Here is a 47,178-nt window from a genome sequence, read left to right as displayed (position 1 = left end):
GGCGGGGTTATCGGCATCCTGGTATCGCGCCCGCCGCGCCCTCGCGCATCGGAACAGACTGCCTCCCGCCTCTCTTAAGGAAGGAACATGAAACAGAAAGTACTCAAGCAAGCGTATTTGCCGGACGCGCTGACAGCGGAACTGAGCGAACATTATGATCTGCGCGAACTGGCGCAGATGACCGCCGCGGATCTTGCCGCCATTGCGCATGAAATTACGGTAGTGATCACCAATGGCGAGGCGGTAGTCACGCGCGAGTTTATCGCTTCGCTGCCCGCGCTGAAGCTGATTGCCGTTTTCGGCGTCGGCTATGACGGCGTGGACGTGGCGGCAGCGCGGGATCACGGCGTGCAGGTCACCCACACGCCAAGGGTGCTGACCGATGACGTGGCGGATCTGGCGATGGGGCTGATGCTCGCCGTCTCGCGTAAAATCGTCGCGGCGCATAAGTTTATCGAGCAGGGCGGCTGGCGGCAGGGCGGCTTTCAGTGGACGCGCAAAGTCTCCGGCGCTCGCCTGGGCATTTTCGGCATGGGGCGCATCGGCCAGGCTATCGCCCGCCGCGCTCAGGCGTTTGATATGGACATCAGCTACACCGACCGCAATCACCACAGCACATTGCCGTACCGTTATGTCGCCGACCTGCGCGAGCTGGCGGCGCAAAGCGATTTTCTGATGGTGTGCGCGCCGGGCGGGTCGCAGACGCGTGGGCTGATTAATCACGAGGTGCTGGAGGCGCTCGGCCCGCAGGGCATGCTGATTAATATCTCGCGCGGCAGCGTGGTGGATGAAGCGGCGCTGGCGAATGCGCTGGCAAACAATCTCATCGCCGGGGCCGGGCTGGATGTTTTCGAAGATGAGCCTCATGTTCCCGCCGCGCTGCAACAGCGCGACAACGTGGTCATTACTCCGCACATGGCAAGCGCGACATGGGAAACGCGCCGGGAGATGTCGCGGCTGGTGCTGGAGAACGTGCACGCCTGGTTTGCAGGCGAGCCGCTGGTGACGCCGGTTCCCTGACAGCCATTTGCCCGTCAGCGCGTTATCTTTTACCCTGAGGCGATATCTCGCTTCAGGGTTTTATTTTATGAAACAGCTCACTTTCGCCCCGCGTCATCACCAGCTTACCAATATCAATACCTGGACGCCGGACAGCCGCTGGCTGGCGTTTGACGTGCGTCCTTCCGGCGCGTCGTTCACCGGTGAAACCATTGAGCAAGTGAATGTAGAAACCGGCGAACTGGATGTCATCTACCGCGCTGCGCAGGGCGCGCATGTGGGCGTGGTGACGGTAAACCCGCAAAAAGCGCAGTATGTTTTTATCCACGGCCCGGAGAACCCGGACGAGAGCTGGCGCTACGATTTTCATCATCGACGCGGCGTGCTGGTGGAAAAGGGTAAAGCGACAAACCTGGATGCGATGGACATTACGCCGCCCTTCACGCCCGGCGCCCTACGCGGCGGCAGCCATGTGCATGTTTTCAGCCCGGACGGCGAGTGGCTGAGCTTTACCTATAACGACCACGTGCTACACGAACTCGATCCGAAACTTGATTTACGCAATGTCGGCGTGGCGCTGCCGTTTGGGCCGGTTAATCCTGATATCGATCACCCTCGTGAATATGCAGGCAGCCGCTGGTGCGCGCTGGTGAGCCGCACCACGCCCACGCCGCGGCCCGGCAGCGACGAAATCAACCGCGCGTATGAAGAGGGATGGGTAGGCAATAACGGCTACCTGAAAGCGGACGGCAGCCGTCAACGCCGGGCGTTAGCGTTTATCGGCGATACGCTTTCAACACGCGGCGAAAAGGTGCCGGAACTGTTTATCGTTGACCTGCCGCAAGAGGAAGCGGTGTGGCGGCAGGCGAGCCCCGGCAGCGCAGTCAGCCTGCCCGCTCCGCCCGCGGGCGTCATGCAGCGCCGCTTGACGTTTACTCACGCGCGTCGTTATCCGGGCCTTGCCACCGTGCCGCGTCACTGGGTGCGCAGCAACCCGCAGGGCAGCGAGATCGCTTTTTTAATGAAAGATGATAACGGCGTGGCGCAGCTGTGGTTTATTTCGCCGGAAGGCGGCGAGCCGCGACAGCTTACCTGCGGCGAGGGAGTGCAGTCCGCTTTTAACTGGCATCCATCGGGTGAAGCGATAGGATTTGTGCAGCAGAACCGTATTGTGTTGTGCGACGCGCACACGGGAGACATTACGCCGCTAACGCCTGTTCAGGAGAGTGAAATTTCCGCCGACGCGGTCGTGTTCTCGCCGGATGGCGAAAAGGTAGCCTGGATGCAGGAGACGGCGGGCTTCCGCCAGCTCTGGATGACGTCGACCAGACGTTAAATCAGATGGCGGGCGGAATAGCGGTATTAATAGCGTAATTTTTCTTTTCGCTCTCTTCTACCCGCGATTTCACCGATCTGTCGGTACGGAAGGCGTCCCACGGCACCAGCAGCGTATCGGCGACCACCGTGAAAGGCATATCAAGCGCCACCAGCGGCTTCAGCCCCCAGCTGGTGTCGCTGTCGGCCAGCATTTTGTAACTGTTGCGGGTGCCGGGGTAATACCCCTGCTCGCCGCCGCCGGTATGCGACATCATGCTTGAACAGCCGCTCAGCAGCACTACGCTTGCGCCGCATAACCATTTCCCGAATCTCGTTTTCATATTCATTCTTTTGTTTGTGTAGACATCATGTCGTGTGCTCCCGAGGTATATCCTTCCCGGTTCAGAATGAGTAGCGCTATCTCAACGCTGTGTGGTGACCGTCGCAATTTATTCAACATACCTCCAGTCTAAGCAAAGAAATGTAAACCGCAAAAAAACCGCGACATTTCCTCTTGAAAAGTCCGGGGGCGAACCCACTTTAAAGAGGTGACTGAAGAGCAACACGCCGCATGGGTGTTGACGTCACCGCCGTCTGTCCTTCGGGAAGCGGCTATTTTAAATCTCGCTGATTTCAGGAGTTCGTTGTTATGCGTAATTTTGACTTATCCCCGCTTTATCGTTCCGCTATTGGTTTCGACCGTCTGTTCAACCTGCTTGAGAATAACCAGAGCCAGAGCAATGGCGGCTACCCTCCGTACAACGTCGAGCTGGTAGATGAAAACCACTACCGTATCGCCATCGCCGTGGCCGGTTTCGCCGAAAGTGAACTGGAGATCACCGCGCAGGACAATCTGCTGGTGGTGAAAGGCTCCCATGCCGCGGAACAGAAAGAGCGTACCTACCTGTATCAGGGCATCGCCGAGCGCAACTTCGAGCGCAAATTCCAGCTCGCTGAAAACATCTTCGTGCGTGGCGCAAACCTGGTGAACGGCCTGCTCTATATCGATCTTGAGCGCGTTATTCCCGAAGCTAAAAAACCGCGCCGTATCGAAATCGGCAACTAATTTCCCGGGTCGCCCGCGCGGCCCTTGTATGACCCGTGCTCGCCGAACGGGAGCACAGCCAGCCCGCATACGCTGGCCGTTAAAACTCGCTTCAAAGAAGGAGAAACGTTATGCGTAACTATGATTTATCCCCCTTTTTCCGTCAGTGGATTGGCTTTGACAAGCTGGCCAATGCGATGCTGAACGCCGGTGAAAGCCAGACCTTCCCGCCCTATAACATTGAAAAAAGCGACGATAACCACTATCGCATCACCCTTGCGTTAGCCGGTTTCCGTCAGGAAGATCTGGAAGTGGAACTGGAAGGCACCCGCCTGAGCGTGAAAGGCAACCCGGAAAAACCGGAAACCGAGCCGAAATGGCTGCATCAGGGCCTGGTGCTGCAACCCTTCAGCCTGAGCTTTACCCTGGCTGAGCATATGGAAGTTTCCGGCGCAAGCTTCATTAATGGCCTGTTGCACATCGATCTTGTGCGCAACTTACCGGAATCGCTGGCGCCGCAGCGTATCGCCATCGGCCAGCCGCGCGCCCTGAGCGACGACCGTGTTATTGAAGGCGAGCGTCCGGCGCTGAGCCACAGCGAAAACCAGAACAGTCATTAATACCTGAAGGCCCCGTCCGGGGCCTTTTTTATTCCGCTGTCGCACTCCTCGCCGCGCTCGCCCGAGCAGCTTTTTCCCGCGTATGCTTAAATGGCTTACTTTCGGGAAAAGCCCGGCACAGGAGACGCAATGAAACTTTCCCGCACCGGCGAAGCGCCGGATTACCGCTTTTCGCTGGCAAACGAACGCACTTTTCTCGCCTGGATCCGCACCGCGCTTGGTTTTCTTGCCGCAGGGGTGGGCCTTGACCAGTTCGCGCCGGATCTCGCCACGCCGCTGGTGCGCGAAGGCGTTTCGCTGCTGCTCTGCCTGCTTGCCGGCGGGCTTGCATTTTATGGCTACCTGCGCTGGCTGAAGGTGGAAAAAGCGATGCGCCTGAAAACCGATTTGCCCTATACCGGCGCGCTGCTGGGCGTTAGCCTGCTCATGCTGCTGGTCGCGCTCGCGGTCATCCTTATGGTGATGTATGGCCGATAGCCGCCGCGCGCGCCGTATCGCCGACCCTGGCCTGCAACCCGAGCGCACGTCGCTTGCCTGGTTTCGCACGTTCCTGGGCTACGGCGCGCTCTTAATGCTGGCGCTGCGCCACAGCTGGCAACAGGCGGGCGTGCTTTTCTGGGTGGCCATCGCGGCGGGCGTTATCGTGGCAGGCGTGCTTTACGGCTATGCCCGCCAGCGCAACGTTATGGATACCGCCAGCAGCGATTTTTTAACGCCGTCCGCCGTACACGCTAAGCTTCTGATCGTGCTTGCGGTAGGTATGCTGGCGCTGCTTTTTGCCGTGGTGCATATAGGGCAACTCGTCGCCCTGTTAAGCGCGACGTGACCTTTTGTTGCAAACCCGCGAAGCCGCCGCGCAAAATTCATGTTAAAAATGCCCTTTTCGCCTACCCGCAGGAAAATACCTTGAAGCCGCTACTTGCTCTTGCCTTCTGTTTTTGTCTGCCCGCCTGGGCTGGCGAGACGCCTGCCGCGCCGCTGACGGCGCAACGCTATGCCGCACAGCTTGGCGTGGGAATGGATGTAGACTGGGCGCGAACCGAACGCGGCATCCGCGAGTTTGACCCGCTGGCGGTACGCGACTTTCACGACAAAGGGCTGGGTCATATCCGCATTCGCGTGGCGGGAGAGATAAGCGAGCAGAAACTTATTCACTTGCGCAAAATTGTCGAAGCCTGCGAGCAATATCATGTGGTGCCGGTTATCGCTTATCAGGCGGAAACCTTTAAAGCCGATCCGGATCGGGAGAATGAAGCGAAGGTTATCGCCTGGTGGAGCGCGGTGGCGCGCTATTTTGGCCGTGAGCACCCACTGCTGGGGTTTGATCTGATTTATGAACCGGCTGAACGGGTAAACCGTAATCAGCAGGCGCTGAATCATCTCTATGAAAAAACCATCAAGGCCATTCATGCCATTGATCCGCAGCGGATGGTGTTTGTCGCCCCGCGCCTGCGCGCTGCGCCGGAAGCATTGGCGAATCTGAAGCTTCCGGCCCAGAGCAGCGGCTACGTGCTGGCGGAGTGGCATATTTTTCCGTGGGGACCGCAGAAGGTAAGCGGTAAATATCCCTGGACCTCCGGCACGGCGGCGGAAAAAGCGGCGATCCGCGAACATATCAATGCCGCGTTGCGCTGGCAGCATAAAACCGGACATGCAAGCTGGGTTGGCGGCTGGTCCGCCGGGCAGTCGATAAATACCGCGCCATCTTCCTCCACGCTGGCATTCGCCACGTTTATGGCCTGCGAGCTGCAAAAAGCGAACATCCCTTATGCGCTCAATGCCGATAACCTTTTTTACGATGGCGAAGAGGGCGCCTGGCGGCCCGCCATGGAGCCGCTGCTACAGGCAATGTTAAAACCAGAGTGCGCGGTTAAACCGGCTGGCCGTGCAGCCGTTCACGGTGCGCCAGCGGCAGCCAGCACAGTAAAATAAGCAGCCCCATCGCCGTCATCAGCATGCCGATGCTCGACTGACCGCCCTGCGGCAGCAGCGCGGATGACCAGGCCAGCAAACCGGAGCCGCAGTTCTGTAATCCGCCTACCAGCGCGCCTGCGGTGCCGGCAAGAAAAGGGAAAGGCTCCATCGCGCCGCTGGTGGCGAGCGGGAAAAGCATGCCCGCGCCAAAGAAAAAGAGCGCGGCGGGAATCAGCAACGTCCAGACCGTCATTACGCCGAACCAGCCCGGCAGCCACATTAAAATCCCCGCCAGCAGGCAACTCGTCACCGCCTGCCACATCAGCGTGGAAAAACGTTTATGCCGCCTTCCGGCAAACCAGGCGCCGAAAAAGGCGGCCGGCACCGGCAAAATAAAGAGGATGCTCACCGCCATGCTGTTAAGGCCAAGCCCTGCGCCCAGCAGCACCCCGGCGCTGGCCTCAAACACCGCCACGCCTGCCAGCCCGCCAATCAGCATCAGCAAATAGCAGTTGAACGCGCCATTGCCAAACAGCGTTTTATAGCTGGCGAGCAGCGGGGTGCGCGGCGCCTGCGAAGGGCGCGTTTCCGGCATCCAGCGGAACATGCTGAAGGCGACCACGAGGCAGAGCGCCAGCAAAAAAGCGAAGCAGGCGCGCCAGCCCCAGAGCGTATCCAGCACGCCGCCGATGAGCGGCGCCAGTAAGGGGCTAACCAGAATGCCCATATTCAACAGGCTGTTAGCGTGACGCAGCGCCGGGCCTTCGTAAAGGTCGCGCGGCAACGTGCGCGCCATCACGCCCGCTACGCCGGTGCCCATGCCTTGCAGACTGCCTGCGATAATCAGCACCGGCAGGTTACGGCTCAACAGGGCAATCACCGTCGCCAGAATAAAAATCAGCATGCCCGCCAGGATAACCGGGCGGCGGCCGATACGGTCCGAAATGGGGCCGTAAACCAACTGCGATGCGCCATAGGTCAACAGATAGGCCGCCATTACGCTTTGTACGGCGCCCTCCCGCACGTTCATCTCACGGGCAATATCCGCAATAGCGGGAATATAAATGGTCTGGGCCATCTGACCGACGGCGACCAGCAAAATTAACATCATCAGCAGGTGACGATTAGCCAGTTTTCTCATGGTTATTAGTCAAATCGCATTTGTCAGGATCAGGGGATATATCTGGTTAACAGATGAATGCGAGAGGAATATACCGCAGGACTGGCTTTAATCCAGTGGAGATGTCGGTTTTGCTGCCTGGTGCCAGGCAGCTTTTATAAACGCTTTTCGGCAACATTTGTTGCCATAATTACAGGCAACCGGCCGCCAGCAGGTGAGTGGCATGGCCCCAGCTTGCAACATGCATTTCGCCATTTTGCACATCGATCAGCGAAAAGCTGCCATTAGCCGGGCTGTAACGGGAAAAGGGCACGGCGGGGTCGGCGCCATGCAGCCGCCAGAGCAGGGCGGCCAGCGTGTTGCCATGCGTAATGGCGCAGGCCGTTTCGCCAGGGAGCGCCTGCGCGTAGTCCAGCAGCGCATGATAAAGCCTCTCGCCGGCGTGGCGGGCGCTTTCGCCCTGCGCCGGAATGAGGTCGATATCGCCCGCCAGCAGCGCACTGCCGGCCTGCGGATGCAGCCGCAACATGTCCTGAATCATCATGCCCTGAAATTCACCCAGATGTTGTTCGTGCAGGCGAGCGTCAATGCGCAACTGCGCCGCATGATGCTGCGCAACGGCATGGGCGGTAGAAAGGGCGCGGGTTGCGGGCGAAGAGAGTACCGCCTCTATGGGGAAGCCATCGAGCGCGTCAAGAAGCGCCTCAATTTGCGCCAGTCCGCGAGCGCTAACGCTGCTTTCGCGCTGCCCCTGCAAAATGCCGCGCTGGTTCCACTCCGACTGCGCATGGCGAACCAGGATAAAACGCACAGGCCGCTCCTTATAAAAAGGCTACCTTATCATGCGTTGGACGAAGGGGCGAACACCAGCCGGTGCGTGATGCGCGGATGCGCCTCTACGGGCAGGAAACCGGCGCGCTGGTAAAAACGGAACGCATTTTTTGGCGCATGCGTGTTGAGATAGTCAAAAAATTCGTGCGCCTGCTGTGTGACTGACAAGAGCAGGGATTGACCAACGCCGACGCCGCGTACCGGATGGCTGACATAAAGGTGGCGCACACGTCCGGCGCGGGGCGTTTCGTCGTACGGGTCGCGGTTCAGCCCGCACACGCCGACCAGCGCGTTGCCGAGAAAGGCGCCCAGCAGTTTTTCGCCAGGGGCGGAAAAAAGGTTGCTGCCGTCCAGCCAGTGGGTGGAAAGGCGATTAAGCATGTTGAAACCCAGCGCCTGGCTCTCCTCGCGCAGGCGCTCGAAATCGGCGCTGTAAGGGGTAACTGGCTTGATGGTGATAATGGATGACATCCTTCCCTCCTTTTTTCGCTTATAAAGCGAAGCCGTGTTAAAGGGGGGCGGTTGCCCGCCCCCCTTAGGTGCGGCTTGAACCTGAGTGACCGACGGCGCATTTACCGAAGGTATTTCAGGACAGCATCAAGCAGTTGCAGCAGCGCAACCATGAGTTTGAGGACAAGGATAACCCAATCCACAGCGCTCATACGCGTCTCCTCTGGTCAAGGAGCACGCAACTGACGTACCTCTCCGCTGCCTGTTGCCAGTTGCTTTGTTGGCGTAACACAGTGTGCTCTCACGGGGTTAAGGCACTGACGGCACCACCCGTTTCAGCCAGGACTTTCTTCGCGCCCGTAAGATGCGGCCCCGTCTCGCACGCTGTGACAGCAGAATCAGTATAGATAAATACTGTATAAATGAACAGTAATTTCTGGACAGGAAAAGCAACCCTGGATCATACTGTTGAAAAGCCACTGTTACGCCGCGCGCAGAATTGCGATAGCGGTCAATTCGTCGTATAGTTGATAAGTTGACGTAACACAGTGTGCTTTGCGGTTACCACCCGCGAACAGCTGAAAAAACCCTGCCTCTGCGGCGGGGTTTTTTGTTTTTACGCCTCTCTTCTTTCACCATAGTGAAGAAAAACCTTATTTGCCGCATTCCTTACGTACTTTCATTCGGAAAAAACGAATCCTGTCTTTTTATGTAGCCAGCCTGGCGTATTGGTTTACCTGAGCTACATATTGCCCGGCGCTTTACCCGCGCGTTTCTTTTTCGCAAACCGTATTCTGTTTTTTAATCATGCGTTTTTACTTAAATCCGTTTTCTTTATTTCATTTTATCTTCCAAAAAACGTGATTAGATTTGCCTTAATCGTTAAATAACATCGGTAGTTGCAACAAGGCGCTGCGACAGCCTGAGCAGAAGCATTGAGTAATTAGGGGCTTATGTAAAAAATTATTAAGCGAAGCGGCAAAGCGTGACAGATGAAAATGGCTGTTAAGGAGTATTGAATTCCTGCCGCGCTCACTTAAAAATAGCAGCCTCTTGCGCCGCTTATTTGATAAAGTCTGTGCAGGAGTAAACGCTTGCGCGAGCAGGATGCCGCTCACGACGCTTTAAGCCGTCTAATCAGGGTTTGTTAATTATGATAAAGCCAACCCTGCCGCGCCTGGTACTCTGTGCACGATACTCTATTTGCAATGGAAGAAGCTGAAGATGATGCGAAGCGTATTAGTCCTGGTGGTTGCGCTGGTCCTGTCGGGCTGTATGGGGTCAAAGCGTCCGCCCATGACCGATGACACAATAGTAACCAGTCAGGTTAACGGCGTTACTCTGACTCACCGGTATGCGGTTACGCCGCCGCAAGAGTTTACGCCAGTCAATGAGGATTACCGGGCGCTTTATCCGGCCTCATTAATGAGCCGCCCCGATTTCGGCGGCAAAGTTATCCGCCAACTGGATAACGGCGCCACCTATAAAGTGCTGGGCAAGGTCGAAAACGCCTGGATGGCGCTTGCTGATGACGGTAAAGATGAGCTGATTGGCTACGTGCCGACGCGTGCGGTAGTAAAAAGCGAACAGTATGAAGCGACAGTCCGTCGCGACAGACCGCGCCCGCGCCGCGCCAGCAGCAAAAAAGATACCTGTGTTGCGGTAGATGGCAACAGCAAAGCGTGTAAGAGCGCGACCAGCGGCACCTGGATTATTGACTGATTCCGCCGTTGCGGCAGGAAGAATAATAAGTCAACGCAACGCCAGGTCATGCTGGCGTTTTTCGTTGTCATTTTGCAGGCCAGGCGTTCGCCGCCTGCACGACGCTGATCCATTTGCCAGTCTTCAGAACCTGACAGGTTTTTGCACAGCACGTTACCCAGGCAGGAAAATGTTATGCGATTCACCCTTGTTTCTATGAAACCAGGCCACAAACCGCCGCAGGCCAGTTGTGATTTTTACGCGCCCGGCGGCACCATCGGTCGCGGGCCGGATAACCACATGGTGTTGCCGGATAATGACCGCGCGCTTTCCCGCCTCCAGGCGCTGGTTCATGTCGCGCCGGACGGCGAGTGTCGTATCACGAATCTTGGCGCGGCCGCCATGGCTATCAATAACAAGCCCCTGGAAAAAGGCGAACAGGGTGAGTTGCAGGATGGCGACCGGCTGACGATTGCGGAATACAGCATTGAAATCACGGATTTCATTTTACATACCCAGCCGGTGAGCCGGCTGGCAAGCCTTGGCGCCGCCAGCGAGCCGGTATCAACGTCCGCTCCCGCCGCGCCTGCGGCGACCGGAAATGCGCCAACTTCCGTGCCTGCGGAAATCTTGCAGTCGCTGATTAAAAATTACGCGGTTGCCGACAATATCTCCAGGCCATTGCCGCAAAGCGCTGCTGACGAAACGGCGCGCGCGCCGCAGGAAAGCGTTGAGTCATCAACGATGAAATCCCGTCTGCGCATTCAGCCGCAGCCGCGCGAAAGCGCGAAAACAACCGAACCGGCCCAGGGCGACATGCTGGAAGGCGAACTGCTTACCGCGCTACTGGAAGGGTTAGGGTTGCACGATATTCATACGGTTCCCCGCTTCGATCGTGAAAAAATGCGTCAGTTAGGTGAGATGCTCAGCATGTTCGCGCAGGGAACGGTGGCGCTGCTCGCTTCGCGATCTATGCTTAAGCGCGACGTGAAAGCCGACATGACTATGATGCTGGATGACGCCAACAACCCGTTCAAGCTGCTGCCTTCCGGCAAATCGGTATTAATGCAGGCGTTCGCCTCCGACATGCCGGGTTTTATGCCGCCTGGCAAAGCGGTTCACGATGCGCTGGTCGATTTACAGGCGCACCAGATTGGCATGATCGCCGGTCTGCACGCCACCAGCGAAGCGATGTCCGCCTCTTTCGACCCGCAGGCGCTGGAAGAAGAAGCGATGCGCGAAGGCTCGCTCTTTCGTCTGGCGTTGCCGGTCAGCCGCAAGGCGGCGCTGTGGGATGCGTTTGTCGCCCAGCACAGCAGCGCAGCAGGCGGCAGCGATGAAGTGAACGCCCTTTTCCGCGAAGCCTTTTTGCAGGCTTATGAGCGGGAAGTAAACCAGTACAAAGATTCGCAGAGCGAAGCGGAAACGCTCTGAACACGGTTTCATCATTCGTAATGGCTTCAGGCTTACAAGGACTTTTATGAAATTTTGGTTGCCCGGTCTGGCCTTGCTGGCGCTGTCAGCGGCAGCACAGGCGGAGAATTACCGCATAGTGCAGTCGCCTTCGCAGAAGCTGGATGTCTGGATAGACGATATAGCGGACAACACCCCGCAGAGCTGGTGCGCAAACGAGCTGCCGCTGCGCATCGTCGCAAACGGCGACAAGCGCCCCTCTCTGTTGAAAACCTTCATGCCGCGTCTTGGCGCGCTGCTGGAAAACCAGTGCGCGACGCTTTCTGTGGTGCGCTGGCGTTTCACTTCGCCGGAAGGCGAGGTTCTGGCGCAAGGCACCGCCAGTAAAACGGCGGACTGGACGCCGGTAGTGCAGCCTGCCGCCGCAACCGGCGCCAGCGCGGCGCCGACGGGCCGTCCTGAAGATCTCTCGCCCCTTGCGGACCGTACGCCGTGGCTGGAGTTTACCCTCCAGGATGGCTGCCATCTGCGTACATTCTGGCAGGATAACGGCCGTGTGCCGGCTATCTTTATTCCGGCAAAAGCGGACGGCAAATGCGAAAAAGGCGGCTGGCTGAACGGCAGCAGCGAAGTGGTGCAGCTAAGCCACAACGCGCAGAAGAAAATGACCATGACTTTCGTGCATGGCTTTCCTGTGAGCGGCCTGAATACCCGCGTAAACGCCGACAACCTGCTCATCACCACCGTTAACAATGAACGAATGGTGGTCAGCGACGGGCGCGCCAACCAAAGCTGGATGATTTTACCTTACTCTGCGGACCTGAACGGCTGGCTGGCCGATGGCACCGTCGCGGTAGAGATGCCGCGCGAGCAGGCAAGCGACGACGCGCGGCTGCGCGCTCGCCTTGAGACCGTACGCAAAGTCTGGTCCGGCTACCTTGAACCCGGCACGAATCTTAAGATCCTGCTGGTGGACTCTCTCTCGCCGCTGCTGCGCGACCCGGCGGCGGGCGCTTACCGGGTCGTTAAATAATGCGGACTATCGCGCTTCGCGCTGCCGTTTCGCAACGCAGCGTGGCCAGGGCCTGGCGCAAGCCGGGCCTGCTTAAAGAGAAACTTGCAACATGACGGACAACGCTAACAAAAAAGTATCTGACGCCCTGCCGATCGGTTACCGGTTCAATGAGTTTGAGATCCAGGAGGTGCTCGGCAGCGGCGGATTCGGCATTGTTTATCGCGCCTGGGATCACCAGCTTGAGCGCGCCGTCGCCATTAAAGAATTTATGCCCGCCGCTTTCACCCTGCGTAAAGCGGATCTCAGCATCGGGCTTCGCGGCGAACGTTACGGCCAGGCCTTCAGCGCCGGGTTGACCAGCTTTATCGACGAGGCGCGCCTGCTGGCGCGTTTTAATCACCCGGGCCTCGCCCAGGTGCTGCGCTTCTGGGTGCAGAATGACACCGCCTATATTGTCTCTCTCTATTATGAAGGCGTTACGCTTGGCCGCCTGCGCGAACAACATCCGCAACGGCTTGATGAGGCGGCCATTCGCCGTTTGTTGCCGATGCTGTTTGGCGCGCTGCGGGCGCTGCATAAAGCGGGCTATCAGCATCTGGATATTTCGCCAGACAACATTCTGTTGCAGGAAAACGGCCTGCCGGTGCTGCTGGACCCGGGCGCCGCGCGCCGCAGCATTGGTAACGTGACCGATGAAACCGAAACGCTGCTGCGTCCGGGCTACGCGCCGGTCGAGCAATATAATGACGATGAAAGCGAGCTTGGCCCGTGGACCGACATCTACGCGCTGGGCGCGGTGCTACATACGCTGATTGTCGGCTCGCCGCCGCCGGTCAGCCTGGCCCGCTCTCTCCAGGACACTTATCAGCCGCTCGCGGAGCGCAAGCCGGAAGGGTATTCGCTTTCGTTATTGCAGGCGGTGGACCGCGCGCTTTCGCTGAAAAAAGAGGGGCGACCGCAGTCGGTGGATGAATTCGCCGGGCTGGTGGATTTGCCGGTCGGCGGGCACGATGACCTGCTGAACGCCGACAAACCCGGCACTATGCTGATCCCTGTCGAAAACGACAAGCTCACCGTTTCCGGCTGGAAGCGCTATCAAACGGCCGGGCTGGTCGCCGCTGGCGTTGTCGCCGGGATAATCATTGGCGGGCTGCTGTTTAGCGGCGGCGCGCCGGATAACGTTCAGCCTGACGTTGCTGATAACGACAGCCCGCAAGAGCAAACCGGGGTTGTGACGCAGCCTGCGGCAACCGGCGAGCAGCAGGCGCTGGTTTATGTGCGCATTCGCGAAGGCGAACAGCTTTTGCTGAACGGCAAACCGCAGGCGGTTGTGCCGGCGGCGAACGGTTTCGCGGCGCTACAGTTAAAGCCCGGCCAGTACGCCTTCACCCTGAAAAATCACGATCAGATCCGCAGCCAGCGGCTTACCGTCGGGCAATCCGGCACCTGGCTTATCAACCCGCAAGGCTAATTTCGCAGGCGCCCGGATGTGGCGCCGCGTTCTTATGGCGCCGTTTTCCGCTACGCTGTTAACGACACCCACGCAGCCGCCACGTTATGATCAAACGTCTCTACATCGAAAAGTTCGCTTCGCCGCGTTTCCCTTGAGCTGGAACAGCTCAATATCGTTTTTGGCCCTAACGGCAGCGGCAAATCCAACATCTATAAAGCGATACCGTTGATGCAAAGCGCCGCGCAGGGCGCGTTCTCTCCGGCGCCTCGCCCTGGAAGAGGGCGAAACGCGGGTGGAAAAACAAGAATAAGCGGCTCATCGCTTCAGCGCAGCGTATCCCACACGTCGCCAAGCCGGGTTATCTCTTCTTCGCTGTCGCCCCGCGCTTTGAGGGGAGCGATAATATCGCGCGCCAGATCCGGCACGTAGCCTACCAGCAGCTCGCCGTTACCCGTCAGCGTCGCTTTACGCAGCGCCGCGGGCAGCAGGCAACTTTCACCGCGTTCCAGCGTCAGGGTTTCGCCTGCGGCTTCAATCGTCAGCGGATCGCCCAGGTTAGAGAGAATTTGCGCGACCGTAAAGGTGTACTCATAGCGCGAAGCGAAACGCCAGCGCTCCAGCGCAAAGTACGGCCCGGCGCAGCAGACGCGCCGGGAGGCGTGCGGGCTTTCCTCAATCAGCAGGCCGGGCTGCGGTTCGGTCACAAGCTCCGGGCGTAACTCGTCCAACAGCGCATCGATGTTTTTCTCGCGCTCCTCGCGGGAAATTTCGCTGCCGTCTTCCATGCGCCACGGCATGGCATGCTGTTGAATATCAGAGGCTTGCTCTATTTCGTAAATCAGAGTGTCCGGGCCGAAAGAGTGCAGCATGCCGCCAGGAATATAAAACGTGTCGCCGGTTTTTACCGGCAGGCGATGCATAACGCTGTCGTACGCTTCGGCAAGCAGGGCGGCGCGAAGGGTTTCGCGGCTGACGCCAGGTTTAATGCCCGCCAGACAGCTGGCGCCAGGCGCCGCCCATAAAATGTGCCAGGCTTCGGTTTTGCCGTTGGGCTGCTGCTCAAGACGCTGCGCCGCCTCGTCATTGGCGTGCAGGTGAACCGGCAGCATGCCGCTGGCGTCGATAAACTTGGTCAGCAGGGGAAAATGGGGGCCGCGCCAGCCAGGGCCAACCAGTTCATCCGGGTAGCGCTGCGCCAGGTCGCGCAGGCTTGTGCCTGCCAGTTCGCCGTTTTTCACCGTCGCGATATTGCCGTCTACGTCGCTCACTTCCCAGGTTTCGGCAAGCGGCCCTTCAGGCAAGCCGCGCTTGCCAAGTTTCGACCGGATAAGCTGGCCGCCGAACACATGCGTGGCTATCGGCAGGGTCAGCTGTAAAGGGTAGGCTTTCATCGTTCAGCTCCTTACAGCGGGGCCTGCTCTTTTCTGAGCATGGGCAATAGGGATAAGAGCAGAAAGGAACGCCACAGCGCATCAGCCCTGTGGCGCAAAACATCAGATAACTGCCGTGCCGCCGGTAACGGCGATGGTGGCGCCGGAGATATAGCTCGCTTCGTCGCTCGCCAGCATCACATAAGGCGCCGCCAGCTCGGCGGGCTGCCCGGCGCGCTCCAGCGGTACCTGGCTGCCGAAGCTTTTCACCTGTTCAGCGGGCATGGTGGACGGGATCAGCGGCGTCCAGATAGGGCCCGGCGCGACCGCATTAGAGCGGATGCCTTTTTCCGCCAGCAGGGCGGCCAGGCTGCCGGACATATTCACAATCGCCGCTTTCGTCGCGGAATAGGCCACCAGCATCGGCTTGGGCGAATCCGCATTGACAGACGCCGTATGGATAAGCGAACCGCCTTTGGGCATGTGCGGCACGGCGGCTTTGCAGATACGGAAAGTACCGTAAATGTTGGTTTTCATCGTGCGGTCAAATTCTTCATCGCTTATCTCATCCAGCGAATTACGGGTCTGCTGGAAGGCGGCGTTGTTGACCACGATATCAATTTTACCGAAGGCTTCCACCGCCTTGTCGACAACCGCCTGGCACTGCGCCAGCTCGGTAATATCGCCGCTTACCAGCACCGCTTTACGTCCGGCTTCTTCTACCAGCCGCGCCGTCTCTCTGGCGTCTTCATGTTCATCAAGGTAAGAAATAAGCACGTCCGCGCCTTCGCGGGCATAGGCGATGGCGACCGCGCGGCCAATGCCGGAGTCGCCGCCGGTGATGATAGCCGCTTTACCGGTCAGCTTGCCGGAGCCTTTATAGGTGGTTTCGCCATGGTCGGGCTGCGGTTGCATATCTTTGGTGGAGCCAGGCCAGTTCTGCTGTTGTTCAGGAAACGGGGGAGTAGGATAGTTCGACATCGTTCGATCTCCTTTTCTGACAGCGTAGCCGCTGGTGGACACAACGCGGCGTAAGGGCGCCGCGAAAGCAATAAACAAGCCGGGCGCGCCCGGTCTCGTCAAAATGAATGTTAAGCGTAGTTCATAAACTGGCGGGTTTGCGGCGATTCATCAGAACCACAGGTTATTGAAAGGGCGAAGGCCGTTTCGTTTACGTTATGAAAAGCGAGGCGGGGACAATGAATTAACTGGCTGATATTGCAATAAATTACTGGCGGTCAGCAGCGCGGCGGATCGAAGGGGCGGCGCAAGGCTTCAGATTAGTTTTAAATTTTGCCGGGTAATAAGGGCGGGATAAACCCGCCCCGGTCAGGCTGTTCAGGCGCTCAGCGTGGCGTTATCAATAACGAAGCGGTATTTCACATCGCCTTTCAGCATGCGTTCATAAGCTTCGTTAATCTGATCGGCGCGGATAAGCTCAATATCGGCGACGATATTGTGCTCAGCGCAGAAGTCGAGCATCTCCTGGGTTTCTGGAATGCCGCCAATCATCGAGCCGGCAATTGAGCGGCGCTTGAAGATGAGGTTGAACACTTCCGGCGACGGGTGCGGGGAAGCCGGTGCGCCCACCAGCGTCATGGTGCCGTCGCGTTTAAGCAACGATGTGAACGCATCCAGATTATGCGGCGCGGCCACGGTATTAAGGATGAAGTCGAAGCTCTTCGCGTGCGCCTGCATCTCTTCTTCATTGCGTGAAACCACAACTTCATCCGCGCCCAGCGCTTTCGCCGCTTCGCGCTTGGATTCAGACGTTGTGAATGCGACAACGTGCGCGCCCATGGCATGCGCGAGCTTAATGCCCATATGGCCGAGACCGCCGATGCCCACCACGCCGACTTTTTTGCCGGGCCCTGCCTGCCAGTGGCGCAGCGGCGAGTACGTGGTAATGCCCGCGCAAAGCAGCGGCGCGACGGCGGCAAGCTGCTCCTGCGGATGGCGAATACGCAACACATAGCGCTCATGCACCACAATCTGCTGCGAATAACCGCCCAGCGTGTGGCCTGGCGCATCCGGGGTCGGGAAGTTATAGGTGCCGATCATATGGTCGCAATAGTTCTCCAGCCCTTCATCGCACTCTTCGCAATGCTTACAGCTGTCGACAATACAGCCCACGCCGACCAGGTCGCCGGGCTGAAAGCCGGTTACCTGCGCGCCGGTTGCGGTAACGCGGCCAACAATTTCATGCCCCGGAACGCAGGGGTAGAGCGTGCCTGCCCACTCGGCGCGCACCTGGTGGAGATCCGAGTGGCAAACGCCGCAGTAATCAATGGCTATCTGCACATCGTGTTCGCCAGGCTCGCGACGGGTAATGGTCATCGCTTCCAGCGGCTGGGAGGCGGAATAAGCGCCAATCGCAGTAATTTTCATGAAAATAGCTCCTTTACAGAACGGGCCGGGGGTTATGTACGCTATGGCATAGCGATGCCGCGCTTTTTAAGCGGGCGAGAGGGTAACTGCGGAAGTTTCACATGCGCCGCTTGCGCTGACTAGCTAATGAATGCTTAATGCGCTTATAAATAATCTTCATAAATCGTACCGGCAGGAGCCGCCATGAAGCGTAATCTCAACGACTTGCTCTCTGTTTTTTCTCCCCTGCCGCCAGCACCCTTTTTGTGAACCAGCCTGCGCTTAAAATGCTACGGGTAAGGCAGCCTTCCCGGCATGCATTAAATAAATGTTGTTTTTTTAGTCTTTGCCTCGTTTTGAGTGCAGAAGATCGATTGACGTTGCTTATTAATATCTTCGACAAATAAAAGCAGGATAATTTCAGGAATATTGGGTAGATACGCTAAGCAGACGGTAAGAGCAGAGGCATTGTTTATGTAACCAGGCTTTCAACTAATTAATAAAATCTGAATTAGCTACGGGATGTGCTTAACAGCATATGTCTGAAGGCGAAAAAGAGTACGATAAAAAAGCAGTGGTTGACGTTATAGTTATAAGGTGAAAGGAAATATTCGCTGAAGGAGCGGCGTATGTATTATAGCGACTCAATAATTACCGCCATGCAGGCTAACCGCATTTTGGCTCTTAAGCTTGAAGAGTCGCTAGCAGGCGTGAAAGAAAACGTTATAACCAACCTAAAGCAAATGAGGGACGGTCTGACGCGTGCAGCCTACTACACCGCCTGCTTTACAGAGAATTATCAGGATGTTTGCGCTAACCTCAAACATGAAGATGTAAGATTTATTGCCGGACTTATCCAGCTAATTAAAGATCGTAATGTTGTTTTTGAAATGATTCGCCTCTACATAGAGATCTATTTCAAAAACAAACAAGAAGAGAGCGTTCAGCATATCATTCGTAAGCTTGTTAGTGCCGGTGTATGCTTATCATCGTCAGGTTTGACCAACAGATTATTAATCACTGCGGTAGCAACCGCCGTATGCCAAAGTTATCATTTCAGTTCTCTGGTAAACGCACGTATAAATCGTGCGAAGTCGATTGTTCTTAAAGGTAGCGTAACTACGGCGGCGGTGGCCCTGAACGTTTATGGAATCGTTCAGGCGGCTGCGAATAGTGCAGATAATCTGAAGAAATTAAATGCTTTTTATTACAGCGTACTCTATGAACGTAACCTTGAAATGATGTACTTTCTCATTGAGCCTGTTATCACCAAAAATCCTTATTCAAATCCCATGCTTATTTCAGATGAGGAGCTTGCTGATTTTATTATCAGAATGGCAAGGTGAACATGATAAATTTTATACGCAAGTGGCTTAAAGAAGAGCTTATCCTATTTTTATGGGGCTGGGGTGTTGTCCTGTCTGTTATCGCTTTTAGTATGTTTGTTGTGTCTTTTTTTCCTGACTACGCGATTAATTTAACAGGGCTGTTTATTTTATTGGTTGTCGGGCTGCACCTTTTCCTCTGGTTTAAATTTAAGTAATAATGTGAGGTTTTAATCTATGTCGAATCCAGCGCACTTATGATTAACAGATGAGAATGGCTCGCCAATTATTGGTTCTTGCCTGATGCCCTCCCGTACTGGTTCTATTGAGCTACGTTCGGTTAATCATCATATTTGCATACCTACAGATACGAATACAGGGAAACTGACCGGAACCAGAATTCACACGCCGATAAAAATACAAAAAGAGTTTGATAAAACAACGCCGTTGTTATTCCGTTCCCTTTTTGAAGGCCACGTCTTAAAATCGGCTACGCTGAAAATGTATGCAATAAATGACGCTGGCATTGAAGTTGAGTATTTTAATATTGTTATGGAGAACGTGAAAATTACTGCAATAACGCCAAACTTACATCCAGGCGGAATGAGCAGCACCCATCTCGAAGATATTGAGTTCCGTTATGAAACGATTACCTGGAAGTACACGGATGGAAATATCTTCTATAAAGACTCCTGGAATCATCGCGCGGTAGCTTAAAAATCGCGCCGATTCTGCGCCGGTTGGCTGGTAGCTTTTACGTGCAAAAGAGGTGAGAAAAATAAGCATCAACAGAAGTCGTTGCCTCAGGCACTGCCGTTGCATGCCTTAAGGTCTGGCGAACATGATTAGCTGGAAATTTCACATGCGCCGCTTGCGCTGACTAGCTAATGAATGCTTAATGCGCTTATAAATAATCTTCATAAATCGTACCGGCAGGAGCCGCCATGAAGCGTAATCTCAACGACTTGCTCTCTTTCGTGACGGTGGCGCGCGAAGGCAGTTTTACCCGTGCCGCCGCCCAGCTTGGCGTAACCCAGCCAGCGTTGAGCCATGCAGTAAGCGGGCTGGAAGAACGGCTGCAAATTCGTCTGCTGACGCGCACCACCCGCAGCGTTTCGCTCACCGCCGCCGGGGAGCGGCTGTTGCAGGCCATTGGCAACCGCTTTGATGAAATTGAAGCGGAGCTGGATATGCTGACCGAACTGCGCGACAAGCCTGCCGGTACGGTGCGCATTACCTGCGGCCCTAACGTGCTGCATAACATCCTGCTGCCGAAGCTTACGCCTTTGCTTCGCGACTACCCCGACATCAATCTGGAATTCGACGCCAACCACGGTTTTCGCAATATCGTCACGGACCGCTTCGACGCGGGCGTGCGCATGGGCGACACCATTGATAAAGACATGGTGGCGGTGCCGATTGGCTCTCCTTTACGCATGGCGGCGGCAGCGTCGCCGGATTATTTCTCGCGCTATGCCAGGCCGCAAACGCCGCAGGAACTGGTGCACCACCGTTGCATCAATATGCGTATGCCCGCCTCTGGCAGGATCTACGTCTGGGAGTTCGACAGCGAAGAAGGGCCGGTGAACGTGCGTGTGAACGGGCAGCTGGTTTTCAACACCTCCGCCCATATAGTGGACGCGGCGCTCGCCGGGCTTGGCATCGCGTTTCTGCCGGAAGAAGAGTTTGGTTCGCATATCAACGAAGGGCGCCTGGTGCGCGTACTGGAAACATGGTGTAAGCCTTTTCCCGGCTATTACCTTTATTATCCCAGCAGAAAGCAGCCTTCTCCGGCTTTTTCTTTAGTGGTGGAGGCGCTGAAGCTACGCGCTTAACCCTCGCTGGCGAGTCGTTTTAACCCTTCCATGGTCAGGCGCTGATAAAACGCCGCCGCCTGGGGCCGCATGCCGGAGGCTTTCGCAATAACGCCGAGGTTGTAGAAGGCGTTAACGCCGTTTACCCCGCTTTATTGCCCGGCGGCTTACGCTCTGCGGGCGCGGCGGTTCAGGTCGCTGTCGGCGATTTTTTCCGCGAGAAAATCAATCAGCACCCGGCATTTCGGCGGCAGAAAGCGGTTCGGGTGATAGAGGATCCAGGACATGCCGTAGTAAGAGGTCATGTAATCCCACTGCGGCAGCACCTCGACAACCTGCTGCGCCTCCAGCGCTTCCCGGGCGACAAACCACGGCAGGCAGCCAATGCCCAGGCTGCTCAATACCCCTTCCAGACGCGCCCGGCTGTGGTTAGTGACATAACGGCCGCGCACCGTCACGTTAACCCGCTCCTGAGTTTGCAGGTGACGAAACTTCCAGCAGTTATCGCCGGAAACCTCACCCAGATAAAGGCAACTGTGCAGCGCGAGGTCGTTCGGGTGCTGCGGATAACCCCGTTTTTCCAGGTAGGCGGCGGTGGCGCAGATAATATGGCTCACGCGAATAAGCGGGCGCGCCGCCAGCCCTTCGGGGGGGTTATCGGTAATGCGCACCATCAGGTCGATGTCGTCGCCAATCAGGTCGACCTGACGATCGGTCAGCTTGAGCTGAACGTCCACTTCCGGGTAACGGTTCAGAAATTCTTCAATATGCGGCGCTATCAACCGCATGCCGAAGGCGCGCGGCGCGCTGATTTTCACCATCCCCTGCGGCGCTTCGTTGACCCGCTCCGCCAGCTCCAGCACGAGCTTCGCCGACTGCACCATTTCACAGCAGCGGGCGTAGGCGTCGGCGCCTGCCGCAGAGAGCTTCAGCCGCCGCGTGGTTCGCTCCAGCAGCTTAACCGACAGCGCCTGCTCAAGGCTTGCCACCTGACGGCTGATGGACGACGCCGTGGTGCCAAGCTGTTCCGCCGCAGCGGAAAAACTGCCTGTCTCCACCACCTTCACAAACACCGCCATATACGGCAGCAAACCCATGTATTGATTTGTTCTCATAGCGCAAGAGTCTTGTTTGTTTACCCCGGTTATTCGCCGAAGCGGGATCGCCCATAATCGCCTCGTGGCTGGTCATAAAGAACACTGACACTCAACTAACAAGGAAAGCGATAATGAAGCGTTATCAGCAAGTCCGTAGCCTTGAAGATCTCTCTTATATTGCCCGTCGTTCAAAGCATATTTTGACGTTATTTAGCGGCGGCGTTGACAGCAGCTACCTGCTTTACAAGCTATCGCAGACCGGATGTAAAGTCACCGCGCTTACCGTCGATTTGGGCGACGGCGTAGACGCTGACGACCTGCGGCACATCACCGCCTTTTTTAATGTCGATTTGAAAATTATTGATGCGCGGGAAGCATTTGCGCAGGAATTTATCATCCCGGCCATTCGCGCGAACGCGCAGTATATGGGCATCTATCCCATTAGCTCTTCGCTCTCCCGGCCCCTTATTGCGCGGCTTGCCGTCGAGCATGCGCAGGCGCTCGGCTGCGACGCCATTCTGCATACCGCCAACCAGTCGCAAAACAGCCTGCGCCGCCTCAATGGCGCGCTAAACCAGCTTAACTTCAGCGGATTTATCGGCAGCCCCTATGAATATTCGGCGCTGAGCCGCGAAGAGAAAATCCATGCGCTGGCGCAGGCGGGGCTGCCCCGTTTCCAGGCGCGCGGCATCAGCGGCGACGCCAATATCTGGGTGCGCGAGTATGAGTCAGGCGCGCTGGATAACCCGGAAGACTTCATCATGCCGGAAGCGCTGTTCAAGTGGACCTCGCAACCGGAAAACCTGCCGGACGAAACCCTTTCCATTTGCTTTGAACACGGCGCGCCGGTAGCGGTCAACGGCCAGCCTCTGCCGCTGCTTGCGCTGATCGAGCAGTTAAACACGGTGGTTGGGCGTCACGGCATTGGGCGCTTCAGCGGGCTGGAGCACCTTGAAGGCGGCGAAAAAGTGCTGGAAGTGCGCGAGGCCCCGGCGGCGATGCTGCTGATGGCGGCGTTTCGTCACCTGGAAACCGCCACGCTTGACGCCGCGCTGCTGCGCCAGAAGCTGGCGCTGGAGCAAGCCTGGGTAAACGAGGCGATAGAAGGCCGTTGGTATGGGCTGCTTGCCGCCTCCATCGCCGCTTTCATCCGCACCAGCGCTGAAACCGTAAGCGGCACCGTGTTCTTCAACCTGCGCCGCGGCGTGGCGGACCTCGCCGCCATCAAGGCCCGCGACCCGCTCTATCTGACCGACCGCGACGGCTGGGAAAAACAGATCGCGCGGGTGCGCGGCAGCCGCACGCTGGCCGACCTTTCTCCCACTGTGACCCCCGATTACTCACTTACTGCCTGAGGTGAACCATGGAAACAATCAGTCAATATTACGCTCTGCCCACCTGCTCCATTAACCACGCGGCGCAGGCTATCAAAAACGACGGCTGGATTTTCATCGCAGGCGATGAACTGAGAGACGATCTGGAGCTGGATGAAGAGTATGTCTCTTCGTTCTCCCGCTTCTGGGATTCGCTTTCGCGCGATGAGTTTATGGCGGATAACGGCACGTACCGCTACCGTCGGTACAGCCAGTTTGAACTGCGCGACCCGGACGGCGAACTGACGCTGTTGCCCCATGAGCCTTATTCGCAACCTAAAAATATCAATACGTTAAACGGCGGCGTTGACCGCGTTTACCCGCCGCTGGAAGAGGGGTTTATCAACCACCCGCTGTTTATCTCTATTTTGCGCGGCCTGAGCAGAGTCTTTAACCAGGCGGAGGGAGAGACCTGCAAATGGCGCATTCGCCTGCATCCTTACCGCATCCTGACGGACGCGCAGGAGACCGGCAAACCGACGCCGGAAGGGCTGCACCGCGACGGCGTCGATTACATCGCCATGATGCTGATTCGCCGGGTGAATGTCTCCGGCGGCGTGACCACCGTAACGGATAACGCGCGCAATGTGCTGTGCACCAAAACGCTCAACGCGCCGCTGGATGTGATTGTGGCGGACGATCATCGCGTTATGCATGAGGTGACGCCCATCCTGTGCAGCAAAGGGTCGCAGGGTTATCGCGACGTGCTGGTGATTGCCTGGGAGCGGGAATAAGCGATGAGCGATCAATGTCAGGCGCAGAATGCGAGCATACGCTATGCCGACTGGATGCTGCTGGCGGTGGCCGTGGTCTGGGGAACCAGCTACGGCATGGCGAAGCAGGCGGTGTTCTTCTATCCGGTGGTCGGCTTTTTGTTTATCCGCTTTATGCTGACCTTTGTGCTGCTGCTGCCAGCGTTGAAAAACTGCTGGCGGCAGGCGGCCCCGCCGGGCCTGGCGCTGGGGGCGGTGCTGCTGGCTATTTTCCTGTGCGAAACGTACGGCGTGGCGCATACCACCGCCAGCAACGCGGCGTTTCTGATAAGCCTTTGCGTGGTGCTGACGCCTTTTGTCGAATGGCTGGTCTTTCGCACGCGGCCTGAAAGCACTGCCTTCATCGCCGCAGGGATTTCCCTGTGCGGGGCGCTGCTGCTGACCGGCAACCTCTCTCTGGAGCTGGGTTCGGGCGATGCGCTGATCCTCTGCGCCGCGCTGCTGCGGGCGATAATGGTCTGCCTGACAAAAAAACTCACCCAGCGTCATAACGTGCCGGCGCTGGCGCTGACGGCGGTGCAGACGGGCGTGGTGGCGGCCGGTTCGCTGGCTATTCTCCTGGCGACGCAGCACGGCATTCCGCCGCTGCCGCAGGCGCCCGCCTTCTGGGGCGCGACGCTCTACCTGGTGGTGTTCTGCACGCTGTTCGCCTTCTTCGCGCAAAACTACGCGGTGAAGCGCACCACGCCGACTAACGCCTCTTTGCTGATGGGCACCGAGCCGCTGTTTGGCGCGCTGTTCGCCGCGATGTGGTTAGGCGAAACCTTAACGCCTGCCTGCTGGATTGGCGGGTTGATGATTGTCGGCGCTTCGCTCTGGGCCACGCGTCCGCGACAGCGCCGGGCATTTCCGGTAAGAAATTAATGGCTGCGCCAGACGCCACCGGTCGTTCTGGCGCGCTTTTAACGCACGCCGCCTCTATTTATGAATTTTCCTCATTACGCCATTCCTGTTTTCGCCATTATTTCCTGCCGCTTTCTTTGCTAAAAACAAAAGCATAACTAAGACATTCAACAATAAGCGCGCCGCATTCCCGCATTTTGCCAGGGCGGGCCTGCTGCGCAGCAAACTCTCTTTTCTCTGTGGCGAGCCGCTTTAACCTCGCGCTCCCTTTTTTCGGGACGCATTTCTTTGCTTACTCTGGAGATAAATGATGATTCGCTATGCCTCTGCAACGGCTTTGCTGCTGATTGCCGTACCGGCGCTTGCCGCTGAACCCCTGGCGGCGCAGATGACGTTTTCTGAAAGCGGCAGCCGGGCCGCCATACCCGGGCCGGATGCGAACTTTACCGGCCGCGTCTGGGTGGACCCGCTGTTCCTCAAGCCGCAAGCGCCGCAGCGCGCAACCGGCTCGTACGTTACCTTCGAGCCTGGCGCGCGCAGCGCCTGGCATACGCATCCGTTGGGGCAAACGCTGGTGGTGACGTCAGGCAGCGGCTGGGTGCAGGAGTGGGGCGGCGAGAAGAAAACGATTCGCGCAGGCGACGTGGTGAACTGCCCGCCGGGTGTTAAGCACTGGCATGGCGCAACGGATAAAACGGGAATGGTGCATCTTGCCATTCAGGAGACCACCCCGGAAGGCAAAAGCGTGCAATGGCTCGGGAAAGTCTCCGACGACGTTTACTTACGTTAAGGACGGCTCATGAAGAGACAGATTGTCGCGGCCATGCTCACGCCTTTCCTGCTGACGGGCTGTATGCATACAGGAGCAGATAAAATGACCAAGCCAGAAACGCAAAATGTGAAAACCGCCGTGCAGAACGCCGCGCCAGCAATGGCAGGCTATGCGGAGCGGTTTATTGAAAACGATCTCTGGAACCGCCCTGGGCTCTCAAAGCGCGACCGCAGCCTGGTGACGGTCGCGGCGCTGATTAGCCGCAACGGCGTGGCGGAACTGCCGCAGTACTTTACCCTGGCGCTGGAAAGCGGCGTAACGCCTGTCGAGCTATCAGAAACCATTACGCATCTCGCTTTTTATGCTGGCTGGCCGAACGCCACGGCCGCTGCGGTTATCGCTCAGCAGGTTTTTGAAGCGCGCAATGTCGACACGGCAGCGCTGCCAGGCATGGACGTGGCGCCGTTGCCACTGGACACAGAGAGCGAAAGCAAGCGTGAGAAAATAGTGGCGGAAAACTTCGGCAACGTGTCGCCGGGCGTGGTGCATTACACCACCGACGCGCTGTTCCGCGATCTCTGGCTGCGCCCGGGGCTTGCGCCGCGCGACCGCAGCCTGATTACCGTCAGCGCGCTGGTCACGGCGGGGCAGGTGGCGCAGGTGCCTTATCATCTCAACAGGGCAATGGACAACGGCCTGACGCAGGAAGCGGCTTCTGAAGCGCTTACGCAGCTTGCTTTCGTGGCGGGCTGGCCGAACGTGTTTTCCGCGCTGCCGGTTTTTAAAGAGGTATTCAACAGCCGGGCGAAATAGCGCGGGGTTGATCGCTTCATCTTTTTACAAAGGGGCAGGCGCCCCTTTTTTTTCACCAGCCATTTCGTCGCCTTAGCCTGTTTATAAATTTTCCTCATAACACTAATTAGCTCGCCCGCGCCGCCCCGCCGCCAGCGCCGACTATTATTAACTGTTCGTTATAAAAAAACCGCGCGAAGCAGCAGCGGCAAGCGTTTCTTTTCCCCCTTTCACTTTAAAGATACTGGAGGCCTGGCATGAGCAACCAAGGCGATGAAGCAAATAAAGGGCGTCCGCCGGCAGCGGACGACACTGGCCGCGCAGAGCATGACTTCAGCCTGACGCGGCGCGAGCTTATCAAAGCGGGCGCGGCTTCGGCGGCGACAGCAGCCGTCTCTTCTAACGCAACCGCCGCTTTCACGGGCAATCCGCCTGCGACGCCCGCCCCGCAAACCCTGCCGCTGCGCCTGACAGTGAACGGCGAAGTGCGCCAGCTGGAAGTAGATACGCGCACTACGCTGCTGGACGCGTTGCGCGAAAACCTGCACCTCACCGGCACCAAAAAGGGGTGTGACCACGGCCAGTGCGGCGCCTGCACGGTTATTGTCGACGGGCGGCGTCTCAATTCCTGCCTGACCCTTGCCGTTATGCATCAGGATGCGCAAGTGACCACCATCGAAGGTCTCGGCACGCCGGACGACCTGCACCCGATGCAGGCGGCGTTCGTCAAACATGACGGCTACCAGTGCGGCTACTGCACGCCGGGGCAAATTTGCTCTTCCGTAGCGGTGCTGGAAGAGATTGAAGCGGGCATTCCAAGCCACGTCACGCTGGACCTGGTTTCGCCGCCGCAGATGACGGCAGACGAAATTCGCGAACGCATGAGCGGCAACATCTGCCGCTGCGGCGCCTATGCCAACATTCTTGCTGCTATCGAAGATGTCGCCGGGGGTGAGAAACCATGAAGGCTTTTACTTACGAACGCGCGACGACCCCAGCCGAAGCGGCGGCCAGCGCTAAACAACATCCGGGCGCGAAGTTTATCGCCGGCGGCACGAACCTGCTCGATCTGATGAAGCTTGAGATAGAAACCCCCGTTCACCTGATAGACGTAAACGGCCTGGCGCTGGATAAAACAGAGCCGACCGCGGAAGGCGGTTTGCGCATTGGCGCGCTGGTTCGCAACACCGATCTGGCGGCGGATGAACGGGTGCGCCGCGACTACGCCGTGCTCTCCCGCGCCCTGCTGGCGGGCGCTTCCGGCCAGCTTCGCAACCGCGCCACTACCGCAGGCAACCTGCTGCAACGCACCCGTTGCCCTTATTTCTATGACACCAACCAGCCTTGCAACAAGCGCCTCCCCGGCAGCGGCTGCGCCGCGCTGGAAGGCTATAGCCGCCAGCTTGCGGTGATAGGCGCGAGCGAAGCCTGCATCGCCACCCATCCCAGCGACATGGCCGTCGCCATGCGTCTTCTGGACGCGGTTGTGGAAACCGTAAACCCGGACGGCAGCGAGCGCCGCATTCCGGTTGCCGATTTCTACCGCGCGCCGGGCGATACGCCGCATCTGGAAACGGTGCTGGCGCCCGGTGAGTTCATCACTGCGGTAACGCTGCCGCCGCCGCTCGGCGGCAGCCATATTTATCGCAAAGTGCGCGATCGCTCCTCTTATGCTTTCGCCCTGGTCTCGGTTGCCGCCGTGGTGCAGCCCGACGGCACAGGCCGCGTGGCGCTGGGCGGGGTTGCCCATAAACCCTGGCGCATGGAAGAGGCGGACGCCCGGCTCGCCGAGGGGGCGCAGGCGGTCTGTGAGCAGCTGTTTGCCGATGCGCAACCCACGCCTGAAAACGAGTTCAAGCTGACACTGGCGAAGCGCACGCTCGCCTCGGTGCTGACGGAAGCGAGGTCCTGAACGAATGAAATTTGATAAACCGGCACAAGAGAACCCCATCGACCAGATGAACGTCGTGGGACGCCCGCACGACCGTATCGACGGCCCGCTGAAAACCACCGGCACGGCGACCTACGCTTATGAGTGGCATAAAGAGGCGTCCGACGTCGCCTACGGGCACGTAGTGGGATCGGCCATCGCCAAAGGCCGCATCGTCTCAATGGACATTAGCGCGGCGAAAAACGCCCCTGGCGTGCTGGCCGTGATTACCGCCGATAACGCCGGCCCGCTCGGCAAAGGGGAGATGAACGCCGCTACGCTGCTGGGCGGCCCGGAAATCGAACACTATCACCAGGCTATCGCCGTGGTGGTGGCGCAGACGTTTGAGCAGGCGCGCGCGGCTTCGGCGCTGATTGACGTGCGCTACCGCCGCGAGCCCGGCGCGTACGATCTCGCGCAGGAAAAACCGTCGGTGACGGAGCCGCCGGAAGATACGCCGGACAAAATCGTGGGCGATTTTGAGCGCGCCTTCAACGAGGCGGAGGTGAAGCTCGACGCGACTTACACCACGCCGGACCAGAGCCATATGGCGATGGAGCCGCACGCTTCGATGGCCGCATGGGAGGGCGACAAGCTCACCCTCTGGACGTCCAGCCAGATGATCAACTGGTGGCGGGGCGATCTGGCTAAAACGCTTCAGATCCCCAAAGAGAACATTCGCGTGCGCTCGCCTTTTATCGGCGGCGGCTTCGGCAGCAAGCTGTTTTTGCGCAGCGACGCGCTGCTGGCCGCGCTGGCCGCGCGGGCGGTGAAACGGCCCGTGAAAGTGATGCTGCCAAGACCGTTTATTCCAAACAATACGACCCACCGCCCGGCGACCATACAGCGCGTGCGTCTCGGCGCGAAGCAGGACGGGCGCATCACCGCCATCGCGCATGAAAGCTGGTCCGGCAACCTGCCGGGCGGCCCAACGGAAACCGCCACCAACCAGACTGAGCTACTGTATGCCGGGGCGAACCGCCATACCGGGCTGCGTCTGGCGGAGCTGGGGCTGCCGGAAGGCAATTCCATGCGCGCCCCTGGCGAAGCGCCGGGGATGATGGTGCTGGAGATAGCCATCGACGAGATGGCTGAAAAGCTGGGAATGGATCCGGTGGAGTTCCGCATCCTTAACGACACGCAGGTGGACCCGGCCAAACCGGAGCGTTTCTTCTCGCGCCGCCAGCTGGTGGAATGCCTGCGCACGGGTGCGGAGCGTTTCGGCTGGAGCCAGCGCAACCCGCAACCCGCCCGGGTACGCGACGGCCGCTGGCTGGTGGGGCTTGGCATGGCGGCTGGCTTTCGCAACAACCTGCTGACCCCTTCCGGCGCGCGCGTGCATCTTGATGCTAAAGGCGTGGTGACCGTGGAGACTGACATGACCGATATCGGCACCGGCAGCTACACCATCATCGCCCAGACCGCCGCCGAGATGATGGGCGTGCCGCTGGAGAAAGTGGTGGTGCGCCTTGGCGACTCCGACTATCCGGTCTCTTCCGGCTCCGGCGGTCAGTGGGGCGCCAACAGCTCTACGGCGGGCGTTTATGCTGCCTGCGTTAAGCTGCGCGAAGCGGTAGCGAACCGGCTGGGCATGGAGGCGAATACGGTGGAATTTACCGACGGGCAAATCCGTTCAGGCGACCGCAGCGTTCCGCTGGCGGAAGCGGCGGCGGGCGGCACCCTCACCGCAGAAGACACCATGGAATATGGCGACCTCGACAAGCAATTCCAGCAGTCCACCTTCGCCGGACATTTCGTGGAAGTGGCGGTTGATATGGCGACTGGCGAGGTTCGCGTGCGCCGCATGCTCGCGGTGTGCGCCGCCGGGCGCATCCTTAACCCCAAAACGGCCCGCAGCCAGGTGATTGGCGCGATGACCATGGGGCTTGGCGGCGCGCTGATGGAAGAGCTGGCGGTGGATACGCGGCTCGGCTTCTTCGTTAACCACGACATGGCGGGTTACGAAGTGCCGGTGCATGCCGATATTCCTGAACAGGACGTGGTGTTCCTTGAAGATACTGACCCGATCTCTTCTCCTGTGAAAGCCAAAGGGGTAGGCGAGCTGGGGCTTTGCGGCGTCAGCGCCGCCATCGCCAACGCCATTTACAACGCCACAGGCGTGCGGGTGCGGGATTACCCCATCACCGTCGATAAGCTGTTGCAAGGGCTACCGGCGCTCGTTTAAGGACCGCAGCGGCTGGCGGCTCTGTGCTGCCAGCCGCGCTTTCAGGCAGAGGATGGAGACAAGGTGCTACAACAATTTCCCCTTATCGATCAACCCGGCCAGGCGCTGCGCAAGCCGGAGCCGGCATTTTTGACCGACGACAGCGCCGAAATATTGCGCTTCGCCGCCGGGGCGCTGAAGGCGGGCATGGCGGCGGCGCTGGTGACGCTGGTGGCGATCCGCGGCGGCTCTTCCCGTCCGCTGGGCGCGCAGATGGCCGTACGCGAAGACGGGTTCTATTGCGGTTTTGTCTCTGGCGGTTGCGTGGAAGCGGCGGCCGCTTTTGAGGCTCTGGACGTCATCACCTCTGGGGAAGACCGCATGGTGAAATATGGCGAAGGCTCGCCTTATTTTGACATTGTGCTGCCCTGCGGCGGCGGCATCACCCTGAGCGTGCATAAGCTGCGCGACGCAAGCCCGCTGCTGGCGGTGCTCAACGCCATGGAACAGCGCCAGCCGGCAGGGCTTCGCTATACGCCGCAGGCGCAAACGCTGGAAAGCGCGCCTCCGGTAACAAAAACAGGCTGGCGCGACGACTATTTTGACGTGAGCTACCGCCCCTGTGCGCGGGTTATTGTTTATGGCCGCTCGGTGGAAGCGGAAGTGACGGCCAACGTCGCCCGGGCAGCGGGTTACGATGTGCAGACCAGCGACGGATTCGACCCGCGCACCACTTTCGCGCTGATGGACGCCGACACGGCGGTTATTTTGCTTTATCACGATCTCAACCGCGAGCTGCCGGTGCTGCAAGCCGCGCTTGCCGCCAACCCATTTTATATCGGCGCGCTGGGAAGCAAGCGGACCCATGGCGAACGCGTGCGGCGGCTGAGCGAGCTTGGCTGGAGCGAGCAGGAGATTGTGCGGATAAAAGCGCCGATAGGCATCTTCCCGAAAGCGCGCGACGCCCATTCGCTGGCGCTCTCTGTGCTGGCGGATGTAGCGGCGGCTCGCCTGCGCTGCGCCAGCCAACCAGAGGCGCTCTAATGCAGGCCCGGGGCCAACCGGTCATCATTATTCTGGCTGCCGGAAAGGGAGCGCGTTTTCTTGCGTCCGGCGCGACAACCCACAAACTGGACGCGCTGCTTAACGGCAAAGCGGTGTTGCAGCATGTGCTCGACGCGGTGAAAGCGACAGGCCTGCCGTGGCATCTGGTCAGGCCGCAAGGCGGCACCGGCGGTATGGGCGAGTCCATCGCCATGGGCGTGCGCGCCACACCCGACGCGCCGGGGTGGTTAATCCTGCCGGGCGATCTTCCTTACATCCAGCCTGCTTCGCTGCTGCGCGTGGCGCAGGCGCTGCCAGAAAACCCGGTCGTGGTGCCGCGCTACCAGCAAAAGCAGGGGCACCCGGTAGGGTTTCAACAACGCTATTTTGCTGCCCTTGCCGGGCTTTGCGCAGATGTGGGCGCGAAAGCCGTTGTGCGTAGGGCGCGGGAACAGGGCGACGTGCTGGAACTGACGTTAGAAGATGTCGGCGTGGTAAAGGATGTGGATGTGGTGGAGGATTTGGAAAGTCACAAATCGTGACTTTAACCAGCGCTTTTTATTGCGCCTGAGGATTTAGGGGAGAGCGCAGCGTCTGGAGAAGCGAACAGACTAACCCCATAGCGAGCGGCCTTGCCTGATAAGGCGAAAACAGGAGCCCTGGTTCTACATTAGCTTTTTGATTTTATCTGGCTAATGCGTGATCTTCATAAGCGTCTGAATAATTGGCAGGCTATAATGCAGCCTGTTGCGGCTTACCTGACGATTACCTTCCTGTTGAACTTGTAAGTAAGACTTACAGGTTGCATTTTGTTCAAGCTCGCCTTCTTCATAGATAGCTTTGATATGCTGAGTAACGGCCTGGGGCGTGATTTGATAAAGTTTTGCGAGGGTGGCCTGAGGGAGCCATAGCGTCTCTTGTTCGAAGCGGCATTCAACATGGACCTCGCCATCATCGCTGGCAAACATAATAAATTCCCCTGCCGGGGATTGAGTTAAATGCTTATCTGCCATGCCGCCTCCTCTTATGCCTGCTCCATAATACGCTTAGTATGCCAGACATTCCTGGTGAAGCTCATGACTCGCATAGCGTTTATTTTGACCTTTTCTTTACCGGCGAAGCGGTACTTTCCAGAGAGATTTCTGCCAGCAATTAACCTGATACTCCTGAAGCCCAAAAAGACTGACAGATATTGATCTCAGAATATAAAGAAAGCTTGTTACAGAAGGGGTTAAAAGGGGATTCGTTGACTTCGGGGGAATTCAAAAGAGGCAACTTTGGCGGAAGATCACAGGAGTCGAACCTGCCCGGGACCGCTGGCGGCCCCAACTGGATTTGAAGTCCAGCCGCCTCACCGGAGACGACGATCTTCCGCGCCTCGATTGCTACATGGAGGCGGGCGCATTATAGGCGCGTTTCCACTGCTTACCAATACCCCGCCTCGCTCTTTTTTCCGTCCCGCTCCTTCGCCGCTCGCCCCGCGCCATGCCTGGTTTTGCGTGTTACCCGTCACAAAAAATTTATCATGAATTTCATCAATGAGTTATCCCGATCACAGAAAAGAAGAATCGTAAATAAATAACCAGAAAACACAATTTCCCGCATCGCTTTTCCGCACTAGAAATCTTAAGTGAAATTCCGCACTTACGTGATGAGGATGGCCTGAATGCGCGATCAAGTCTTATCAGTAAAAGAGAAAATTGGCTACGGCATGGGAGACGCCGCAAGCCATATCGTCTTCGATAACGTCATGCTTTACATGATGTTTTTTTATACCGACATATTCGGCATTCCCGCCGGGTTTGTCGGCACCATGTTTTTGCTGGCCCGCGCGCTGGATGCGATATCGGACCCGGCGATGGGGCTGATTGCCGACCGCACCCGCAGCCGCTGGGGCAAGTTCCGCCCGTGGGTGCTGTTCGGCGCGCTGCCGTTTGGCGTAGTCTGCGTCTTTGCTTACAGTTCGCCTGAGCTGAGCATGACCGGCAAAATGATTTATGCCGCCGTGACTTACACGCTGCTCACGCTGATGTACACCGTCGTGAATATTCCCTACTGCGCGCTGGGCGGCGTTATCACCAGCGACCCGCAGCAGCGCATCTCGTTGCAGTCCTGGCGCTTTGTGCTGGCGACGGCGGGCGGCATGCTCTCCACTGTGCTGATGATGCCGCTGGTTAACCTGCTCGGCGGCGAAGACAAAGCCTTCGGCTTTCAGGCGGGCATTGCGGTGCTGGCCTTTGTCGCGTTTCTGATGCTCGCGTTCTGCTTCTTCACGACCAAAGAGCGCGTGGAAGCGCCGCCCAACACCTCCACCATGCGCGAAGATTTGCGCGATATCCTGCAAAACGACCAGTGGCGCGTGGTGGGGCTGCTCACCCTCCTGAATATTCTCGCCGTTTGCGTGCGCGGCGGCGCAATGATGTATTACGTCACCTGGATAATGGGCGACGCGGCGCTCTTCTCCTGGTTCCTCGGCCTCTACTGCGTCGGCAACCTGATAGGCAGCGCGCTTGCCAAACCGCTGACCGACTGGAAGTGCAAAGTCAGCGTCTTCTGGTGGACTAACGCCGCGCTGGCGGTGCTGAGCATCGCTATGTTCTTTGTGCCGATGAGCGCCACCTTCACCATGTTCGCCTTCATTTTCGCCATCGGCGTGCTGCACCAGCTCGTTACGCCCATTCAGTGGGTGATGATGTCCGATACCGTTGACTACGGCGAGTGGCGCAACGGCAAGCGCCTGACGGGCATCAGCTTCGCCGGTACGCTGTTCGTGCTGAAGCTTGGCCTGGCGTTCGGCGGCGCGCTGATTGGCTGGATGCTGGCGGGCGGCGGCTACGACGCTGCGGCGAAAACACAAAACAGCGCCACCCTCAGCATCATCATCGCGCTTTTCACTATCGTGCCGGGCATCTGCTACGTGCTGAGCGCCCTTGTCGCCAAACGCTACTACACGCTGAAAACGCCGCTGCTGAAAACGATCCTGGCGGAGCTGGCGAAGGGCGCGCACAACAACCAGCGGGAGTTTGAAACGCTGCCGGTGAGCAAAGCATTTAATGAGTCAAAGGGGTAAGAGATGAAAATCAGTGACGGAAACTGGCTTATTCAACCGGGCTTAACGCTTATCCATCCCATTCAGGTGTTCGATGTTGAGCAGCGCGACAACGAGATGGTGGTTTATGCCGCGCCGCGCGACGCCCGCGAGCGCGCCTGGCAGCTTGATACGCCGCTCTTTACGCTGCGCTTTTTCTCGCCGCAGGAAGGGATCATCGGCGTGCGCCTTGAGCATTTTCAGGGCGCGGTGAATAACGGCCCCCATTACCCGCTCAACGTGCTGAAAGAGATGCGCGTGGAGATGCAAAACACGGCGGATTACGCTGAACTGAAAAGCGGCAATCTGAGCGTGCGCGTCACCAAAGGCGAAAGCTGGGCGCTTGATTTTCTGCGAGACGGCGAGCGCCTTACCGGCAGCCAGGTGAAAAACAACGGCTACGTGCAGGATGGCAACCACGGGCGCAATTATATGTTTGAGCGTCTCGATCTGGGCGTTGGCGAAACGGTTTATGGCCTTGGCGAGCGCTTTACCGCGCTGGTGCGCAACGGCCAGACGGTGGAAACCTGGAACCGTGATGGCGGCACCAGCACCGAGCAGGCTTACAAAAATATCCCCTTCTATCTGACCAACCGGGGCTATGGCGTGCTGGTCAATCATCCGGAGTGCGTCTCTTTCGAGATAGGCTCTGAGAAAGTGTCTAAAGTGCAGTTCAGCGTGGAAGGAGAGTACCTGGAGTATTTTGTTATCGACGGCCCCACGCCGAAGGCGGTGCTGGAGCGCTACACCCGCTTTACCGGCCGCCCCGCGCTGCCGCCAGCCTGGTCGTTCGGGCTGTGGCTCACCACGTCGTTTACCACCAACTACGACGAAGAGACCGTCAACCGCTTATCGACGGCATGGCGGAGCGCAATCTGCCGTTGCACGTTTTCCACTTCGATTGCTTCTGGATGAAAGCTTTTCAGTGGTGCGATTTTGAATGGGACCCGGACACCTTCCCGGACCCGGAAGGCATGCTTAAACGGCTGAAAGCGAAAGGGCTTAAAATTTGCGTCTGGATAAACCCCTATATCGGCCAGAAATCGCCGCTATTTCGCGAAGGCATGGAGAAAGGCTATCTGCTGAAGCGACCGAACGGCGCGGTATGGCAATGGGATAAATGGCAGCCGGGACAGGGCATTGTTGATTTTACTAACCCGGCGGCGTGCGACTGGTATGCGGGCCACCTTAAACGGCTGGTGCGGATGGGCGTCGACTGTTTTAAAACCGACTTCGGCGAGCGCATTCCCACTGACGTGGTCTGGCACGACGGCTCTGACCCGCAAAAGATGCACAACCACTATGCGTTTCTCTACAACGAACTGGTGTGGAACGTACTGAAAGAGACCGTTGGCGAAGACGAGGCGGTGCTGTTCACCCGCTCTGCCTCGGTGGGCGCGCAGCAGTTTCCGGTGCACTGGGGCGGCGACTGCTACGCTAACTATGAGTCGATGGCGGAAAGCCTGCGCGGCGGGCTTTCTATCGGCCTTTCCGGGTTTGGCTTCTGGAGCCACGATATCGGCGGCTTTGAAAACACCGCGCCAGCCCATGTTTACAAACGCTGGTGTGCGTTCGGGCTGCTCTCAAGCCACAGCCGCCTGCACGGCAGCAAATCTTACCGCGTGCCCTGGGCCTATGACGACGAAGCCTGCGACGTGGTGCGCCACTTCACGCAGCTTAAGTGTCGCCTGATGCCGTACCTGTATCGCCAGTCCGCGCTTGCTCACGAGTACGGCACACCAGTGATGCGCGCGATGATGCTGGAGTACCCGGACGACCCGGCCTGCGACTACCTCGATCGCCAGTACATGCTCGGCGACGCGCTGCTGGTGGCGCCGGTGTTCAGCGAGGCGGGCGACGTGGCGTTTTATCTGCCTGAGGGGCGCTGGACGCACGTGTGGCATAACGATGAACTGGCGGGCAGCCGCTGGCACAAGCAGCGTCATGATTTTCTTAGTCTGCCGGTTTACGTGCGTGAAAATACGCTGCTGGCGTTGGGGAACAACGATCAGAAGCCGGATTATGCCTGGCATGAAGGAACGGCTTTCCAGCTTTTTGCGCTGGAAGAAGGGCGCGAGGCGGTATGTGAAGTACCTGCGGCGGACGGTTCAGTTACCTTTACGCTGCGCGTGCAGCGCGAAGGCAACCGCCTGACGGTGCAGGGCGATGGAGAGGCGTCAGGCTGGACGCTCTGCCTGCGTAACGTTCATCGCATAGACGCGGCGCAGGGCGCAGCGCACACGGGCAGCGAGTGGGGCGTGGTGCTCACGCCGCAAAGCGGAGCACAGTCTTTCAGCGTAACCCTGTAAACGCTGTTTAACGTCACCTGAATGCCGCCTGCGGGCGGCATTCACATGGCTGTAATTCCACATAATGGAGAACGCTACGTTGCAAGCTTCCTGTATGGAAATCAGGAAAGGAAATAAGGCTCGCGGGTAAATAAGCAGGCGGATAAGCGTAGCGCCACCCGCTATGGCTCAATCTCTCTTTTCCGTTAACTCACTGAAAATAAAATTTTTAGCCTCTCTCCGTTATCGCCTCGCTTCATGCGCTCGCCAGGCCAGGTCTCGCATGAGATCGCGAGCGCTTTCGCTCACGCCGCCCAGTTGAAAGAAACCGTGAATAACGCCCAGCCAGCGCTGGCAGGTACAGCTAACGCCCTGCTGCGTCAGCCTTTCAAACAGCGCTTCGCCTTCATCGCACAGCGGGTCGAACTCGGCGGTAACGATATGCGTTGGCGGCAAGCCGGTGAAATCCTCGCGCCAGAGCGGGCTGGCTTCCGGGTGCTGGCGCGGCGTAACGCCAAGATAGGCATCGTAGCCGGTGAGCAGCGTTTCTCGGGTAATAATGTAATCAAGCCCGTTGCGCGTATAGCTTTCAAAATATGCCGTGGCGTCAAGCATCGGGTAGATCAGCAAAAGCTTCGCGGGTTGCCAGATGCCGCGCGCTTTCAGGCGCAGCGCGGTCACCAGTGCGATATGGCCGCCTGCGCTGTCGCCTGCAAGCGTAATCGCCGCGCTATCTACGCCGAGCGTTGCGGCATGCTGGTAGACAAGGTTCGCGGCGCGTTCAGCATCATCGTGGGCCGCCGGATAAGGGTGCTCCGGCGCCAGCCGGTACTGAACGGCTATTACCCGGCAGCCGCTGAAAAAGGCGAGCTGGCGCAGCGGGTTATCGTGCGTTTCAAACCCGCCGCTGACAAAACAGCCGCCGTGGTAGTAAATCACCGTTGGCAAAGCGCCCGTGGCGTTGAGCGGCGAGACAATACGAAGCCGTATGCCTTCCAGTTCCGTTTCTTTCACCCCGACCCGCTGTTCCGTCTCGCCCGCCAGCGCCGCGCTCGCCACGTAGCCTGCCCGCCGCTCGGCTATCGTCTGGTTGCGAACCGACGGCCTGCCTGCGGCGATAAAGCCGTCTACCAGCTTCGCAATGCTTTTTTCCAGCGCCATATCGCGCTCCCTTTTCCTGTATGTATATCCAGATTTATAGCCTGGCTGTGAATGAGAGGAAACCGCTTATTTCTGGCAGGGAGCCAATCTGGAAAGCATCTCGCAAAAGGGAAATTACGGATTGCCGGTGGGTTAACTTTTATCCTGATGCCGCTTATGCTTTTGCTCGTCAGATCGCTTTAAAAATAATCAAAAATGATATAGTGGAGTGATATATGAGTATGCTGATTGAGGGTTTTATGGGACGTATTCTTCTCGACCTGCCTGACGAGGCGATCCGTCGCCTTGAGCAGCTTAAAGAGCGCCGCAAGCTGCCGCGGGCAGAGTTACTGCGAGAGGCTGTGGAGCAATATCTTGACAGGCAAAATCAGGATGTCCTGCAAAACGCGCTGGGTTTATGGGGCGAGGGGGCGGAAGATGGCCTGGCCTATGAGCGCAAGCTGCGCGAGGAGTAGTAACCCATGCAGAGGCTGGCCGTCTTTGACACCAATATTTTAATCGACCTCTTTAGCGGGCATGTGCAGGCGAAAGACACGCTGTCGCGTTTTCCGGTTAACCGCGCTATTAGTCTGATGACATGGATTGAAGTGATGGTGGGGGCGAAAAAACACAGCCAGGAATCACGTACGCGGGAAGCGCTTGATACCTTTGAAATTTTGCCACTCTCTTCTGCTGTTGCAGAGCGCAGCGTGCTGCTTCGCCAGGAGCTCGGGATGAAACTGCCAGACGCCATTATCCTGGCTACGGCGCAGATCTATTCCCGTGAGCTTGTCACCCGCAATGTTAAAGATTTTGAAGGTATCAGCGGTGTGACCATTCCTTATTCCCTGCAATAACCCGCCCCCGGTTGGGAGCGGGAAACAGAACGGAAAGAAGGCTTATTCCCCTTCGCCCGGGAACAGGAACGGGTTGATGGAACTGCGGGCGAAGCCCTCTTGCTCCATACGCGCGTCCAGCACCAGTGAGGCGAGGTCATCCGCGACCGGCTCCACTTTCGGGTCTTTTTCCTGATAAAGAATTTTCAGGTAGGTGCCGCAGTCGCCGCAGCTTTCCGCTTTTACCGCCGCCTGTTCGCTCTCAAGCGACCAGTAGTTTAAATCGCGGGTTTGCTCGCAGTTGCTGCACTTCACGCGCACCACGTGCCACTCGGTTTCGCACAGGTTGCAGTGCAGGTAGCGCAGCCCCTGGCTTGTGCCGATGTGCACCATGCTTGAAACCGGCATGCTGCCGCACACCGGGCAGAACTGACGCTGCTCGCCATACTCGGCGCGCGCTTTGCCAGGTATCAGGCTTGCCATTTGCGACCAGTAAAGCGAAAGCGCAGCCCAGATGAACGGGGCTTTATCGCTGCCCACGGTAATGAAGTCTTCGTTAAACAGCGCCGTCGCCATCGCTTCCAGCTCCTGCGAGGACGCTTTTTCGAGATTCTCGATAACCGCCAGCGCCGGGCCGCTCATCTCCGGCTTCAGCTCGGCAATCAGCGAATGCAGCAGTTTCTGCCAGTGCGCGTCGCGCGGCAGCACGTGAATATCCAGCGGCGGCTTGCCTTTCTCTGCGGCTTCTTTAATTCGCGCCGTTAAGTCCATTTGCAGCGGGTGGTCATACAGCACCACCTCCTGCGCATGGGCGATAAGGGCGGCGAAGCGCAGATAGTCGCCCAGCGGATTTTTCTCCGCCAGCTCGCGCAGGCGTTCCGCGCGGCGGTTATAGAGATTCTTCAGTCTGGGGAACAATAACGGCGGAATGACTTCCGCCGTACGTTTATCGCTCTTCTCCAGCTGGTCTTGCGGGATAATGCGAATACTCATTCAGTCGATTTTTCCTGTTTACCGCGCACTTCACGGTACCAACGCGGGTGATGTCTTTTCGCCCATGTGGTAGTGACCCAGCCTTCAACCATCGCGGTGATAGTGCCTTTCACCCACAGAGCGGCGTAAATATGCACCATAATAACCACAATTAACGCTACGGCGGCAAATGAATGCAGCAACAGCGCGATGCGGATAACCGGGATTGGGAACGCGGCTGCGAAGTAAGGCCGCCAGATCACGACGCCGCTTGCCAGCAACAGCACGAGCAAAATAATCGCCGCCCAGAAAACGCATTTCTGGCCGAAGTTATAGCGCCCGGTATCTCCCACTTCCTCATTGACGACGATCTTACGAATATTCTTCGCCCAAAAGATATCATCCCGATTGATTAGGTTGTGGTGCCAGTAGCGGAAGAACATGATGATGAATGAAGCAAACATCACCACACCCACGAACGGATGCAGAATGCGCGCCAGTTGCGGCGTGCCGAGAATGTTCATCAACCAGTTAAAGGAGGGGAAAAAGAACCCCAGCCCGCTCACCGCCGCCAGCACGAAGCAGAAGGCGGTGACCCAGTGGTTGATGCGCTCCGGCGCCGAATAGCGCACGATGGTGTCACGTTTTCTCATTTGCGCACCTCGTCATCTTCTTTATCGTGAAGGTTGTCTTCATCATCGTCAGCGCGGTTCGGACCGACCCCGACATAGTGGAAGACGCTCGCGGCGAAGGTCGCCGCAAAGCCGATGGCGGCCAGCGGTTTCCAGATGCCTTTCCAGAACTTCACGGTTTCGCTGATCTGCGGGTTCTCCGGCAGGCCGTGGTAAAGATTCGGCTTGTCGGCATGGTGCAGAACATACATAACGTGAGTGCCGCCAACGCCTGCCGGATCGTACAAACCGGCGTTGTCATAACCGCGGGTTTTCAGTTCCGCCACGCGCTCGCCCGCGAGGTTTTTCATATCTTCTTTGGAGCCAAAATGGATGGCGCCAGTCGGACATGTCTTCACACACGCCGGCTCCTGGCCCACGGTAACGCGGTCTACGCACAGGGTGCATTTGTAGACGCGGTTGTCTTCCGGGTTCAGGCGCGGCACGTCGAACGGGCAGCCCGCGATGCAGTAGCCGCAGCCGATGCACTGCTCAGACTGGAAGTCGACGATGCCGTTGGCATACTGAATGATAGCGCCTTCTGAAGGACATGCTTTCAGGCAGCCCGGGTCGGCGCAGTGCATACAGCCATCCTTGCGGATGAGCCACTCCAGTTTGTCGTTCTGCTCCACTTCCGAGAAGCGCATGACGGTCCAGGACTTGGCGGTCAGGTCCGCCGGGTTGTCATAGACCCCAACGTTGTGCCCCACTTCGTCACGGATGTCGTTCCACTCCGAACAGGCCACCTGACAGGCTTTACAGCCGATACAGGTGGTTACGTCGATAAGCTTCGCCACTTCCTGCTGGTGATCCCGCGCCTGAGGCGCGGGGGTGAAACCGTTAGTCGCGGAACGACGGATAATGTCTTGTGATTGATAAGCCATGAGTCGTCTCCGTTACACCTTTTCCACGTTCACCAGGAACGCCTTAAATTCCGGCGTCTGGGTATTCGCATCACCCACAAACGGCGTCAGCGTGTTGGCGATAAAGCCTTTCTTCGCCACGCCTTCGTAGCCCCAGTGGATAGGAATGCCGATGGTATCGACTTCCTTACCGTGGACGCTCAGCGTGCGAATACGCTTGGTCACCACCGCTTTGGCCTTGATGTAGCCGCGGTTAGACGAGACTTTCACCGTGTCGCCCTGCGTAATGCCGAGCTTGCCGGCGAGCTTCTCGCCAATTTCCACAAACTGCTCCGGCTGCGCAATGGCGTTCAGCAATGCGTGCTTGGTCCAGTAGTGGAAGTGCTCTGTCAGACGGTACGTGGTGCCGACATACGGGAACTTATCTGACTTACCAAGGGCTGCCGCATCGCCTTTAAAGATGCGCGCCGCCGGGTTAGAGATAACGTTCGGGTGCAGCGGGTTGGTGCCGATAGGCGTCTCAAACGGCTCGTAGTGCTCCGGGAACGGCCCTTCCGCCATTTTGTCGATGGCGAACAGACGTCCCACGCCTTCCTGTAGCATGATAAACGGCCCGACGTTGCTGCCCGGAGGCGCCGTGTTGTAATCCGGAATATCCGCCCCGACCCATTTACCGTTAGCGTAAGTGAGCAGCTGGCGTTTCGGATCCCACGGTTTACCCTGCGGGTCTGCCGAGGCGCGGTTATAGAGAATGCGGCGGTTCAGCGGCCACGCCCATGCCCAGCCCAGCGTATTGCCAAGGCCTGACGGGTCGGCGTTGTCGCGGCGCGCCATCTGGTTGCCGTCCGGCGTCCAGCTACCGGCGAAGATCCAGCAGCCGCTTGATGTCGTACCGTCGTCGCGCAGGTGCGCGAAAGAGGCGAGCTGATTGCCTTTTTTCGCCAGCACATTGCCGGTAACCGGGTCGATAATGTCCTCAAGCGCCTTGCCGTTGCTCTCCATCGCCACTTCTTCCGGCGACGGGTTTTCCGGCGTGGAGTAGTTCCAGGTCATGTTCAGCACCGGCTCCGGCGTTGCGCCGCCCTGTTCGGCATACATCTTGCGCAGGCGCAGGAAGATACCGGCCAGGATCTCGCCGTCGTTCAGGGCTTCGCCCGGCGCGTCCTGACCTTTCCAGTGCCATTGCAGCCAGCGGCCGGAGTTAACGATAGAACCGTTCTCTTCAGCGAAGCAGGTAGAAGGCAGGCGGAACACTTCGGTCTGGATGCTGGCGGTATCCACGTCGTTTTGCTCGCCGTGGTTCTGCCAGAAGGTCGCCGTTTCGGTGTTCAGCGGGTCAATGGTCACCAGGAACTTCAGCTTCGAGAGCGAAGCGACCACTTTGTTTTTGTTCGGGAACGACGCCACCGGGTTAAAGCCCTGGCAGATATAACCGTTCACCTTGCCCTGGTTCATCATTTCGAAATATTGCAGGACGTCGTAGCCCTTGTCCCACTTCGGCAGCCAGTCGAAGCCCCAGTTATTTTCTGCGGTCGCCTTGTCGCCAAAAAAGGCTTTCATCATCGAAACGAAGAATTTCGGGTAGTTGCTCCAGTAGTTGACCTGGCCTTCCTGCAACGGCTTCGGCGTGTTGCCGGCGAAATAGGTCTGAAGGTCAGCCTGTTTTTCGCTTGGCAGCGTCATGTAACCCGGCAGGCTCTGCGTCAGCAGGCCGAGGTCGGTCAGACCCTGAATGTTGGAGTGGCCGCGCAGCGCGTTCACGCCGCCGCCCGCCATGCCCATGTTGCCGAGCAGCAGCTGAACCATCGCCATGGTGCGGATGTTCTGCGCGCCGACGGAGTGTTGCGTCCAGCCCAGCGCATAGAGGAACGAGGCGGTTTTATCGTGGGCGCTGGTTTCGGCGATAAGCTCGCAGACTTTCAGGAAGTCTTCTTTCGGCGTACCGCAGATGTCCGACACGGTTTCCGGCGTGTAGCGGGAAACGTGGGCTTTCAGCATATTCCACACGCAGCGCGGATGGGTAAGGGTGGCGTCGCGTTTGGCGTAGCCGTTCTCATCCAGCTCGTAGTTCCAGGTGGTTTTGTCGTACTTGCGGTTTTCCGCGTCATAGCCGGTAAACAGGCCGTCTTCGAAGCCGAAATCTTCACGCACAATCAGGCTGGCGTTGGTGTAGGCCTCGACATATTCGCGGTTAACTTTGTTGTTGGTGATCAGGTACAGCAGAACGCCCGACAGGAAAGCGATGTCGGTGCCGGAACGGATAGGCGTATAGAAATCCGCCACCGAAGCCGTACGCGTGAAGCGCGGATCGATAACAATCAGCTTCGCGCCGTTATGGATTTTGGCTTCCATCGCCCAGCGGAATCCGACCGGATGCGCTTCCGCCGCATTACCGCCCATGACGACGACAAGGTTGGCGTTTTTGATGTCGACCCAGTGGTTGGTCATCGCACCGCGACCAAATGTTGGAGCAAGACTTGCTACCGTTGGTCCGTGTCAGACACGCGCCTGGTTGTCGACGGCTAACATGCCGAGTGCGCGGGTGAATTTCTGCGATAAATAGCCGGTTTCGTTGCTGGAAGCGGAGGCGCACAGCATACCGGTGGAGAGCCAGCGGTTTACGGTGGTGCCTTCGGCGTTCTGCGCGATGAAGTTGGCGTCGCGGTCTTCTTTCATCAGTTTCGCGATGCGATCGAACGCCTCTTCCCAACTGATGCGCTGGAATTTGTCCGAGCCGGGAGCGCGGTATTCCGGGTATTTCAGGCGGCTTTCAGAGTGGATAAAGTCCACAAGACCTGCGCCTTTCGGGCAAAGCGCCCCGCGGTTTACCGGATGGTCCGGGTCGCCTTCGATGTGAAAAATGGAAGATTTCGCGTTTTTCGCGCCGTCGCCCAGGCTGTACATCAACAGCCCACAGCCGACGGAACAGTACGTACAGGTATTACGGGTTTCACGGGTGCGCAGCAGTTTGTACTGCCGCGTCTCCGCCAGCGCGACGCCTGGGGCAAAGCCCAGCGCAGCTGCCGTGGTGCCTGCCATACCGCCAGCGCAGATCTTAAAGAACTGCCTTCTGCTGACCTGCATGGGTCGCTCCTTGTTTCGACATTGTCACTAGTGTATTTGTGGATTTTTTATTTTGCGGATGCCCCCGCAAAGGTACACAATCGTGCTCGCCCCTCCGGTTCAGGGAGGGAAGGGAGGCGACAGGATACCATAATGTTGCTAAGGCTGTTCCAGGCGGTTAAATAAAAGTGAATAAGAATCACCCGAAACTGTTACGAAACGTGACCGGGGTCACCGCAGCGGCAGAGCGTTCGCTCTGGAAACGCGACGATCTGGCACAGGCGCAGCCCGACTGGCTCGCTGAAGAAGTGCCGGTGGCGCTGGTTTATAACGGCATTTCTCACGTGGTCATGATGGCCTCGCCAAAAGACCTTGAACTTTTCGCCTTAGGTTTCTCTTTATCGGAAGGGATTGTCGAATCTTCACAAGAAATCTACGGCATGGACGTGGTGCCGGGCTGCAACGGCATTGAAGTGCAGATAGAACTTTCCAGCCGCCGCTTTATGGGGCTAAAAGAGCGCCGCCGTTCAATGGCGGGCCGCACCGGCTGCGGCGTCTGCGGCGTGGAACAGCTCAATGACATTGGCCGTCCGGTCGCTCCGCTGCCCTTTACCCAAACTTTCCCGCTCTCTTTGCTTGATAACGCGCTGCGCCAGCTAAATGATTTTCAACCCGTAGGGCAGCTTACCGGCTGTACGCACGCGGCGGCCTGGATAAACGCCGACGGCGGCGTGCCGGGCGGGCATGAAGATATTGGCCGCCATGTGGCGCTCGACAAGCTGCTGGGACGGCGGGCGCGGGAAGGGTGGCGCGAGGGAGCGGTGATGGTTTCAAGCCGCGCCAGTTATGAAATGGTGCAGAAATCCGCCATGTGCGGCGTGGAGATCTTATTTGCGGTTTCCGCCGCCACCACGCTCGCGGTCGATGTGGCCGAACGCTGCAACCTGACGCTGGTGGGTTTCGCCAAGCCGGGCAGGGCAACCGTTTATACCCATCCGCAGCGGCTTATTTAACATTCAAAAATTTTGACTTACAACGGCAAATCCTTCCGCTTTTTGTTCCGTGAGTGCAGGTCTATTATTACTCACATCGAAGGCAATCAGCCTTCTCCCTGAACAAACTACCGGAAGGATTTTACCATGAACACTATCAAAACTTTTGTTGCAGTTGTCGCGCTCTCTTCTGCTTTTGGCGCTTTCGCTGGTCAGACTGTCACCGCGACCGATACCACGCTCTCTGGCGCGGAAGCAAAAATCGCCGCGCAGGCCAAAGACGCAGGCGCTTCTTATCGCATCACCGAAGCGTTCACCGGCAACCAGGTTCACATGACTGCCGAACTGAGCAAATAAACGAAACTTTGTCGAAAGAGCGCCTGCGGGCGCTTTTTTAGTTTATGCCCGCCAGACGCAGCAGCGCGGTAACCACGGCTGCCGCCAGGATCACCACAATCAACGGCGCTTTACGCCAGGCCAGAAACAGCGCGAACGCCACGCCCAGCACGCGCGCCATACCGGCAAATTTCTCACCTTCATAAAAGGTAGCGGCCAGCGCCACGGCGAATAACAACGTTGTCGCCGCATCAGAAAGCAGCGCCTGCGCGCGTTCAGAGAGCGCCAGCTTGTTGCCAAGCTTTGCGCCGCCGAAGCGCATCAGATAGGTCCCGACAGCAAGCACGGCGATACCGGCGAGTAGTAACCCTGTGCTGGCCATCATTTCTTCCTCGTCAGTAAACCGGCTAAAGAGAGCAACACCGGCAGCCCCACCGGGGCGAAAGGAACAGCGGCAAGCGAGATCGCCGCGCCGCTACCGGCGCGAATAAGCGTGGTTTTCTTTTTCAGCGCAGGCAGCACCAGCGCTAACAGAATCGCCGGAAATACCGCGTCCAGGCCAATGGTTTCCGGCGCGGGCAGCAGCTTGCCCACCGCCACGCCGACAATCACGCCAAGCGGCCAGAAAAGCGCGACGCCAAGTCCGCACAGCCAGTAGGCGGCTTTGCGCGTCTCGGGAGTGGATTGCGATAAACCGAACACCACGCTCTCGTCATTCATAATGTGCGAGCCGAGCAGCCGCGCCGCGCCCTGGCCTACCAGGTCGCGCACCGTTATACCGAACGGTAAATGGCGCGCGTTGACCAGCAGGCCCGCCGCCGCTGCCGCCAGCGGATTACCGCCGCTCGCCACGATGCCGATAAAAATAAATTCCGAAGCGCCCGCCAGTACGCAGAGCGAGAGCAGCAGCGGCACCCACAGCGCGAAGCCGTAAGCCATCGCCAGCGAGCCATAAGAGACGCCCACCACGCCGACCGCCAGACAGACCAGCAAAATAGCCTTTATAATGTCGCCTTTCAGGCAAGAGAAACGGTGTATCCACATACCTTTTTCAGCCATAATGAACGAATGACCATTATAATGAACAGTTCGCGAGGGGTTTTCAAGGCGAACGATCGTTCTTTTTAGCGAACACGGGAGCATGACATGACGCAGCCGATAAGCGTAATCGCCAAAAGTCTGGTGCGCGAGCGAACCCGCGCCGGGCTTTCGCTGGCTGAAGTAGCCCGTCGGGCGGGCATCGCCAAATCGACTCTTTCCCAACTGGAAAGCGGCAACGGCAACCCCAGCCTCGAAACGCTCTGGGCGTTGTGCGTGGCGCTCGATATTCCCTTTGCGCGACTGATGGAGCCGCAAAGCCCAAAGACGCAGGTGATCCGTCGCGGCG

General features: G+C 58.1%; 47 protein-coding genes, 1 tRNA gene and 3 pseudogenes (1 of these 51 running past the window's edge). 33 read left to right on the top strand and 18 right to left on the bottom strand.

The window, feature by feature from the left end; genetic code table 11:
• Positions 1-87: 87 nt before the first annotated feature.
• Positions 88-1,020: a 2-hydroxyacid dehydrogenase gene (locus DW56_RS09650; protein ID WP_024553182.1), complete on the top strand. Its 933-nt coding sequence runs from the start codon at positions 88-90 to the stop codon at positions 1,018-1,020.
• Positions 1,021-1,087: 67 nt separating this feature from the next.
• Positions 1,088-2,335 carry a DUF3748 domain-containing protein gene (locus DW56_RS09645; protein WP_024553183.1) on the top strand — a complete coding sequence of 416 codons (1,248 nt, stop codon included), beginning with the start codon at positions 1,088-1,090 and terminating at the stop codon, positions 2,333-2,335.
• A gap of 1 nt (position 2,336) precedes the next feature.
• On the opposite strand, the gene DW56_RS09640 is transcribed toward DW56_RS09645, so the two are convergent.
• Positions 2,337-2,657, bottom strand: coding sequence for a YceK/YidQ family lipoprotein (locus DW56_RS09640; RefSeq protein WP_035889819.1), 321 nt, complete (start codon positions 2,655-2,657; stop codon positions 2,337-2,339).
• A 308-nt stretch (positions 2,658-2,965) separates the two neighbouring features.
• On the opposite strand from DW56_RS09640, the gene ibpA reads away from it, so the two are divergent.
• The 5 genes from ibpA to DW56_RS09615 all read left to right on the top strand — a co-directional run bounded on the left by ibpA (position 2,966) and on the right by DW56_RS09615 (position 5,913).
• On the top strand, positions 2,966-3,382 hold the full coding sequence (ibpA, locus tag DW56_RS09635) for a small heat shock chaperone IbpA (RefSeq protein WP_024553185.1): 417 nt from the start codon (positions 2,966-2,968) through the stop codon (positions 3,380-3,382).
• A 110-nt stretch (positions 3,383-3,492) separates the two neighbouring features.
• Positions 3,493-3,981, top strand: coding sequence for a small heat shock chaperone IbpB (gene ibpB, locus DW56_RS09630; RefSeq protein WP_024553186.1), 489 nt, complete (start codon positions 3,493-3,495; stop codon positions 3,979-3,981).
• A gap of 129 nt (positions 3,982-4,110) precedes the next feature.
• Positions 4,111-4,458 (top strand): YidH family protein, encoded by a 348-nt coding sequence (locus tag DW56_RS09625; RefSeq protein ID WP_024553187.1) that lies wholly within the window; start codon positions 4,111-4,113, stop codon positions 4,456-4,458.
• Complete coding sequence (locus tag DW56_RS09620) at positions 4,448-4,807, top strand: DUF202 domain-containing protein (protein WP_024553188.1); 360 nt, start codon at positions 4,448-4,450, stop codon at positions 4,805-4,807. Before DW56_RS09625 ends, DW56_RS09620 begins: the two co-directional genes overlap by 11 nt.
• Positions 4,808-4,887: 80 nt before the next feature.
• Positions 4,888-5,913 carry a cellulase family glycosylhydrolase gene (locus tag DW56_RS09615; protein WP_035889839.1) on the top strand — a complete coding sequence of 342 codons (1,026 nt, stop codon included), beginning with the start codon at positions 4,888-4,890 and terminating at the stop codon, positions 5,911-5,913.
• Here DW56_RS09615 and emrD read toward each other — a convergent pair.
• The 4 genes from emrD to tisB all read right to left on the bottom strand — a co-directional run bounded on the left by emrD (position 5,852) and on the right by tisB (position 8,508).
• Positions 5,852-7,036, bottom strand: a complete 1,185-nt coding sequence (gene emrD, locus DW56_RS09610) for a multidrug efflux MFS transporter EmrD (protein WP_024555156.1) — start codon at positions 7,034-7,036, stop codon at positions 5,852-5,854. The genes DW56_RS09615 and emrD overlap by 62 nt on opposite strands.
• Positions 7,037-7,205: 169 nt before the next feature.
• Entirely contained in the window at positions 7,206-7,826 is a 621-nt protein-coding gene (locus DW56_RS09605; protein ID WP_024555157.1) for a histidine phosphatase family protein, read from the bottom strand.
• A 29-nt stretch (positions 7,827-7,855) separates the two neighbouring features.
• Positions 7,856-8,317 carry a GNAT family N-acetyltransferase gene (locus tag DW56_RS09600; RefSeq protein WP_024555158.1) on the bottom strand — a complete coding sequence of 154 codons (462 nt, stop codon included), beginning with the start codon at positions 8,315-8,317 and terminating at the stop codon, positions 7,856-7,858.
• Positions 8,318-8,418: 101 nt separating this feature from the next.
• Positions 8,419-8,508: a type I toxin-antitoxin system toxin TisB gene (gene tisB, locus DW56_RS09595; protein ID WP_035889818.1), complete on the bottom strand. Its 90-nt coding sequence runs from the start codon at positions 8,506-8,508 to the stop codon at positions 8,419-8,421.
• 1,063 nt (positions 8,509-9,571) lie between these two features.
• Here tisB and DW56_RS09590 point away from each other — a divergent pair.
• The 5 genes and pseudogenes from DW56_RS09590 to DW56_RS23150 all read left to right on the top strand — a co-directional run.
• A complete protein-coding gene (locus tag DW56_RS09590; RefSeq protein ID WP_394372260.1) occupies positions 9,572-10,018 on the top strand; it encodes an SH3 domain-containing protein in 447 nt (148 codons plus the stop codon).
• Positions 10,019-10,192: 174 nt separating this feature from the next.
• Positions 10,193-11,431: a type VI secretion system-associated FHA domain protein TagH gene (gene tagH, locus DW56_RS09585; protein ID WP_024555251.1), complete on the top strand. Its 1,239-nt coding sequence runs from the start codon at positions 10,193-10,195 to the stop codon at positions 11,429-11,431.
• Positions 11,432-11,477: 46 nt separating this feature from the next.
• Positions 11,478-12,443 carry a hypothetical protein gene (locus tag DW56_RS09580; RefSeq protein WP_024561932.1) on the top strand — a complete coding sequence of 322 codons (966 nt, stop codon included), beginning with the start codon at positions 11,478-11,480 and terminating at the stop codon, positions 12,441-12,443.
• A 91-nt stretch (positions 12,444-12,534) separates the two neighbouring features.
• Positions 12,535-13,896: a serine/threonine protein kinase gene (locus tag DW56_RS09575; protein ID WP_024561933.1), complete on the top strand. Its 1,362-nt coding sequence runs from the start codon at positions 12,535-12,537 to the stop codon at positions 13,894-13,896.
• Positions 13,897-14,034: 138 nt separating this feature from the next.
• Positions 14,035-14,143, top strand: a pseudogene (locus DW56_RS23150) (AAA family ATPase); the annotation flags it as partial.
• A gap of 58 nt (positions 14,144-14,201) precedes the next feature.
• Here the strand turns inward: DW56_RS23150 and DW56_RS09570 are convergent.
• From DW56_RS09570 to DW56_RS09560, 3 genes are all read right to left on the bottom strand, one after another.
• Positions 14,202-15,269: a class I mannose-6-phosphate isomerase gene (locus DW56_RS09570; RefSeq protein ID WP_024552102.1), complete on the bottom strand. Its 1,068-nt coding sequence runs from the start codon at positions 15,267-15,269 to the stop codon at positions 14,202-14,204.
• A 102-nt stretch (positions 15,270-15,371) separates the two neighbouring features.
• Positions 15,372-16,229, bottom strand: coding sequence for a glucose 1-dehydrogenase (locus DW56_RS09565; RefSeq protein ID WP_024552103.1), 858 nt, complete (start codon positions 16,227-16,229; stop codon positions 15,372-15,374).
• Between the two features lie 357 nt (positions 16,230-16,586).
• A complete protein-coding gene (locus DW56_RS09560; protein WP_024552104.1) occupies positions 16,587-17,636 on the bottom strand; it encodes an NAD(P)-dependent alcohol dehydrogenase in 1,050 nt (349 codons plus the stop codon).
• 608 nt (positions 17,637-18,244) lie between these two features.
• On the opposite strand from DW56_RS09560, the gene DW56_RS09555 reads away from it, so the two are divergent.
• From DW56_RS09555 to DW56_RS09540, 4 genes are all read left to right on the top strand, one after another.
• Positions 18,245-18,961 (top strand): hypothetical protein, encoded by a 717-nt coding sequence (locus tag DW56_RS09555; protein WP_024552105.1) that lies wholly within the window; start codon positions 18,245-18,247, stop codon positions 18,959-18,961.
• 2 nt (positions 18,962-18,963) lie between these two features.
• The gene (locus DW56_RS23030) at positions 18,964-19,158 is read left to right on the top strand and encodes a hypothetical protein (protein WP_411431227.1); all 195 of its coding nucleotides are present in this window, start codon (positions 18,964-18,966) and stop codon (positions 19,156-19,158) included.
• 67 nt (positions 19,159-19,225) lie between these two features.
• The gene (locus DW56_RS09545) at positions 19,226-19,657 is read left to right on the top strand and encodes an Hcp family type VI secretion system effector (protein ID WP_234409191.1); all 432 of its coding nucleotides are present in this window, start codon (positions 19,226-19,228) and stop codon (positions 19,655-19,657) included.
• Positions 19,658-19,884: 227 nt separating this feature from the next.
• Positions 19,885-20,775: a LysR family transcriptional regulator gene (locus tag DW56_RS09540; RefSeq protein ID WP_024552107.1), complete on the top strand. Its 891-nt coding sequence runs from the start codon at positions 19,885-19,887 to the stop codon at positions 20,773-20,775.
• Between the two features lie 146 nt (positions 20,776-20,921).
• Here DW56_RS09540 and DW56_RS09535 read toward each other — a convergent pair whose 3' ends face one another.
• Positions 20,922-21,869 (bottom strand): LysR family transcriptional regulator, encoded by a 948-nt coding sequence (locus DW56_RS09535; protein ID WP_024552108.1) that lies wholly within the window; start codon positions 21,867-21,869, stop codon positions 20,922-20,924.
• Between the two features lie 113 nt (positions 21,870-21,982).
• On the opposite strand from DW56_RS09535, the gene DW56_RS09530 reads away from it, so the two are divergent.
• The 10 genes from DW56_RS09530 to DW56_RS09485 all read left to right on the top strand — a co-directional run bounded on the left by DW56_RS09530 (position 21,983) and on the right by DW56_RS09485 (position 32,084).
• Positions 21,983-23,206: an argininosuccinate synthase-related protein gene (locus tag DW56_RS09530; RefSeq protein ID WP_024552109.1), complete on the top strand. Its 1,224-nt coding sequence runs from the start codon at positions 21,983-21,985 to the stop codon at positions 23,204-23,206.
• Between the two features lie 8 nt (positions 23,207-23,214).
• On the top strand, positions 23,215-23,958 hold the full coding sequence (locus DW56_RS09525; protein ID WP_024552110.1) for a 2OG-Fe dioxygenase family protein: 744 nt from the start codon (positions 23,215-23,217) through the stop codon (positions 23,956-23,958).
• Between the two features lie 3 nt (positions 23,959-23,961).
• Positions 23,962-24,861 carry a DMT family transporter gene (locus DW56_RS09520; RefSeq protein WP_049292849.1) on the top strand — a complete coding sequence of 300 codons (900 nt, stop codon included), beginning with the start codon at positions 23,962-23,964 and terminating at the stop codon, positions 24,859-24,861.
• 289 nt (positions 24,862-25,150) lie between these two features.
• On the top strand, positions 25,151-25,630 hold the full coding sequence (locus DW56_RS09515) for a (R)-mandelonitrile lyase (RefSeq protein WP_029697201.1): 480 nt from the start codon (positions 25,151-25,153) through the stop codon (positions 25,628-25,630).
• 9 nt (positions 25,631-25,639) lie between these two features.
• Positions 25,640-26,425, top strand: coding sequence for a carboxymuconolactone decarboxylase family protein (locus DW56_RS09510; protein WP_024552113.1), 786 nt, complete (start codon positions 25,640-25,642; stop codon positions 26,423-26,425).
• Positions 26,426-26,661: 236 nt separating this feature from the next.
• A complete protein-coding gene (gene paoA, locus DW56_RS09505; protein ID WP_024552114.1) occupies positions 26,662-27,369 on the top strand; it encodes an aldehyde dehydrogenase iron-sulfur subunit PaoA in 708 nt (235 codons plus the stop codon).
• A complete protein-coding gene (locus DW56_RS09500; RefSeq protein ID WP_024552115.1) occupies positions 27,366-28,316 on the top strand; it encodes an FAD binding domain-containing protein in 951 nt (316 codons plus the stop codon). The genes paoA and DW56_RS09500 overlap by 4 nt, the downstream gene beginning before the upstream one ends.
• Before the next feature lie 4 nt (positions 28,317-28,320).
• Positions 28,321-30,519 carry an aldehyde oxidoreductase molybdenum-binding subunit PaoC gene (paoC, locus tag DW56_RS09495; protein WP_029589772.1) on the top strand — a complete coding sequence of 733 codons (2,199 nt, stop codon included), beginning with the start codon at positions 28,321-28,323 and terminating at the stop codon, positions 30,517-30,519.
• Positions 30,520-30,582: 63 nt separating this feature from the next.
• Positions 30,583-31,542, top strand: a complete 960-nt coding sequence (locus DW56_RS09490; RefSeq protein ID WP_024552117.1) for an XdhC family protein — start codon at positions 30,583-30,585, stop codon at positions 31,540-31,542.
• Positions 31,542-32,084, top strand: a complete 543-nt coding sequence (locus DW56_RS09485; RefSeq protein WP_024552118.1) for a nucleotidyltransferase family protein — start codon at positions 31,542-31,544, stop codon at positions 32,082-32,084. The genes DW56_RS09490 and DW56_RS09485 overlap by 1 nt, the downstream gene beginning before the upstream one ends.
• A 177-nt stretch (positions 32,085-32,261) precedes the next feature.
• Here DW56_RS09485 and DW56_RS09480 read toward each other — a convergent pair.
• Both DW56_RS09480 and DW56_RS09475 read right to left on the bottom strand, forming a co-directional pair.
• Positions 32,262-32,555, bottom strand: a pseudogene (locus DW56_RS09480) (hydroxyacid dehydrogenase); the annotation flags it as partial.
• Between the two features lie 265 nt (positions 32,556-32,820).
• A tRNA-Sec gene (locus tag DW56_RS09475) sits at positions 32,821-32,915 on the bottom strand.
• 293 nt (positions 32,916-33,208) lie between these two features.
• Here DW56_RS09475 and DW56_RS09470 point away from each other — a divergent pair.
• Together DW56_RS09470 and yicI are read left to right on the top strand one after the other, a co-directional pair.
• A complete protein-coding gene (locus tag DW56_RS09470; protein ID WP_024552135.1) occupies positions 33,209-34,612 on the top strand; it encodes a glycoside-pentoside-hexuronide family transporter in 1,404 nt (467 codons plus the stop codon).
• Positions 34,613-34,615: 3 nt separating this feature from the next.
• Positions 34,616-36,939, top strand: a pseudogene (gene yicI / locus DW56_RS09465) (alpha-xylosidase).
• Positions 36,940-37,161: 222 nt separating this feature from the next.
• On the opposite strand, the gene DW56_RS09460 reads toward yicI, so the two are convergent.
• On the bottom strand, positions 37,162-38,079 hold the full coding sequence (locus tag DW56_RS09460; protein ID WP_024552136.1) for an alpha/beta hydrolase: 918 nt from the start codon (positions 38,077-38,079) through the stop codon (positions 37,162-37,164).
• A gap of 215 nt (positions 38,080-38,294) precedes the next feature.
• On the opposite strand from DW56_RS09460, the gene DW56_RS09455 reads away from it, so the two are divergent.
• Entirely contained in the window at positions 38,295-38,534 is a 240-nt protein-coding gene (locus DW56_RS09455; protein ID WP_024552137.1) for a ribbon-helix-helix domain-containing protein, read from the top strand.
• 6 nt (positions 38,535-38,540) lie between these two features.
• Complete coding sequence (locus DW56_RS09450; RefSeq protein ID WP_024552138.1) at positions 38,541-38,915, top strand: type II toxin-antitoxin system VapC family toxin; 375 nt, start codon at positions 38,541-38,543, stop codon at positions 38,913-38,915.
• 42 nt (positions 38,916-38,957) lie between these two features.
• On the opposite strand, the gene fdhE is transcribed toward DW56_RS09450, so the two are convergent.
• Genes fdhE through fdnG form a run of 4 tightly spaced genes read right to left on the bottom strand, consistent with a single transcriptional unit; the run spans position 38,958 to position 44,484 of the window.
• A complete protein-coding gene (gene fdhE / locus DW56_RS09445; protein ID WP_024552139.1) occupies positions 38,958-39,887 on the bottom strand; it encodes a formate dehydrogenase accessory protein FdhE in 930 nt (309 codons plus the stop codon).
• On the bottom strand, positions 39,884-40,519 hold the full coding sequence (gene fdoI / locus DW56_RS09440; protein WP_024552140.1) for a formate dehydrogenase cytochrome b556 subunit: 636 nt from the start codon (positions 40,517-40,519) through the stop codon (positions 39,884-39,886). Before fdoI ends, fdhE begins: the two co-directional genes overlap by 4 nt.
• Positions 40,516-41,421: a formate dehydrogenase subunit beta gene (gene fdxH / locus DW56_RS09435; RefSeq protein WP_024552141.1), complete on the bottom strand. Its 906-nt coding sequence runs from the start codon at positions 41,419-41,421 to the stop codon at positions 40,516-40,518. Before fdxH ends, fdoI begins: the two co-directional genes overlap by 4 nt.
• 12 nt (positions 41,422-41,433) lie before the next feature.
• Positions 41,434-44,484 (bottom strand): formate dehydrogenase-N subunit alpha, encoded by a 3,051-nt coding sequence (gene fdnG / locus DW56_RS09430; RefSeq protein WP_110877488.1) that lies wholly within the window; start codon positions 44,482-44,484, stop codon positions 41,434-41,436.
• Positions 44,485-44,651: 167 nt separating this feature from the next.
• Here fdnG and fdhD point away from each other — a divergent pair, with 167 nt between their 5' ends.
• A complete protein-coding gene (gene fdhD, locus DW56_RS09420; RefSeq protein WP_024552144.1) occupies positions 44,652-45,476 on the top strand; it encodes a formate dehydrogenase accessory sulfurtransferase FdhD in 825 nt (274 codons plus the stop codon).
• Between the two features lie 126 nt (positions 45,477-45,602).
• Positions 45,603-45,812 carry a YdgH/BhsA/McbA-like domain containing protein gene (locus DW56_RS09415; RefSeq protein ID WP_024552145.1) on the top strand — a complete coding sequence of 70 codons (210 nt, stop codon included), beginning with the start codon at positions 45,603-45,605 and terminating at the stop codon, positions 45,810-45,812.
• 37 nt (positions 45,813-45,849) lie between these two features.
• On the opposite strand, the gene DW56_RS09410 is transcribed toward DW56_RS09415, so the two are convergent.
• Both DW56_RS09410 and DW56_RS09405 read right to left on the bottom strand, forming a co-directional pair.
• On the bottom strand, positions 45,850-46,173 hold the full coding sequence (locus tag DW56_RS09410; protein ID WP_024552146.1) for an AzlD domain-containing protein: 324 nt from the start codon (positions 46,171-46,173) through the stop codon (positions 45,850-45,852).
• Positions 46,173-46,835 (bottom strand): AzlC family ABC transporter permease, encoded by a 663-nt coding sequence (locus tag DW56_RS09405; RefSeq protein WP_024552147.1) that lies wholly within the window; start codon positions 46,833-46,835, stop codon positions 46,173-46,175. The genes DW56_RS09410 and DW56_RS09405 overlap by 1 nt, the downstream gene beginning before the upstream one ends.
• Positions 46,836-46,937: 102 nt before the next feature.
• Between DW56_RS09405 and DW56_RS09400 the strand changes: the two genes are divergently transcribed.
• Positions 46,938-47,178: the 5' portion of a helix-turn-helix domain-containing protein gene (locus tag DW56_RS09400; RefSeq protein ID WP_024552148.1), read on the top strand. It continues 308 nt past the right edge of the window; the window shows 241 of its 549 coding nt (coding positions 1-241); it begins with the start codon at positions 46,938-46,940; its stop codon lies off the right edge, out of view.

Origin of the sequence: Franconibacter helveticus LMG 23732 (assembly GCF_000463115.2) — a bacterium.
Lineage (GTDB): Bacteria > Pseudomonadota > Gammaproteobacteria > Enterobacterales > Enterobacteriaceae > Franconibacter > Franconibacter helveticus.
Note: the sequence above shows the minus strand (reverse complement) of the source record. Positions and strands in the feature narration are given on the sequence as shown.

Bases quoted from the DNA above. Each gene is read 5' to 3' on its own strand.
- ibpB (WP_024553186.1), top strand. From the start codon at position 3,493: ATGCGTAACTATGATTTATCCCCCTTTTTCCGTCAGTGGATTGGCTTT.
- DW56_RS09460 (WP_024552136.1), bottom strand. From the start codon at position 38,079: ATGGCGCTGGAAAAAAGCATTGCGAAGCTGGTAGACGGCTTTATCGCC.
- DW56_RS09410 (WP_024552146.1), bottom strand. From the start codon at position 46,173: ATGGCCAGCACAGGGTTACTACTCGCCGGTATCGCCGTGCTTGCTGTC.
- DW56_RS09575 (WP_024561933.1), top strand. From the start codon at position 12,535: ATGACGGACAACGCTAACAAAAAAGTATCTGACGCCCTGCCGATCGGT.
- DW56_RS09555 (WP_024552105.1), top strand. From the start codon at position 18,245: ATGTATTATAGCGACTCAATAATTACCGCCATGCAGGCTAACCGCATT.
- DW56_RS09535 (WP_024552108.1), bottom strand. From the start codon at position 21,869: ATGAGAACAAATCAATACATGGGTTTGCTGCCGTATATGGCGGTGTTT.
- DW56_RS09500 (WP_024552115.1), top strand. From the start codon at position 27,366: ATGAAGGCTTTTACTTACGAACGCGCGACGACCCCAGCCGAAGCGGCG.
- DW56_RS09620 (WP_024553188.1), top strand. From the start codon at position 4,448: ATGGCCGATAGCCGCCGCGCGCGCCGTATCGCCGACCCTGGCCTGCAA.
- tisB (WP_035889818.1), bottom strand. From the start codon at position 8,508: ATGAGCGCTGTGGATTGGGTTATCCTTGTCCTCAAACTCATGGTTGCG.
- DW56_RS09650 (WP_024553182.1), top strand. From the start codon at position 88: ATGAAACAGAAAGTACTCAAGCAAGCGTATTTGCCGGACGCGCTGACA.
- DW56_RS09560 (WP_024552104.1), bottom strand. From the start codon at position 17,636: ATGAAAATTACTGCGATTGGCGCTTATTCCGCCTCCCAGCCGCTGGAA.
- DW56_RS09520 (WP_049292849.1), top strand. From the start codon at position 23,962: ATGAGCGATCAATGTCAGGCGCAGAATGCGAGCATACGCTATGCCGAC.
- fdoI (WP_024552140.1), bottom strand. From the start codon at position 40,519: ATGAGAAAACGTGACACCATCGTGCGCTATTCGGCGCCGGAGCGCATC.
- DW56_RS09625 (WP_024553187.1), top strand. From the start codon at position 4,111: ATGAAACTTTCCCGCACCGGCGAAGCGCCGGATTACCGCTTTTCGCTG.
- DW56_RS09580 (WP_024561932.1), top strand. From the start codon at position 11,478: ATGAAATTTTGGTTGCCCGGTCTGGCCTTGCTGGCGCTGTCAGCGGCA.
- DW56_RS09570 (WP_024552102.1), bottom strand. From the start codon at position 15,269: ATGAAAGCCTACCCTTTACAGCTGACCCTGCCGATAGCCACGCATGTG.
- DW56_RS09645 (WP_024553183.1), top strand. From the start codon at position 1,088: ATGAAACAGCTCACTTTCGCCCCGCGTCATCACCAGCTTACCAATATC.
- DW56_RS09540 (WP_024552107.1), top strand. From the start codon at position 19,885: ATGAAGCGTAATCTCAACGACTTGCTCTCTTTCGTGACGGTGGCGCGC.
- DW56_RS23030 (WP_411431227.1), top strand. From the start codon at position 18,964: ATGATAAATTTTATACGCAAGTGGCTTAAAGAAGAGCTTATCCTATTT.
- paoA (WP_024552114.1), top strand. From the start codon at position 26,662: ATGAGCAACCAAGGCGATGAAGCAAATAAAGGGCGTCCGCCGGCAGCG.
- DW56_RS09485 (WP_024552118.1), top strand. From the start codon at position 31,542: ATGCAGGCCCGGGGCCAACCGGTCATCATTATTCTGGCTGCCGGAAAG.
- DW56_RS09510 (WP_024552113.1), top strand. From the start codon at position 25,640: ATGAAGAGACAGATTGTCGCGGCCATGCTCACGCCTTTCCTGCTGACG.
- paoC (WP_029589772.1), top strand. From the start codon at position 28,321: ATGAAATTTGATAAACCGGCACAAGAGAACCCCATCGACCAGATGAAC.
- DW56_RS09600 (WP_024555158.1), bottom strand. From the start codon at position 8,317: ATGTCATCCATTATCACCATCAAGCCAGTTACCCCTTACAGCGCCGAT.
- emrD (WP_024555156.1), bottom strand. From the start codon at position 7,036: ATGAGAAAACTGGCTAATCGTCACCTGCTGATGATGTTAATTTTGCTG.
- DW56_RS09470 (WP_024552135.1), top strand. From the start codon at position 33,209: ATGCGCGATCAAGTCTTATCAGTAAAAGAGAAAATTGGCTACGGCATG.
- DW56_RS09415 (WP_024552145.1), top strand. From the start codon at position 45,603: ATGAACACTATCAAAACTTTTGTTGCAGTTGTCGCGCTCTCTTCTGCT.
- DW56_RS09640 (WP_035889819.1), bottom strand. From the start codon at position 2,657: ATGAAAACGAGATTCGGGAAATGGTTATGCGGCGCAAGCGTAGTGCTG.
- DW56_RS09590 (WP_394372260.1), top strand. From the start codon at position 9,572: ATGGGGTCAAAGCGTCCGCCCATGACCGATGACACAATAGTAACCAGT.
- tagH (WP_024555251.1), top strand. From the start codon at position 10,193: ATGCGATTCACCCTTGTTTCTATGAAACCAGGCCACAAACCGCCGCAG.
- DW56_RS09565 (WP_024552103.1), bottom strand. From the start codon at position 16,229: ATGTCGAACTATCCTACTCCCCCGTTTCCTGAACAACAGCAGAACTGG.
- DW56_RS09530 (WP_024552109.1), top strand. From the start codon at position 21,983: ATGAAGCGTTATCAGCAAGTCCGTAGCCTTGAAGATCTCTCTTATATT.
- DW56_RS09450 (WP_024552138.1), top strand. From the start codon at position 38,541: ATGCAGAGGCTGGCCGTCTTTGACACCAATATTTTAATCGACCTCTTT.
- fdxH (WP_024552141.1), bottom strand. From the start codon at position 41,421: ATGGCTTATCAATCACAAGACATTATCCGTCGTTCCGCGACTAACGGT.
- fdhE (WP_024552139.1), bottom strand. From the start codon at position 39,887: ATGAGTATTCGCATTATCCCGCAAGACCAGCTGGAGAAGAGCGATAAA.
- DW56_RS09405 (WP_024552147.1), bottom strand. From the start codon at position 46,835: ATGTGGATACACCGTTTCTCTTGCCTGAAAGGCGACATTATAAAGGCT.
- DW56_RS09455 (WP_024552137.1), top strand. From the start codon at position 38,295: ATGAGTATGCTGATTGAGGGTTTTATGGGACGTATTCTTCTCGACCTG.
- DW56_RS09525 (WP_024552110.1), top strand. From the start codon at position 23,215: ATGGAAACAATCAGTCAATATTACGCTCTGCCCACCTGCTCCATTAAC.
- ibpA (WP_024553185.1), top strand. From the start codon at position 2,966: ATGCGTAATTTTGACTTATCCCCGCTTTATCGTTCCGCTATTGGTTTC.
- DW56_RS09515 (WP_029697201.1), top strand. From the start codon at position 25,151: ATGATTCGCTATGCCTCTGCAACGGCTTTGCTGCTGATTGCCGTACCG.